Source organism: Sphingomonas glacialis (assembly GCF_006439055.1).
Classification (GTDB): domain Bacteria; phylum Pseudomonadota; class Alphaproteobacteria; order Sphingomonadales; family Sphingomonadaceae; genus Sphingomonas; species Sphingomonas glacialis_A.
Window position 1 is genome coordinate 56,702 of record NZ_RCZC01000008.1, and the last position, 56,856, is coordinate 113,557.

Here is a 56,856-nt window from a genome sequence, read left to right on the forward strand (position 1 = left end):
CCGTTACCGCCCCACCCAACCCCTCCCCTAAAGGGGAGGGGCTTTTAGACTTTACCTCCCCAAAAACGTCAGCAGGTCATTCGTAAAGCGATCGCTCTCGGTGATCGTCAGTCCATGCGGCGCGCCGTCATATTCGACCAGCTGCGAACCCGAGATGCCCTTAGCGGCCTCGCGCCCGGTCGCGTCGATCGGGACGGTCTGGTCGCTCGTCCCGTGGACGATCAACGTCGGCACGCGGAACGCCGGCAGGTCGCCGCGGAAGTCGGTATGGCCGAACGACTGCGCGCAGGCGAGGATCGGCTTGAGCCCGGCAAGGTTGGTCTGGTTCCACGCCCAGTCGACCGTCTCGTTGCTCACCGGCGACGAGATGAATCCGACGCCGAGGAACTGCTTGAGAAAGGTCTGAAAGAAGCCGTATCGATCCTTTTGGATGCCCTCGCCGATGCTGGCGAGTTGTTCCTCGGGAACGCCGTTGGGATTGTCCTCGGTCTTGAGCATGTAGGGCACGACCGACGAGATCAGCCCCGCCGCAACGACACCCTTGCCCTCATGACGGCTCATATAGCGCGCGACTTCGCCGCCACCCATCGAGAAGCCGACGAGCGTCGCGTCCTCGGTCGCGCCGGTCTGCTCGAGCACTTCGGCGAGATCGTCGGTCAGCGTATCATAGTCATAGCCGCTCCACGGCTGGCTCGAGCGGCCGAAGCCGCGGCGGTCATAGGCGATCGCGCGGAAGCCGGCGTCGGCGAGCGCCATCGCCTGCGCGTCCCAGCTGTCCGAGCTCAACGGCCAGCCATGGATGAGCACGACCGGACGACCGCTGCCCCAATCCTTGACGTAGAGGTCGGTGCCATCGCGGGTCTTGATATACGGCATGAAGCGCTCCTTTGGATCTCGCAAGGCTCAACGATGGCGGGCGCCGGGCGTTCCGCGGGGGTGGCGTGATCGGCCGCAAGCTGTCAGCGTCGCACGATTGCCGAATCAAAGGACGAGTATGCGCAAAGGTTTGCTGGCGGGGATTGCGGGTCTGGCGTTGATGTCGTGTTCGGCGCAGTCGGCCGAACCCAAGGGGACGATGGCACCGCTCGCCGCATTGCCGACGACCGACTGGAAGAGCTTCCGCGACACCTTCATCGAGGATTGGTTCAAGATCTCGCCGGCCGATGCGGTCTATCAGGGACGCCACGATTTCGACGGCGGGCTGGGCGACTGGACGCCCGGCGGGCTCAAGCGGCAGGGTGATTTCTTCCGCGAGGCGATCGCCAAAGCCAAGGCGTTCGATGCGACCAAGCTGACCAAGGACGAAGCGTTCGAGCGCGATTATCTGGTGGTGGTTGCGTCGGGCAAACTGTTCTGGCTCGAGGATGCCGATTTCCCGCACAAGAACCCGGCCTGGTACGTTAATGCCGGGCTCGACCCGAACGTCTACATCGCGCGCCATTATGCCGATGCGCCGACGCGGATGCGCGCGATGGTCACCTTCCTCAGGAAGATCCCCGACGCGACCGCGCAGATCAAGGCCAACCTCAAGACGCCGATGCCGCTCAGCTACGTCAATTTCGGCGTCGCGGCGTTCAACGGCTTCGGCGATTATTACACCGGCGACGCGAAGAAGGCGTTTGCGGAGGTGAAGAGCCCGGCGCTGCAGGAAGAGTTCGACAAGGCCGCCGCCGCTGCCTCGAAGGCGATGCACGATCTCGGCGCGTGGGTGGAGAGCCAGGGCGGCACCGCGACGCAGGACTTTGCGCTCGGGCCCGATCGGTTCGCGCGGATGGTCAAGCTGACCGAGGGCGTCGACGTGCCGCTCGCCACGCTCGAAGCGGCGGGGAAGGCCGATCTGCTGCGCAACCAGAAAGCGCTCGCCGAGGCGTGCGCGACCTATGCGCCCGGCGCGACGATCCCGGCGTGCATGGCGAAGATGAACGCCAACAAGCCCGCCAACAACGATCCCGTCGCCGAGGCGCGCAAGCAGATCCCCGAACTGCGCGCGTTCGTCACCGACAACCAGATCGTGACGATCCCCGACCAGGAGCAGGCGCTGGTCGAGGAAAGCCCGCCCTATAACCGCCAGAACAGCGCCTACATCGATCCGCCCGGGCCGTTCGAGAAGGGCATCCCCTCGGTCTATTACATCTCGCCGCCCGATCCGGCGTGGAGCAAGGCCGAGCAGGACGGGTTCATTCCCGGCAAGATGGACCTGCTGTTCACCACGGTGCACGAGGTGATGCCCGGGCATTTCCTGCAATTCCGCCACGCCAATGCCTCTCCCTCGATCTTCGGGCGGCTGTTCGTCGGTTATGCCTTTGCGGAGGGCTGGGCGCATTATGCCGAGGAAATGATGTGGGAGGCTGGGCTCCATAAGGGCGATGCCGAGACGCATATCGGGCAGCTGTCGAACGCACTGCTGCGGAATTGCCGGTATCTGTCGGCGATCGGGATGCACACCGGCACGATGACGCAGGCGGATTCGCTGAAAATGTTCCAGGAGCAATGCTATCAGGACGCGGGCAACGCCAAGCAGCAATCGGCGCGCGGAACCTACGACCCGGCCTATCTCAACTACACGATGGGCAAGCTGATGATCCGCAAGCTGCGCGCCGACTGGACCGCGACGCATGGCGGACGCGCTAGCTGGAAGGCGTTCCACGACGAGTTCCTACGCTATGGCGGCCCACCGATCCCATTGGTGCGCCAGGCAATGCTGGGGGGCGACGGCAAGGCGGTGTTCTGAGCCTTCGCTCGCGCACCGTACCCCGGCGAAGGCCGGGGCCCAGCCACCTTCGTCACTGGGCCCCGGCCTTCGCCGGCGTGCGGTCGGTAGCTAGGAAAGCTCAGCGCGCGTGTTTCAGCGTCGGCACTTCGTCGGCGACCTCGGCCGCCTGCGGATTGCGGATCGACGGGCGTAGTCGGGCGACGCTGCACAGCCCGGCGATCACGGCCAAGCCCACCGCTACCAACGGCGGCACGAACCCTTCGCCGACACCGAGCGCGAGCAGCAAAGCGACCACGGTCGCGCCCGTCGTCTGCCCGGCAAGCCGCACGGTCGACACCAGACCGCCCGCCGCCGCCGCACGCTCGCGCGGTGCCGAACCGACCACCAGCCGGGCGTTGGGCGGCAGGAACAGTCCGAACCCTGATCCGCACAGCGCCATCCGCCACGCCACGTCGAAATAGCTCGGATCGGCGGGCATGAAGGCGAGCAGCAGCAGCGCGCAGATCGACACCACCATCCCGATCCCGCCCAGGATCCCCGCCGGGATCCGGTCCGACAGAAAGCCCGAGAGCGGCGCGACGACCATGTTGGTCAGCGGCCATGGCGCGATCGCCGCGCCGATCGCCGCCGCGCTGAAGCCCAGTGCGTGCAGCCGGAACGGGGTCGAGATGAGCAAGGTCATCGAGGCGGTGAAGGCCGCGAACCCGCCGATCGCCGACAAGGCGAGCACCGGCCGCGCGAGCAGATCGATCGGCAGGATCGGGTCGGTCTCGCCCTTTTCGCGCCGCACGAAGAAATAGCCGATGACGATGCCGAGCAGCACGATCGCCGCCGACACCACCGGGCTGTCGCCATGCACCATCGTTTCGAGCCCGCCGATGATCAGCCCGAACATCGCGGCGCACATCACCGCGCCGATCACGTCGAAGGTCGTGGCGCGCGGCTTGGGGGCGGGGATCGCGCTGCCGAGCGCGAGGCTGGCGACCGCGAACGGGATCGCGCTGGCGAACACCCACGGCCATGGCGCCACCGACAGGACGAGCCCGCCGATCGTCGGTGCCGCCGCCGCCGCGCTCGTCACGACGACCGAGTTGATGCCGAGCCCGCGCCCGAGCTGGTTCGCCGGATAGATCTGGCGGATCAGCGCGGAGGCGACGCTCAGCACCCCCGCCGCGCCGATCGCCTGGACCGCACGCACGATCAGCAGGAAGGGCAGGCTCTTGGCGAAGAAGCACAACAGGGTGGCGACGGTGAAGACCAACTGGCCGCCCTGATAGATCCGCTTGAGGCCGACGCGTTCGCCAAGTCCGGCAAAGGGCAGCATCAGCATGACCAGCATGACCTGGTAGATCGTGACGACCGAGACCACCGCGCTCTGATCGACATGCAGATCGCGCGCGATCGTCGGCAGCGCGACATTGGCGACGCCGCCGTCGATGATCACCAGCGCCGAGCCGAACGACATGGCGGCGATCGCGAGATAGCGGCGGGGTAGGGGGAGTCCGTCGGTCACGGTGCTTGCCTAACGATTGACGGGACGGAGGCAAGGCGAACGGATACGATGGTTCGTGGTTCCAGCACCCGCGACGGATCTGGGGGGCAAGGCGCAGGCGGCGGGGGCATCGCCATTAGGCGCCGACTGCGGAAACCTTCAGTTTCGTGATCGTTGCTTGTTGCAGCGCACCATTTTTGATACGGATGTGTTTGGTACAGCGTTGTCACAAATTTCTTCAGTCAGGCGAGTCTGCCATGTCTAACGGCCCCGTTCCTACCGTGTTCGAAGCGATCGTCCGCAAGCGCTGCCTGCGCGCGACCTATAATCGCACCGACATCATGCTTGCGCCGCACATCATCTACACGCGTCACGACGATCTCTTCGTCGACGGCGTGGTGCTCGAGCGCGACGGCAAGCCGCCCAAGGAATTGAAGCTCGGCACGTTCAAGCTCGCCGGTCTCAACGGCGTCGGCCTGACGGAGCGCAATTTCGATGCGAACCCGCTCTTTGCGGCGAACGATCCGAAATATAGCGACGCCGCACTGATGGCGGTCGAAGCCTAAACCCGCTCGCGACCGCGCGCCGCCATCGTGCGGCGCAGCGTGCGCATCAGGATCAGCGCCACGATCGCGACCGCCGCACCGGCGATCATGTCGGCCAGATAATGCGTTCCCTCGATCGGCGTCGACAGCAGCATCGCGCCGTTGAGCACCATCACGGTCCACCGCAGCCGCGCGATCCGCCACCCGGCCGCCATGTACAGCACCGCGCTGGCGGTATGAAAGCTCGGCGCCGAGACCAGCCCACGTAGCGTCCCCAGATCGACCTCGCGCAGCATGTGACTGCGCAATGCGGGCAGCAGGTCCGCCTCGTACAAGCCGCTTTCGGGCAGATACGGCACCGGGCCATGCCACAGCGTCGCGAGCGGGCCGAGCGCTGGAATGTAGCGGAATATCGCCAGCGAGATCACCGCCGCGATCCAGAAGCCGACAAGGAAGCCGCGCGCCTCGGCGCGTTTGTCGGCGAAAGCGTAATGGCCGAGGATCAGAGCGGGCGTGACGAAGATGCTCTGATACGCCGCAGTGCCGAGGATTTGCAGCGAGCGGTGCGCGACGACGAGCTCGTACCAGGCGAGCCAATTGAAGTGCAGTGCCTCGTCGATGTGCTGCAGCACGGCATCGACCGAGCCACGCGTATCGGCGGCGAGCGGATAGGTCGCGACCGCGCCGAGCAGGCCGACGCCCATGAACAGCCCGACCGACTCGGCCAGATCGCGCGCGATGCGCTGCGAATTGGTGGAAGGGTCGCGCGTGACGAAGCGGACCGCCGCGAGGAACGCAAAGGCGAAGCCGAACAGCAGCGTGCTCGGCGCCCAGGGATCGATCGTAATCCCGTCATCATACAGCAGGGCGGCGACGCACAGCACGCTGAGGCCGAACCCGAGCGCGAGCCAGCCGCCTGGGATCAGCCCGGGTTGACGGACGCTGCCGACCGGCAGCGGTGTCGCGATTGCATAGGTCGAGGTGGTTGGGATCGACACGGGATACGCCTGCTTGCGAAGACGATTTTCCCGATCGTCGCCTGATGGATGGCCCTAGGAGGGACTGAATAGCCACCATGGCGTGAAGACTTTGTGACGTCCAGATGACATCCGGCGTCAGGCAGGGGAATGCGCCGGGGGGAGCCGCGAGCGCGACACCCCCCGACCCGAAATCAGCGGCAGATCTGGATGCGACGGCCGTGGCGCCATTCGGTACGGCAGCGGCGATGGTTGTTCCAGCCATGGCCACGGCCGCGGTCGCCGCGCCAGTTGCGGTCGCCACGGTCGCCGCGATGGTTGAAGCCGCGGTCACCGCGCTGGTCGTAGCGGCGATCGTCGCGATGACCCTGTGCCGAGGCGGCGGTGGTCGAAACGCCAAGGCCGGCGAACATGAGCCCGGCGGCGATGAGGTGGGTGATTTTCATGCAATGTCCTTTCGGCCCGATGATCGGGCGAGACCAGGACACTACGCGCGGCCGTAACGATGGTTGCTGAACGCGATCGTTTGGCTAGGTACAGGTTCGCGCCGAGCCTAAAGCGCGATCCCGAGCCGCGGCGCGAGCGCGAGCATCGCGAAATACAGCGCGATCGTCAGTGCGCAGCCGAGCCCGAGCGCTGGCCAGAACCCGATCCCCGCGCGCAGCAGGGCCGGGATGACGAGGAACATCGGCAGCGAGGGCAGGATGAACCAGAAGGTTGCCTGGACGTGCGCGGCCATGTTCCCCGCGTCGGGCTTCTCGCCCCACAGCCACAGCATCCCGAGCACCGAGACCAGCGGAAGCGACGCGATCAGCGCTCCGAAGCCGGGATAGCGCTTGGCGAGCGTCGAGGCGAGCGCGATGAGGATGCCCGAGATCAGCGCTTTGAGGGTGAGGAACAGCATCCTGGCTCACCCGCCTCGCGGGCAGATTACTTGCCGACCCAGTCGGCGATCTCGGCCGCGACCTGATTGGCCGCCGTGTTGAGCGCCTGGCCGACCGGCGCGGCAGCAATCGCGGTTACCGGCACGCGCGCCTCGAAGCGGCGCTTCTCGACGATCTTGCCGGTGGTGCGGATCAGCGACCCGTCGAAGGTGACGACCGCTTCCTTGGTCGCTGCATCGACGCCGAAATTGCGCAGCTCGCCCGACAGGATCGCGCCGGGGTCGGAGAAGGATTGCGCGCTGCTCAGCACGATCCGCCCGGTCCGCGCGGGGACGGTGTCGATCAGCAGCCGGACGAACATCCGGTTTGGCGGTTCGACCCACTGCGCATTGGTGACATAGGCGATCGATGTCTCGCTCGCCTGCACCGGCACGCGGGTGCCGGCAATTGCCTGCGACGCGCCGGGGACCAGGATCGTGATCGTCGGCGAAGTCGCCGACGACTGCGTCTGCCCGGCGGGAACGCTCGCTGCGGAGGTCAGCGAGAGGAGCGAGGGTGGGGGCTTTGCGCCGAAGCTGATGCAGCCCGCGAGCGGGGCGGCGACGAGGAGCGCCAGCAGCGTCTTGGAGCGGATCATGGTCACTGTCCCTTTCCGGGCTTGTAATCAGGCAATTTCGGCTGGCCGATCAGCGAGGTCGCGCCGCCACGATCGAGCTTTTCCGCGACCGACGTCAGCGCCTGCGACATTTCGCGCAGATCGTGGACGAGCTGGCCGACCTCTGGGATCGTCTGCTTCGAGAACGACTGCAGACCCGGCCGCGCATCGCCGATCGCCGCATCGAGCGTTTCCATGCTGTGCTGCGCCGAGGCGATCGTCTTGTTGAGGTTGCCCATCATCGGATGGATGTCGCTCTCCAGCATGCCGTTGGTGGTCTTCGCCAGGGCCGCGAACTGGTCGGCGGCAAGGCCGGCCTTCTGGATCGTCACGCGCGACTCGGCGAGCGTTGCAGCGATCTCCGGGCCGCGATCCGCGAGCGCTGCGGTCAGCTTGTTGGTGTTGGCGAGGATGCCAGCGATCGACTGCTGGTTCTTGTCCGACAGCATGTCCGACAGCCGCTCGGTCAGCGTCGAGATGCGCTCGAGCAGCTGCGGCGCCGAGCTCAGCAACGCGCCGAGGCCGCCGGGCTTGGTCGGGATCGTCGGGACGCCATTGGGGCAGTCGCTCAGCGGGTTCTCGACCGGGCAGGCGATCGGCGGGGCGCCCTTGATCGCGCCGTCGAGCTGCACCGTGCTGGTGCCGGTGAAGCTGCCCTGCAGCGTGGCGGTGGTGCCGACCAGGATCGGCACATCGGGATTGACGCTGATGCGCACGCGGACCAGCTGGGGATCGGGCTTCCACAGCGTGATTTCCTTGACCTGCCCCGAGGGCACGCCTGAGAAGGCGACCGCCGAACCCTTTGCCAGGCCGTCGACCGACTGCTTGAAGAAGATGTCATATTCCTTGTCGGACGCAGTGCCCCAGCGCGCGATCCACACGAGGAATAGCAGCATGACTGCGAGCAGGATCAGCACGACGGTGCCGACCAACACATGGTTCGAGCGGGTTTCCATCAGCTTGTGCCCTCAGCTTTCGCCACGTCTTTGTTATGCTGGATCGTCGCAGTCGCGGCGCGGCCGCGCGGTCCCTTGAAATATTCCTGGATCCACGGATGGTCCAGCGCGAGCAGTTCGTCGATAGTCCCGACCGCGATCACCTTCTTGTCGGCAAGCACCGCGACGCGGTCGCAAATCGCGTAGAGGGTATCGAGATCGTGCGTGATCAGGAACACCGTCAGCCCGAGCGTCTTCTGCAGCGAAGCGGTCAGTTCGTCGAACGCCGCCGCGCCGATCGGATCGAGCCCCGCGGTCGGCTCGTCGAGGAACAGCAATTCGGGGTCGAGCGCGAGCGCGCGGGCGAGACCGGCACGCTTGCGCATCCCGCCCGACAGTTCGGCCGGGAATTTGGGGCCTGCATCGGCAGGCAGGCCCGTCATCACCACCTTGTAGGCGGCGATCTCGTCGAGCAGCGCCGAATCGAGATCGGGATAGAATTCGCGGAGCGGGACCTGGACGTTCTCCGCGACGGTCAGCGTCGAGAACAAGGCGCCGCCCTGAAACAGCACGCCCCAACGCTTGGTCAGATCGGTGAGTTCGATTTCCTCACGCTCGATAGTCGATTCGCCGAACACTTCGATCTCGCCCGCCATCGGGGTCTGCAACCCGATGATTGAGCGCATCAGCACCGATTTGCCGGTGCCCGACCCGCCGACCACGCCGAAGATCTCGCCGCGCCGCACGTTCAGGTCGAGCCCGTCATGGACGATCTGCTCGCCAAAGCCGTTCTTGAGCCCGCGCACGACGATGACGTCGTCGCCCTGCTTTTTGCCGTTGCGTTCGGTCTGCGTCATATCCAGCCGATCGAAGTGAAGAAGACCGCGAAGAACGCATCGATCACGATCACGAGGAAGATCGCCTGGACGACCGCGGCGGTCGTCCGGGTGCCGACCTGTTCGGCGTCGCTCTCGACCAGCATCCCCTGGAAACACCCCGCAACCGCGATGATCAGCCCGAACACCGGCGCCTTGACGAGCCCAACGTAGAGATCGGTGATCGGTACGACTTCGCGCAAGCGCTGGATGAAGGTCACCGGCGGAATGCCGAGCGTGATCCAGCAGAGCAGTCCGCCGCCGATGATCGTCACGATCGAGGCGTACATGCCGAGCAGCGGCATCATGATGACGGTGGCGAGCACGCGTGGCAGCACCAGCGCCTCCATCGGCGAGACGCCGATCGTGCGCATCGCATCGACTTCCTCGGTCAGCTTCATCGTGCCGATCTGCGCGGCAAACGCCGAGCCCGAACGGCCCGCGACCATGATCGCAGTCATCAGCACGCCGAGCTCGCGCAGCGTGATTCGCCCGACCAGGTTGATCGTGAGGAATTCAGCGCCGAACTGCTGAAGCTGCACCGCGCCCTGCTGCGCGATGACGATGCCGATCAGGAAGCTCATCAGCCCGACGATCGCCAGCGCATTGACGCCGACGACTTCGAACCGCTGGACCACCGCGTTGAAGCGGAATCGCTTGGGGTGCGTCGCGACCTGCCAGAAGGCGATCAGCGTGGCGCCGAGGAAGCCGAGCAGGCCGTAGAGCGTGTGCCCGGTCGTCACCACCGCATCGCCGATCTCGCCGACCATCCGGGTAAACGTGCCCTTGGTGGCAGGCCGCATCGCGACCGGCTGATCGGCGGCGGCAACCTGTTTCAGCAAATGTTCGCCATCGGCATCGAGACCGGTGATCTCGGCATCATGTTCGGCGGCAAAGCGGTGGACGAGCCATGCCCCGACGGTATCGATCCGCTCGATGCCACTGAGATCGACGCTCGACACCTTTCCGTCATAGGCGCGCAGCCGCTCGGGCAGGTCACCGATCTTCGCCAGGGACAGGCTACCGGTGAAGCGAACGACGTCGGTATCGTTGGAGAAGGCGGCCATTTCGGTCATCTATCGCCTTCTGTGATGCAATCGGGCTGGATCGGCAAGGCTCCTGCGGCGTATGGCGCGTGAATGCATCACTTTGCCGTCTATGATATGGACAAGACAATCACTTACGCGCCGACTTGGACGTCGTTCCTCGTGCGGACCGCGACGGTCGAATCGCCGTGGCGACTCGCCTTGCTGCCCGTCGCTGCGCTGGCGACGCTCGGCTATGTCGCAAGGCTGGTCGGGCGCGCACGCCTCAAGGAAATCACGCACGCACTTTTGCTCGGGCCGCGGCTTCCGGAAGCGGTCGCGGCGCGTGCCGCGGACCGCTTTGCCGAGCATATTGTCGAATCGGGCATCTATGCCGGCGCGCTCGCGCAGATCGCCGAGGATCGGGCGGCGGGCCATCGGCTCGTGCTGGCGACGGCGTCGTATGGCTTCTATGCCGAGGCGATCGCCGCGCGGCTCGGCTTCGAGGCGGTGATCGCGACTCGCGCGGTTCGCGAGGGTGGGGCGATCCTGCCGCAGATCGCCGGAGAGAATTGCTACGGCCCGGCCAAGCTCGCGATGATCGAGGCGTGGCTGGCGGGGCAGGGGATCGCGCGTTCGGACGCCGTGGTGCGCTTCTATTCGGACCACGTCTCGGACGAACCGTCGTTCAACTGGGCCGATGTCGCGATCGCGACCAACCCGCACACGCAATTGCGGGCGATGGCGTGGGAGCGCAAATGGCGAGTCGAGGATTGGACGCGATGAGCGTGGAGACCGCGTGGGACGGCGCCATGGTCCGCAAATGGCTCGAGAGCCGATTCGAGGCCGCGCGTAGCGACCAGGCCATCGCCGACCGGCAAGGTCGCTCGGCGGAGGGCGATTCGGACAAGGCGGCGGCCGAAGAGTTCGTGTGCCGCGCGCTCAAGGCGGACGATGCGACGAACGACCAGACGCGCTTTGCCGCACGCCTCAAGGGCCTGCTCGATCAGGATGAGTATCGCCATGCCGGCGCGCATGACGATCGCCGCTTCGAGCGCGAGGTGCGCGGCTATCTCAGGAAGCTGGTCAAGATGACCAAGACCAACACGGGGTTTGAAAACCGCCTGCGCTATCAGTAAACGCGCGCGAGCTTAAAGCGCCACGTCCACGCCGTGGATAACGAGGCCGACAAGGCCGCCGACAAGCGTGCCGTTGACGCGGATATATTGCAGGTCACGCCCGACCGCATTTTCGAGCCGCCGCGTGATCGTGCCGGCATCCCAGCCCTGGATTGTTTCCGACACCAGCCGCACGATCGCGTCGCCATAATCGGCGGCCATGCCGACCACCGTGCGGCGGACGAAGCGGTTGATCGTGCGGCGCAGTTTCGGGTCGGTCTGCAACGTGCCGCCCAATTGCCGCAGCGCGTCGCCGACCGGCCCGGCGAGCAGCTTGTCGGGGTTGCGCGCGATCCGCAGCATTCCGCCGCGCGCCTGCTCCCACAGCCCGTCGAGCCAGCGCTGCATCGCGGGATTGTCGATGATCTCGCCCTTCACCGCCGCGACACGCGCGCGCATCTCGGGATCGTGGACGAGATCGTGCGCCAGCGTCGCCAGCGCTTCCTCGGCCTTGGCGCGCAACGGGTGCTCGGGATCCTCGGCGATGCCCGTCAGCAGCCCGTTGAGACCATCGATGATCTTGGTGGCGAGCGTCTCGTCGAGCCCGGTCCAGCGCATGATGTTGCCGGCGCGGTCGGACACCATCTGGCGGATCACCAGCTCGTTCGCGGCGAGCAGCCGGGCGCCCCATTTGACGATCCCGTCGAGCAGCGGGAGGTGGCGATCCTCGGCGATCGCCGCGGTGAGCGCCTGGCCGAGCAACGGCGAGACGTCGAGCGCACGCAGCCGCGCGCCGATCCCGGCCTTGACCATGCCACCGAGCCGCTGCTGGTCGAACGCCTCGAGCATGTGTGTCGCGAGCCCCGCCGCGCCGCGCCGGATCCGCCCGTCGCCGCCGGGCGGGTTGGCGAGCCAGCGGCCTGCTGCGCCCGCGACATCGACGCGGCGCATCCGCCGCGCGACGACGCCGGGGATCAGGAAATTGTCGCGCAGGAACGCGGCGAGCGTCGTCCCGATGCGATCCTTGTTGCGCGGGATGATCGCGGTGTGCGGGATCGGCAGCCCGAGCGGATGGCGGAACAAAGCGGTCACCGCGAACCAGTCGGCAAGGCCACCGACCATCGCGGCCTCGGCAAAGGATCGGACGAAGCCGAGCGCGGGATAGGTCGGCGCATAAGCGCGCGTGACGAGGAAGGTCGCCGCCATGACGACCAGCAACCCTCCGGCGATCCAGCGCATCCGGACAAGGCCGGCGGGCGGGGCTTCGGAAGTGCGCGGGGGACGGGTACGGCTCATAGCGCGACCAATCCCCGAGCGGCGCGATAGTTCAAGCGGAAAGCGGCCTCTTAGTCAAAGCCCCTCCCCTTCAGGGGAGGGGTTGGGGTGGGGCCGTGCCGCGCATCTGGCGTTGCAGCGGCGTGGCGTGCGTGATCCGAGCGTGCCACTTCCCCACCCCTAGCCCCTCCCCTGAAGGGGAGGGGGACCGTGTGCCCCTTTACTCCGCAGGATGCGGTCCCTCGCCCTGATAGACGATCCGCGGCGGTGCGCCTGGGAGGGCAGGGCCGCCCGCAGGGTGGTTCTCGATCAGCGGGCCGAGATCGTCGCCGGGGCGATAGGTCAGCAGGTTGCGGCGTAGATACGGCCCGACGCGTGCCTCGACGCCCACCGCGAGGCTGAACAGCGCCGGTGTGATCAGCAGCGTCAGCACGGTCGACATCGTCAGCCCGCCGATCACGGTGATGCCCATCGGCACGCGCGACGATCCGTCGCCGGTCAGCGCGAGTGCGGTCGGCATCATGCCCGCGACCATCGCGACCGTGGTCATCACGATCGGCTGCGCGCGCTTGTGCCCGGCGTCGATGATCGCGGTGACCTTGTCGACGCCCTTGTTCATCTCCTCGAGCGCGAAGTCGATCAGCAGGATCGAGTTCTTGGCGACAATGCCGAGCAGCATGATGATGCCGATATAGACCGGCATCGAGATCGGCATGCCGGTCACCGCCAGGCCGATCAGCCCGCCGAGCGGCGCGACCGCAAGCGAGATAACGTTGACGAAGGGCGGCAGCAGGCGGCGGTAGAGCAGCACCAGCACCGCGAACAACAGGAAGACGCCCGCGATCAGCGCGATGATGAAGTTCTGGATCAGCTCGACCTGCCACTTCGATTCGCCGAGCACGAGTTCCTTCACGCCGAGCGGGAGGTTCTTCATGATTGGCAGCCGGTGGATTTCTTCCTGCGCGGTGCCGCTGACGACGCCCGGCGCGAGATCGGCGCCGATCGTCAACTGGCGCTGCTGCGCGACGCGTTCGATCTTGGTCGGCCCGGCGCCGAAGCCGATATCGGCGACGACGTTGAGCGGCACCGAACCGCCCGTCGCGGTCGCGACCGGCAGGTTCTGGATCGTCGACAGCCGCTGGCGCGAATCCTGGTCGAGCGCGACGCGGATCGGGATCTGACGATCCGACAGCGAGAATTTCGCGCTGTTCTGGTCGATATCGCCAAGCGTCGCGAGGCGGATCGCGTTCGACAGCGATGCGGTCGTCACGCCCATCGTCGCGGCGAGATCCATCCGCGGCGTGATGACGAGCTCGGGCCGCTTGAGATCGCCCGAGATGCGCGGCGCGACCACGTCGGACAGCGTCGACATCTGCTGGACGATCTTCGCGCCCGTCTCGGCGAGCAATTTGGGATCGTCGCCGCCGAGCGTGACGGTCAGCGCACGGCCACCGCCGCCCCAGCCGCTCGACGAACGGAACGAGACGCGGGCATCGGGTATCAGCTGGAGTTCGGGCGCAAGCGCGCGTTCGAACTCATAGCTCTTCATCTTGCGCTCTTCCTTGGGCTTGAAGATCGCGGTGACGCGACCGTTGCCGACAAAGGCGCGCGAATAGACCGATTCGACGCTCGGTTGCTTCTGCAGGAAATCGGCGACCTTGCGCACCACCGCCTTGGTTTCGGCAAGCGTGGTGCCCGGCACCATGTCGATCTGCGCGACGCTCGAGTCCGAATCGCGCAGCGGCTGGAAGGTCGAGGGGATGACCATGAACAGCGCGATCGTCGCGCCGAACGCGGTCGCGCCGCCGACGACGGCCGACCAGCGGTGGAGCAAGGTCCACTTCAGGATCCCCATGTAGCGGTCCATCAGCCACCCCTCGCCGTGCGAGGCCTGGCCGTGCGCCTTGAGGAAATAGGCGGCGAGCATCGGCGTGATGAGGCGGGCGACGGCAAGGCTCATCAGCACCGAGGCGACGACGGTCAGGCCGAAATTCTTGAAGAACTGGCCCGACACGCCCGGCATCAGGCCGACCGGCAGGAACACCGCGACGATCGCCATCGTCGTCGCGAGCACCGCGAGGCCGATCTCGTCGGCGGCGTCGATCGATGCCTGATAGGCGGATTTGCCCATCCGCATGTGGCGCACGATATTCTCGATCTCGACGATCGCATCGTCGACCAGCACGCCCGCGACCAGGCTCAGCGCCATCAGCGTCATGTTGTTGAGCGTGAAGCCGAGCAGATCCATGACCCAGAAGGTCGGGATCGCCGAGAGGGGGATCGCGAGCGCGGAGATGATCGTCGAGCGCCAGTCGCGCAGGAAGATAAAGACGATCACGACCGCGAGGAACGCGCCCTCGACCATCGCTTCCATCGCGGCGTCATATTGCGCCTTGGTATATTTCACGCTGTCCGAGATGCGCTTGAAATGCACCTTGGGATTGCGCGCCTCGAGCGCGGCGAGCTTCTTTTCGGCTTCGTGGTAGACCGTGACGTCCGAATAGCCCTTGGCGCGCTGGAAATCGAAGCTCAGTACCTGGCGGCCGTTGAGCTCGGAGGCCGAGCGCTGCTCGGCATAGAGATCCTCGACGCGGCCGAGATCGGCGACCTTGATCGTGCGACCGGTGCCGGTGGCGATCTGGACCTGGCCGAGATCGTAGGCGGTCTGCGCATTGCCAAGCACGCGGACCGATTGTTCTGAGCCGGCAAGCTGCGCGCGTCCGCCCGCGGCGTTGAGATTGACCTGACGCAGCTGCTGGTTGACCGCGCTCGCGGTCAGCCCCTGCGACGAGAGCTTGAGCGGGTCGAGGATGACGCGGATCTCGCGATCGACGCCGCCGTTGCGGCTGACCGTGGCGAGGCCCGGCACCGACAGCAATTCCTTGGCGACGTCATTGTCGATGTACCAGCTGAGCTGCTCGACCGTCATGTCGGTGGTGATTGCGGCGTAGCTCGCCAGATCCTGGCCGGTGGTGTTGGCGCGCATGATCTGCGGCTCGAGGATGCCGTCGGGCAGGTTGCTGCGGATCTGCGCGATCGCCGAGCGGACGTCCTCGACTGCGCGGTCGATCGGCGTGCCGATGTTGAGCTGGACGATCGTCTGCGAATCGCCCTCGGTGACGGTCGAGTCGATCTCGTCGATGCCCTGGAGCGAGCGGACCGCGGCCTCGACGCGTTGCGTGACCTGCGTCTCGAGCTCGGTCGGCGCGGCGCCGGGCTGGGTGATGTCGATGATGACGACCGGAAAATCGATGTCGGGCTGGTTGTTGACGTCGAGCCGCGTGAAGCTGACGATCCCGGCGATCGTCAGCATGAAGAACAGCACGATCGACGGAACCGGGTTGCGGATCGACCAGGCCGAGATGTTCCGGAAGTTCATCGACCTACCTCTTGTTCGCCATATCCGCCGTCACCAGCGTTGGCTTGACCTTCTGCCCGGCATTCAGGAACGCGCCCGCCGACTGCACGACTTTCTCGGTGCCGTTGAGACCGTCGGTAATCGCTACGCCGCTGTCGGACACTTCACCCACCTTGATCGAACGCCGGACGAGCTTGTCGTCGGGACCAACGACATACACGTAATTGCCCTTGTCGTCGCTCTGGATCGCGGCGTTGGGGAGTTCGGGAACGTTGGTCGTCCCCGCAACGATCGCCGCCGAGGCGAAGCCGCCGGGGCGCAGCGCGGGATCGTAGTTGAGCGCGATGCGCGCGATGCCCTGGCGGGTCGTCGGGTCGATCACGGGAGAGACCTGCCACACTTCGCCGGTGAACACCGTGGCGCCGCCGACCGGGGTGACGCGCGCCTGCGATCCGACATGCAGTCCGCGCAGATCGTTCTCGCTGACCTGCGCGCGCAGTTCGAGCTGGCCGCCCTCGGCCATGCGGAACAGCACGCCCGCACCGGCGCTGACGACCTGACCCGCCTCGACGCTGCGCGTGAGCACGAGACCGCGGGCAGGCGCGCGAACGTCGAGCCGGCCGTTGCTCGCCTGCTGCTGCGCGAGCTGCGCCTGCGCGACCTTGACGCGTGCAAACGCTGCGTCGCGCGTGGCGGTCTTGGTCTCGATATCGGCACGCGAGATGAAGCCGCGCGAGACGAGCTGCTTGGCTCGGTCGAGCTCGGACTGGGCGAGCGTCGCATCGGCCTGCGAGACCTTGATCTGCGCGGCGAGCGACGCCGCGGTCTGCGTCTGGACCGAGCGATCGACCTGCGCGAGCACCTGGCCCTTTTCGACCCACTGGCCGGGCTCGACGAGCACGCGCGTGACGATGCCGCCTTCGCCCGACACGCCGATCGGCATCTCGCGCCGCGCGGCGAGCGACCCCGTCGCGGTGACGGTGCGCGCCACCGCCGACCGGCCGGGCACGACGACCGAGACGAGCGGCAGCTGCTCGGTCGCCTTTTGCGGCGCAGTCGCACGGTGGCCGAAGAAGACGTATCCGAGGATCACGATCGCGAGCACAGCGACGACGATTCCCGCGATCAGACCCCAGCGCGGCCCGCGCGGCGCAGGCTCGCCGGGCAGCGCGATGACGTCTTCCGTACCGATCGTCCGCGTCTCATATTGCATCTGCGTCATATCCCCGACCTTTTGGCCCGACCCCTCGGCTCGACCCGGTAGGTCTCGCCTAGCGCCGCCGACCCGAGCCGACGACCCTCTTCCACCACTGTGTTATCGAAATACATCACCGACCTCAAGGGGGCCGTTACATGCGCAGGTCAATGCCGCGATTCGCCACGTTTCGCAACAAGATCGCACCGCATCACGGCAACATCGTTTCGCGCTGCAGCACGATCGCGACATGAATGGCGACGCGGCGCGAAATAGGTCGGGGCGGTGGCGCAATGGCAACACCGTGGCATCCGGTCCGCATCGTTCATCGCCCGTTGCCACAAGAGCTGGCACAGCATCGGGCAAGGGGCCGACCGGCTCCGAACACCGGGAGTATGATATGCGTTCGACCTTCCTTCTTCTCGCGCCTGCGCTGATCCTGGCCGCCGGCGCCGCCTCGGCGCAGACCGTGCCAGCCGTGCCGACCGTCCTCGCCGATGGCACGCTGCTCGACATTTCGGCCGAGGGCCGCACCAGCCGCGTGCCCGACATCGCGACGATCCGCGCCGGGGTGATGACGCAGGGCCAGACCGCCGCCGCTGCGCTGACCGACAATGCCAGCCGAATGGCGCGCGTGCTCGCCGCGCTGAAGCAGGCAGGCGTGGCGGCGCGCGATATCCGGACCGCCAACGTCTCGCTCAGCCCGCAATATCGCTATGCCGACGGCCAGGCGCCCGTGGTGACGGGCTATCAGGCGTCGAACAGCGTCGCGATCCGCTTCCGCGACGTGGCGAAGTCGGGCGCGATCCTCGATGCGCTCGTCGCGCAGGGGGCCAACCAGATCGACGGCCCGAGCCTGTCGCTCGACCAGCCCGACGCCGCGCTCGACGAAGCGCGCATCTCGGCGGTCAAGATCGCGACCGCCCGCGCGCAGCTCTACGCCAAGGCGGCGGGGCTGAGCGTGGTGCGAGTCGTGTCGATCACCGAGAGCGGCGCAAACGATGGCGGCGCGCAACCGCCGATGGTGTTCATGGCGCGCGCCAAGGCGGCGCCGTCGACCGAGATCAGCGCCGGCGAGACCGACGTATCGGTGACGCTCGCGGTGCGTTTCCTGCTGAAATGACAAAAAGGCCGCCGGGATTGCTCCCGGCGGCCCATTTGCCAGTCTGTCGCTAGGTTTAGCGGACAGTACCGCGACGGATCAGATTGACGATCGCCAGCAGGATGATTGCACCGATCAGCGAATACAGGAACGTCGTGATAGTAACGACCTGGTTGATCCCGGCGCCGAACAGGAACGACGCGATCACCGAACCAATAATGCCGACGACGATATTCAGGATGATGCCCTGCTGACCATCGGTCCGCATCACCATGCTGGCAAGCCAACCGCAGACGCCACCGACTATAAGCCAAACAATGAGACCGATCATCTTACCCTCCATTTGCCCGGGTGCATCCGGGATACGGGGGTAAGACTCACGACTGGCAAACTTTGTTCCGGGGCCGGTCTGAGCCGACGCCGATCACCTCAATATTTTTGCTGGCGCTCGTAGAGCGACTTGTAATGCTGGATCCGCGTGACGCGCAGGCCGGGCATGCCCGAGCGATCGATCGCGCGCTGCCAGCCGGCGAATTCCTCGACCGTCAGGCCGTAGCGTTCGCAGACTTCGTCGACGGTCAGCAGGCCGCCATTGACCGCTGCCACGACCTCCGCCTTGCGGCGCACAACCCAGCGCGTCGTCTCGGGCGGGGGGAGCGATTCGAGCGTCAGCGGCTCTCCGAGCGGTCCGATCACCTTGGCTGGGCGGATCTTCTGGTTTTCGATCATCGTTGAAACCTCGTGTGGGGCGGGGGACCCCGTCATCTCAGTAACGGCTTTACGCCGGCGGACTTGAACGCCGGCTAAAGCGGCTCGGTAAACAACATCTTCATTCCTGGGCCCCGCAGACGGGGGTTGCGATCAGCCGTGCAACAGCCAGGTTGAAGCAGCCGTGCGCGGGGGCGAACCAATCGGGCATGCTGTGCACGGGTGGAAGATGCGCCTGGATCATCGCCGTCGGGCTTGCCGCCTGGCGCGCCGCGACTCCGACCATCAGCACGGCCAGGTCGGGCGGGAGCGCCACGACGGTGGCGTCGGCTTCAAATCGGGCGAAATTCAGGTCCACGCAGCACATCCGATTGTGGTTCGAAGGGATGCTGTACGGGCAAGGTCCTAAAGGGCAGGTAAAGCCGCCGAAGATCTTTTCGATACTTTTGCATCGCGGCGGGCGAACGCCTATCTGGCGGGGCATGGATACAGGTGAATTTCAACTGGGCGCCGATCTGGCGGGCAAGCGCATCGTCGTGGCGATGTCGGGCGGCGTCGACAGCTCGGTCGTGGCGGCACTCGCCGCTCGGACCGGGGCCGAGACGATCGGCATCACGCTCCAGCTCTACGACCATGGCGAAGCGATCGGGCGCGCGGGCTCGTGCTGTGCGGGGCGCGACATTCGCGATGCGCGCAGTGTCTGCGACCGACTCGGCATCGCGCATTATGTGTTCGATCATGAGTCGCGCTTCCGCGACCAGGTGATCGATCGCTTCGCGGACGATTATCTCGCCGGGCGCACGCCGATTCCGTGCATCCAGTGCAACATGGGACCGAAATTCACCGATCTGCTCGCCGCCGCACGCGATCTCGGCGCGGACTGCCTGGCAACGGGGCATTATGTGCGCCGAGTCGAGGGGCCGGGCGGGGCCGAACTCCACCGCGCCGCCGACCCGGCGCGCGACCAGAGCTATTTCCTGTTCGCGACGACGCAGGCGCAGCTCGATTACCTGCGCTTCCCGCTCGGCGCGATGCCCAAGCCGCGCGTGCGCGAACTGGCGGCCGAGCTGGGCTTGGGTGTGGCGGGCAAGCCCGACAGCCAGGACATCTGCTTCGTGCCCGACGGCGATTACGCCTCGCTCGTCAAGAAACTGCGGCCCGATGCCGATACCAGCGGCGAGATCGTCGACGAGACCGGGCGCGTGCTCGGCAAGCATCGCGGGCTGATCCACTTCACTGTCGGCCAGCGCCGCGGGCTCGAGATCGGCGGTACGCCCGAGCCGCTCTACGTCATCCGGCTCGACGCTGCGGCGAAGCGCGTCGTGGTGGGACCGAAGGCGGCGTTAGGGGTGAGCGCGGCGCGGCTGAGCGGGGTCAACTGGCTTGCGGGCGACTATCGCGGGCCGATGACCGCCAAGGTGCGCTCGCTCGCCAAGCCGGTCGCGGCGCATTTCGATGGCGATCGCGTGGTCTTCGACGCGCCCGAATATGGCGTCGCGCCGGGGCAGGCGACGGTGCTCTATGCCGGCGACCGGGTGCTGGGCGGCGGCTGGATCGAGGAGACCGAGAGCGCGCTGGTCCCGGCGTAAGCGCGCCGGCGGGGGCGGGAGCAGCAGGGCGGCGGTTCGAGTCGTTGCGCCGCGTCCGGCTCTGGTTCGCCTTCAAGGATGGATCAGCGTTCCCAAACGCCGCCGCGACGGTCAGGTCGGATCGTCCCAGATGTCGGGTGCCAGCCCGAACAGGCGGGTCAACGTATCGCGACCGAGCGGAGTCACGATCACTGCGCGCGACCCTGCGATCGGACGGAGCCATAGCGTGTCGATCGAATGCGCGAGCAAGGCTTTACCGACCGCCCCGGCAATGTGCGGGCGACGCTCGCTCCAGTCGAGGCAAGGCCGACAAAAGGCTCGGCCGCCACGCCGGCCAGCTGCCCTGGGGATTTCGATGCCGAGGCTTCGCAACAGGTCCGTGCCCCGCTCGGTGACTTCGCCACCGTCTGCGCCCAGCCTGATCTCGCCGCGCGTGATCATCCGGTCGGCGATCCCGACCGCCACGCGCCCGGCCAGATGATCGTAGCACGTCCTGGCCCGCCGCATCATGACATCCCTCGGGCCGGTCCGGAGCGGGCGATGTCGCGCGATCGCCCCGGTCGCGGCGACGGCCATCATCGATTCGATCATCTGCGCGATCGCAGGCGTCGCAACGCGGTGGTACCGGTGGCGGCCCTGGCGCTCGACCGCAAGCAGCTCCCCCGCCACCAGCTTGGCGAGATGACTGCTTGCCGTCTGTGGGGTCACGCCGGCGACAGTGGCGAGTTCGGTCGCGGTGAGCGCCCTCCCATCCATCAGTGCGACCAGCATGCTGGCGCGCGCCGGATCGCCGACCAGCGCGGCGATGCCCGCGAAGGCGTTGGTCGTGAGCATGCGGCACTCCTCTCGAGATACGCCGGGGTACCACGTTCCCGACATGCATGCTTCGATCGCGCTCGAAGCGTCGAGGCCGTGTGGGCGGCTAGATCGCGGTGGCCGACAGGAGACACGACGATGCTGACATGCTTCATACGATACGAAATCGACCCGTACCGCGTCGACGCCTTCGAGCATTACGCTCGTACTTGGGGCGAAGCCATCCCACGCTGCGGTGCGGATCTGATCGGGTATTTCGCGCCGGCGGAAGGGTCCGCCACCACCGCTTACGGTGTCTACTCGGTGGCCGATCTGGCGGCGTACGAAGCGTATCGCGCGCGATTGCGAGACGATCCGCTTGGTCGCGAGAATTACGCGTTCGCCAAGCGCGAGCGCTTCATCACGCGCGAGGACCGCATCTTTTTGCGACTGGCCTCCACGCCCCATGCGCCCCTGGTGACGGGATGATCGCGGTGATTTTCGAGGTCGTCCCCGCAGAAGGCCGCAAGGCGCAGTATCTCGATCTCGCTGCGGCGCTGGCAAAGGACCTCAAGGCTGTCGACGGCTTCATTTCGGTCGAGCGGTTCCAGAGTCTGGGCGATCCGCGCAAGCTGCTGTCGCTTTCGTTCTTTCGGGACGAGCAGGCCGTCGCGCAATGGCGCAACACCGCGACGCACCGCGCCACCCAAGCGCAGGGGCGAACCGACGTGTTCGCCGACTATCGGCTCCGCGTCGCCGAAGTGGCGCGCGATTACGGCATGTTCGAGCGTGCCGAGGTGCCATCTGACAGCCGGCGCGTGCATCAGGCGGCACCGTAGCGTGAAGAGCCCAAGTGCGTCGCCGCTACGCCGCTATGCCCCCATCGTGCCGGCGGCACCGCTCGGCACTTGAGGCCGCTATCCGTACGGCGTGCCTCGCGCGCGCCCCAGGCGCGGTCGGCGTAGCGGTCCGCGAGCTCTGCGTGTGCGGCTCGCGCGGTTGGATCCATGGCTTTCGCGCTCGCGGCGCGTTCGGCGATCTCGCGCTTGAGCGAATAGTCGATGTCGTACAGCGGTATCATGGCAGGCCCTTGGCGCTCCAAGCGGGGGCATTCCCGGCCCACTGTCACCATCCCGCTCGCGGCAGGATCGGTGATGAGGCCCCGCTATACCACGGTTTGCACCCTCAGCTAAGTAAGAACGTGCCCTCCATCACCGTGACGCACGATCCGCCGAGCACGACACGCTCGCCGTCGAGCCGGCAGGTCAGATGCCCGCCGCGCGCGCTCGCTTGGTACGCCGTGAAGCGATCGCGGCCGAGGCGAGCGGCCCAATAGGGCGTCATCACGGCATGCGCCGAGCCCGTCACCGGATCCTCGTCGATGCCGGCACCGGGGGCGAAGACGCGGCTGATCACGTCGGTGTCGTCGCCGGGCGCGGTGACGATCGTCAGCACGTCGACCTCGGCATCGGCGCCGCTTGCGGGGTCGGCGCCCGACGGGCGGCCGAGCAGCCGGAAATCGGGATCGAGCGCGCGGATCTGGTCGGCATGCTCGAGCACGATCAGCGCATAGCGATGCGGGTGCCACAGCGTCTCGACCGCCGAGTCGAGTCCGAGCCCAGCGACGATGTGCGGCAGCGGCTTGGGGGCAGGGGCCCATGCCGGCAGCGCCAGCTCATAGCTGTCGCCCGCGCGCGTGACGGTCAGGATCCCGGCCTTGCGCGTGCGGAAGGTGACAGCATCGCGCTCGGGGTCGCTCGACAGCACGAAATGCCCGCTCGCCAGCGTCGCATGGCCGCACAGCACGACTTCGTTGGTCGGGGTGAACCAGCGCAGCTCGAAATCGGCGGCGCCGCTCGCGTCGGGGAGGATGAAGGCGGTTTCGCTGAGGTTGTTCTCGGCCGCGATCGCCTGCAGCACTGCATCGTCGAGCCAGGCGGCGAGCGGCATCACCGCCGCCGGATTGCCCTTGAAGGCTTCGCTCGCGAACGCGTCGATTTGGACGATCGGCAGTCTCATGCGCGCTTCCCGAACCAGTGGGGGGTGACGTCGGCTTCGACCAGCGGGTTGTCGGTATCGACATGCCCCTCTGGATCGAGATGGATCAGCAGTTCGACCTTGGGAAACGCCTGGCGCAGCGCGCGCTCGACGCCTTCGACGACGAGATGCGCCTGCGCGACGGTGATGTCGCGCGCGACCTCCATGTGGAACTGCGCGAAATCGTGCGAGCCCGAGTGGCGCGTGCGGAAATCGTGGATACCCTTGATGCCGGGCTGGCGCGCGGCGACTTCGATGAAGTCGCGGCGCATGTCTTCGGGCCATTCCTTGTCCATCAGCTGGTCGATCGCGCTCGACGAGGCGCGGAACGCCCCGAAGGCGAGCCACAGCGCGATGATGATGCCGAAGATCGGATCGGCGCTGTGCCAGCCGAGATATTGGTCGAGCACCAGCGCGATGATCACCGAGCCGTTGAGCAGCACGTCGGACTGATAATGGACGTTGTCGGCGACGATCGCGACCGATCCGGTGCGGCGGATCACGCTGCGCTGATAGGCGAGCAGCACCATCGTCGCGACGATCGCGATCACCGAAACACCGATGCCGAATTCGGCGCCCTGCGTCGGCTCCTTGCTGCCGAGCGCCATTACCGCGCGCCACGCGATGCCCGCGGCCGACGCGGTGATCAGCATGACCTGGAACAAAGCCGCAAGCGCCTCGGCCTTGCCGTGCCCGAAGCGATGGTCGTGGTCGGCCGGCTGCGCGGCGAGGCGCACGCCGTAGAGCGTCACGAGGCTGGCGAGCAGGTCGAGCCCCGAATCGGCGAGGCTGCCGAGCATCGCGACCGAGCCCGTAGACCAGGCGGCATAGGTTTTGAGCGCGATCAGGCCGCACGCCATTGCCACGCTCGCAAGCGCGGCGCGGACGGTATGCGGGATGGCGCGGCGCTGGTCTTCGGTCATGGGTAGAGCAATCCTTCGCTCCAGCCGTCGGGCGTGCGGGTGAAAACGCGGCGCTCGTGGAGCCGGTGCGCGCGGTCCTGCCAGAACTCGATGACCGCCGGGGTGACACGGTAGCCGCCCCAGAAGGGCGGGCGCGGCACGTCCTGGCCTTCGAACTTCGCCTGCATCTCGGCAAAACGTGCCTCGAAGGTGGCGCTATCGTCGAGCGGGCGCGACTGGTCCGAAGCCCAGGCGCCGAGCTGCGAATCGCGGCCGCGGCTGGCGAAATAGGCGTCCGATTCGGCATCGGTCGCGCGCGCGACGCTGCCTTCGATGCGGATCTGGCGGCGCTGCGATTTCCAGTGGAACAGCAGTGCGGCGTGGCGGTTCGCGTCGAGCTCGCCTGCCTTGCGGCTACCGCGGTTGGTGTAGAAGACGAAGCCGTCGGGCCCATGGCCCTTGAGCAGCACCATTCGCGACGACGGTCGCCCGTCCGCATCGGCGGTGGCGAGCGCCATCGCATTGCTATCGTTGATCTCGCTCGTGCGCGCCTCGGCGTACCACGTGTCGAACAGCTGGAAGGGATCGTCGGCCATCGCTGCGCTTTACGATCGCGGGGCGGCGCTGTCGAGAAAACGGAACGACTTCGGTGCTGAAGGATTGTTGCGCTATCGAATCGGCTTCGAAACGAAGGATCTAACCGCATGGCCGCACGCGCATATTGGCAGGGGCAGATCCGGCTCGCTCTGGTCTCGATCCCTGTCGAGATCTATTCGGCGACCAAATCGGGCGCGGCGGTGAGCTTCAAGCAGATCCACGAACCGACCGGCAAGCCGATCCATTACGAGAAGGTCGTCACCGGCGTCGGCCCGGTCGACGTCGACGAGATCATGAAGGGCTTCGAGTTCGAGAAGGGCGAATATGTCCTGCTCGAACAGGACGAGATCGACGCGGTGAAGCTCGAATCGAAGAAGACGCTCGAACTGACGCAGTTCGTCGATGCGAGCGAGATCGACGTGCTCTATTACGAGAAGCCCTATTTCGTCGTGCCTGCCGACGATTTGGCGGAAGAGGCGTTCATCGTGCTGCGCGAGGCGCTGCGGCGGACCAAGAAGGTGGGGCTCGGGCAACTCGCGATGCGCGGGCGCGAATATGTCGTCAGCCTCAAGCCGTGCGGGCGCGGGATGGTGCTCGAAACGCTGCGTTATGCCGATGAGGTCCACAAGGCGCAGGGCTATTTCCGCGATATCGCCGAGGATGCGCCCGACGCCGATCTGATGGATCTGGCCGAGGCGCTGATCGAGAAGAAGTCGGGCGCGTTCCACCCGCAGGATTTCCACGATCGCTATGTCGATGCGCTGAAGGATCTGGTCGAGCGCAAGCGCAAGGCGAAGGGTGGCAAGATCATCGAGGAGAAGGATGACGGCAAGCCGGTGAAGGGATCGAACGTGGTCGACCTGATGGCGGCACTGCGCAAGTCGATGGGGAGTGCTGCGCCGGCGAAGGTTACGGAGAAGCCGGCGGCGGCGAAGGCGCGCGCGAAGAAGGCGACGGCAAAAACCACGCCCGCCAAGAGCGCACCGGCGAAGAAGCGTGCTTGAGCGTCTTCTTCCTCCCCTCCCTGGAAGGGAGGGGTTGGGGGTGGGTCGCCCCGAAATGGGCGGTCCGTCCGACAACGGGCCGACCCACCCCCTGACCCCTCCCTTCCAGGGAGGGGAGGCGTGACGTCCGATCCGCTCGCCAAATATAACGCCAAGCGCGATTTTGCGAAGACCGCCGAGCCCGCGGGCACGCTCGACCCCGGCCACGGCAACCGCTTCATCGTCCAGAAGCACGACGCCTCCCGCCTCCACTGGGACTTCCGCCTCGAAGTCGACGGCGTGCTCAAGAGCTGGGCGGTCACACGCGGCCCGAGCATCGATCCCGACCAGAAGCGCCTCGCCGTCCACACCGAAGACCATCCGCTCTCCTACGCCGATTTCGAAGGGACGATCCCGCAGGGCGAATATGGCGGCGGCACGGTGATGCTGTGGGACAGCGGCACCTGGGCGCCGATCGCGGGCAAAAGCGCGAAGGATATCGAGCAGGGCCATCTCCACTTCGTGCTCGAGGGCGAGCGGATGAAGGGCGAGTGGATGCTGATCCGCCTCAAGCCGCGCGGCAAGGAGAAGGGCGAGAACTGGCTGCTCGGCAAGGTCGGCGATGCCGAGGCGGGCGGGACCGACACGTTGGTCGAGACCGGGCTGACGAGTGTCGCGACCGGGCGGACGATGGCGGAGATTGCGGAGGCTAAACCTTCTAAATCCTCCCCCGCGAAGCGGGGGAGGGGGACCGCTCGCGCAGCGAGTGGTGGAGGGGGGCGACCCAAGCGCGGCGCTCGTGGCGAGGCCCCCTCCGTCTCGCTGCGCTCGCCACCTCCCCCGCTGCGCGAGGGAGGATTTGTGGAGCCGCAGCTGTGCACGCTGGTCGATGCGGTGCCGTCGGGAAACCAATGGCTCCACGAGGTGAAATACGACGGCTATCGCGCGCTGATCGCGGTCGCCAAGGGCAAGGCCACGGTCTTCACCCGCTCAGGCCTCGACTGGACCGACAAGTTCCAGGCCATCGCCGACGCCGTCGCCAAGCTCCCCGCCAAGACCGCAGTGCTCGACGGCGAGATCGTCGCGTTCAAGGACGGCAAGCCCGATTTCTCGACACTCAAGAATGCCATTTCGAGCGGCGGCGAGATGACCTTCTTCGCCTTCGACCTGCTCCAGCTCGACGGTGAGGACCTGACCGGACTCCCCAACAGCGCGCGCAAAGACCGGCTCGCGCCGCTGATCGACGGGACGGACGCACGCGTCCAATATTCCGAGCATATCATCGGCCAGGGCGAGCAACTGTTCGAGACGATGTGCCGCGAAGGCTATGAAGGCGTCGTATCGAAGCGCGCCGATGCGCCGTATCGCGGCAAGCGGACGCAGGCGTGGCTCAAGATCAAATGCACGCAGCGCCAGGAATTCGTCATCGTCGGCTGGACCGCGAGCGCGAAGTCGCGCGGCTTCGCCTCGCTGCTGCTCGGGCTCAACGGTTCCAACGGGCTCATCTATGCCGGCAAGGTCGGAACCGGCTTCAGCACCGATTTCATGATGGAATTGAGCGACCGATTGAAGAAGATCGAGCGCAAGACGCCGACGGTGGAGGCGCCGCGCGCCGCCGTCCGCGGCGCGCATTGGGTCAAGCCCGAACTCGTCGCCGAAGTCGCATATGCCGAGACCACACCCGACGGCGTGCTGCGCCATTCGAGTTTCCTCGGCCTGCGCGAGGACAAGGCCGCGAGCGACGTCGTCGCCGAGACACCGGTGGCCGTCGATGCGGCAGATATCCACATCCCCGAAATCCACATCAAGGTCAGCAACCGCGACCGGGTGATTTTTCCCGAGTCGAACGTCACCAAGGGCGAGCTCGCCGACTATTATGCGCAGATGTCCGCCATCATGCTCCCCTTCGCCGGCAACCGCCCGATCAGCCTGGTGCGCTGCCCGCAGGGCCGCGCGAAAACCTGCTTCTTCCAGAAGCACGACGCCGGCAGCTTTAAGGGCGACCACGTCCACAAGGTGCCGATCAAGGAGAAGGACGGGTCGAGCGAGGACTATCTCTATGTCGACGACGCCGATGGCCTGGTCGCCTGCGTCCAGATGGGGACGATCGAATTCCACGGCTGGGGCTCATCGGTCGGCAGCCTCGAACAGCCCGACCGGATGGTGTTCGATCTCGACCCCGACGAGGAACTCGGCTTCGACGTGGTCAAAAAGGCCGCGGCGGACTTGAAGGAACATCTCGCCGAACTCGGGCTCGTGAGCTTCGCGATGCTGTCGGGTGGGAAGGGCGTCCATGTCGTCGTGCCGCTCACCCCGCAGGCCGAGTGGCCCGCGGTCAAGGATTTCGCCGACCGCTTCGCCCGCGCCCTCGGCGAGGCCGAGCCCGATCGCTTCCTCGCGACCATGTCCAAGGCCAAGCGCAAGGGGCGGATCTTCATCGACTGGCTGCGCAACCAGCGCGGCGCCACCGCGGTGCTGCCCTATGTCGCTCGCGCCCGCGCCGGGGCGCCCGTCGCCGCGCCGGTCTCATGGACCGAACTGCGCGACATCGACACGGCCGCGCGCTGGAGCGTGCGCGATGCGGCCGAGCTGATCGCACGCGCCGGCTCGCGCGATCTCGCCGGATGGGGTGTTGCGGACCAGGTTTTGCCCGATCTGTGATCGTAATCCGCTTTAGTCGGTTGCACCTGCGAAGCGATTGTGGCCTTGTCGGCCGCGCTATTTTGGGGGTTTGAGAATTTCGATGGCTACGGTTGCCGCGCCTTCGTTGCTCGACCCCGCTACGCATGCCGCGCGTTGGATCGCCGACTATCGCGCGCGCGCGCTGACCGGGGATGTGCTCGCCACCGACGCCGACCCGGCGTGGAGCGCGATGTTCGAGGAGCTCGCCGCGGTCGCCGGCGACGATCTCGGCCAGGCGCGCGAGCGGGTCCAGCGGCATGCCGAGGACATCGGCACAGGCTTCCGAATCATCGGCGAAAGCGAGGAACGGCCGTGGCCGCTCTCGCCCGTCCCGCTACTGATCGACGCCGAGGAATGGCGCACGATCGAGGCCGGCATCGTCCAGCGCGCCGATCTGCTCGAGACCGTGATCGGCGATCTGTACGGCGACGCGACGCTCGTCGCGCGCGGGCTGATCCCGGCGGCGTTGGTCGGCGGCTCGCCCTTCTTCCTGCGCCCGATGGCAGGGCTGGTGCCGCCGGGCGGGCACCACCTCCAGTTCATCGCGGTCGATCTCGGCCGCGGGCCGACCGGCGAATGGCGCGTGCTGGCGGACCATCTGCGCAGCCCCGCGGGCGCGGGCTATGCGCTCGAGAACCGGCTGGCGATCGCGCGGACTTTGGGCGGGCTGCAATCGCGGCTCAACGTCCAGCGTCACGCGCCGTTCTTCGCGGCGTTCCGCGATGGTCTCGCCGCCGCCTGCCGCCGGGTCGAGCCGCGCATCGGGCTGCTCACCCCCGGCCGCTACAGCGCGAGCTATGCGGAACAGGCGCATCTCGCGCGCTATCTCGGCTTCCTGCTGGTCGAGGGCGCCGATCTCGCCGCGCTCGAAGACAAGCTTTACATCCGCACGATCGACGGGATGAAGCGGGTCGATGCGCTGTGGCACCGCATTGATCCGCGGCTGCTCGATCCACTGGCGTTCGATTCGCATTCGCACATCGGCGTCGCTGGGCTGATCGACGCGGCGGCGGCGGGCAATGTCGTGATCGCCAACGTGCCGGGCGCGGGCGTGCTCGAATCGGCGGCGTTCGGCGCGTTCCTCCCGGCGCTCGCGACGCGGCTGCTCGGCGCCGACCTGATCCTGCCCAATATCGCGACCTGGTGGTGCGGGCAGGACCGCGCACGCAGCGAGGTGATCGAAGATTTCGACCGGATGCTGATCGGCCCCGCTTTCGGCGTTGCGCCGCTCGGCTTGCCCGGCGGCGTGGCGATGCATGGCGCCGATATCACCGGCGCGGCGCGCGACGCGCTGCTCGACGACATGGCGCGCCGCCCGCAGGACTATGTCGGGCAGGAGATCGTCCGGCTTTCGACCATGCCGGTGGTGACCGACGCCGGGCTCGCTGCGCGGCCCTTCACGCTGCGCGTGTTCGCGGCACGCGGCGCCGACGGGGGATGGACCGTGCTGCCCGGCGGCTTTGCGCGAATCGGCGAACATCCCGATCCGCGCGCGGCAGTGATGGGCGAGGGGAACTGGTCGGCCGATGTCGCGATCTACGGCGCCGAGGCGGTCGCGCCGGTGTCGCTGCTGCCACCCGCCGACACGATCCATGTGCGGCGCAACCCCGGCACCTTGCCGAGCCGCGTCGCCGACAATTTTTTCTGGCTCGGCCGCTATCTCGAACGCGGCGAGGCACTGCTCGGCATCGTCCGCGTGATGCTCGGCAATTCGATCGATGCCGATGCCGGCGCCGCGCTCTCGGCCGAGACCGTCGGGCGGCTCGTCGGCCTCGTGATCAATGGCGGCGCCGCGCCGCACCCCGCGACGCTGCGCCGCGCCGATCTCGCCGCGCTCGCGCGCACCGCGATGGAGGATGCCGGCTGGCACAGCGTCCGCACGATCAACCGGCTCGCGCGCGGGATCGGACAGGGCTCGCGCGATCGGTTGGCGGCCGATGTCGTGCGGCTGCTCGACGCGCCCTATCCCAGCAAGGGCGGGATGCTCGATCGCGCCGGGTCGCTGCAGCGGCGCTATGCCGCGCTGTCGGGGCTTTCCGCCGAGCATATGGGGCGGACCGCGGCGTGGCGCTTCCATGATCTCGGCCGCCGGCTCGAGCGCGCGCTGAGCGTCACGCGCGCGGTGCGCGCGTTCGGTATGGCGCAGGCGAGCCTCGATGATCTGTCGACCTTGCTCGACCTCGCCGACAGCCAGATCAGCTATCGCCAGCGCTATCTGACGGGAATCGCGCGCGTGCCAGTGGTCGATCTCGTCGCGCTCGATCCGGGCAACCCGCGCTCGCTCGCGTTCCAGATCTGCCGGATCTGCGAGCATCTGACCGCGCTGCCGGTGCTCGAGGATGACGGGATGGAGGAGCCGCAGCAGATTCAGGGCACCGTACTCCACGCAATCGTCTCGACCGCGACGGCGGCGGGGCTCGACGCCGACATTCTCGGCGATGTCGAGCGACGGCTGTTCCAATTGTCCGAGGCGGTCGCGCGGCGCTATTTCCTGCAAGGGGCGGAGCCGCTGCGCGCGGCGGGGATGACGCTGGCATGAGGTGTGCGATGCGCTCCATCCCATGTCCTCCCCTCCCTGGAAGGGAGGGGCTGGGGGTGGGTCGGTCTAATGCGGGCGTCGACCTCTCCACGGGCCGACCCACCCCCAACCCCTCCCTTCCAGGGAGGGGAGGAAAGTAATGATCTACGACATCCGCCACGTGACCCACTTCGACTACGGCGCGCGCGTCAAATTCGCGCGCTGCAATCTGCGGCTCAAACCGATCCATTGGTCGGGCCAGAACCTGCTCGACTATAAACTGACGATCTCGCCCTCGGGTCGCGTCGCGCCGGCGCGCGCCGAGGCAGGGCTCGCCAATGTCATGCGGATGGTGGTCGAGCAGCCGGTCCGCCATCTGACGATCGAAAGCGTGTCGCGGATCGAGATCGACCGCCCGGTGCCGATGCCGTCGAACGGCTCGCCGGCACTGCGCGATATCGCCAGCGCCGCGCGATCGAGCCGCGATCCGTCGCCCGCCGGCCCCGCCGCCTATCTGTTCCCGTCGCCGCTGATCCCGCTCGACCGCGACATCGCCGAATGGTGTGCGGCCGATCTGCACCCCGATCGCCCCGCGCTCGACGCCGCGATCGCGCTGGCGCAGCGGATCCAGCACGATTTCGCCTTCGATGCCGAGGCGACCCTGGTCGATACCTCGCCGCACGAGGCATTCATGAAGCGCGGCGGCGTCTGCCAGGATTTCGCGCAGATCATGATCACCGGCCTGCGCGCCGCCGGGCTGCCCGCCGCCTATGCCTCGGGCTATATCCGCACGATCCCGCCGCCCGGCCAGCCACGCCTCGTCGGCGCCGATGCGACGCACGCCTGGGTGCTGCTGTGGTGCGGCGCCGAGCTCGGCTGGGTCGGGGTCGATCCGACCAACGGCATCTGGATGGCGGGCGACCATATCGTCATGGCGATCGGCCGCGACTATGGCGAGATCGCGCCGATCGACGGCGTCGTGCTCGGCTCGGGCGCGCAGAAGATGGACGTCAGCGTCGATGTCGCGCCGGTGCTGGAAGCGGCGGCGTAACGAACGGCGTTTGCACTCAGGGCGACGATACCCCAGATAGGCGCCATTATTCTAATCCAGACTACCGGGGACTTTTGTGGCCGATCCTTACACAACGCTGGGCGTGGCGCGGACCGCGAGCGAGGCCGATATCAAGAAGGCGTATCGCAAGCTCGCCAAGGAACTGCATCCCGACAAGAACAAGGACAATCCCAAGGCGAGCGAGCGCTTCAGCACCGTGACGCAAGCCTATGATCTGCTCAACGACAAGGACAAGCGCGCGCGCTTCGACCGCGGCGAGATCGACGGCGATGGCAATCCCGCCGCGCCGTTCGGCTTTGGTTCGGGCGCGGGCAACCCCGGCGGCTTCCGCCCCGGGCCGGGCGGTGGCGGCTTCCAGGCCGATGGGCCCGACCTCAGCGACATCTTCGAGAACATGTTCTCGGGGAGCGGCGGCGGTGGCCGTGGTGGCTTTGCCGGCGGGTTCGGCGGTTTCGGGCGGCGCGAGCAGCCCAAGGGCGGCAACGTCCTCTACAAGCTCGACGTCCCGTTCATCGACGCGGTCGCCGCCAAGCCGCAGCGCATCACGCTCGGCGACAGCAAGACGATCGACCTCAAGCTCCCCGCGGGGCTTGAAAGCGGCGCGCAGGTGCGGCTTGCCGGCAAGGGGCAGCCGGGGCCGGGGGGCAATGGCGACGGCATCGTGACGATCAACGTGCTGACGCATCGCTTCTTCGAGCGCGTTGGCGACGACGTCCGGCTCGATCTGCCGATCAGCCTCGCCGAAGCGGTGCTCGGCGCAAGCGTGCGCGTGCCGACGGCCGAGGGTGCGGTGATGCTCACCGTCCCAAAGGGCTCTAGTTCTGGTAAGACGCTGCGGCTGCGCGGCCGTGGATTCCACCGCAAGGACGGCACGCGCGGCGACCAGCTCGTGACGCTGATGGTCGATCTCCCGGCCGACGATGCTGCGCTGACGGAATTTGTCGAAGGCTGGAAAGACAGCGATGTACGGAACCCACGGGCAGGGATGGACGTCTGAGTGTTTTAACCGGAGCTTAACGCTTGAGTCAGCTTTCCCCCGCCTCGCCTGAAGTCCGCGCCGCCCGTGGCGAGGCGGGTGTTTCCCCCAACGACGTACCGCCCGCCGCGCGGCTTCTGGCGCGCACCTGGCAGATCCTGCGCCGTGTCCTGATCGGCGTGTTGTCGGACGGATTCATCCACGCCGGCAATCTGGCCTATCTGGCGCTGGTCACGGTGTTTCCGTTCTTCATCCTGGCGGCCGCGATCGCCTCGCTGATCGGGCAGAGCACCGAGACGCAGCGCGCGGTCGCCTCGTTCCTCCACGTGCTGCCCGCCAACGTCGCCGAATTGCTGGAAAAGCCGATCCACGACGTGCTGCTCGCGCGGACCGGATCGCTGCTGTGGGTCGGCGCCATCGTCGCCTTGTGGTCGGTCGGCAGTTTCGTCGAGACGATCCGCGACATCTTCCGCCGCGCCTACGGCGTCGTCTCGACCAAGCCGTTCTGGCATTACCGCCTGAGCTCGATGCTCGTCATCATCGCCTCGGTCGTGCTCGCGCTGCTGTCGTTCCTCGTCCAGGGGCTGATGACCGCGATCGAGCGGTTCATCTACACGCTGTTGCCGTTCGCCCAGAATGTCGCGGGCTGGGTCGGGCTGTCGCGGATCGTGCCCGGCGTGGTGATGTTCGGCGCGCTCTACATCCTGTTCTTCTCGGTCACCCCCTCCAAGTATCGCCTGAGCAAATGCCCGAAATGGCCCGGCGCGCTGTTCACCACCGTCTGGTGGGTCAGCATCACTGCCTTACTGCCCGTCGTGCTGTCGCGGCTCGGCAGTTATGATCTCACCTATGGCAGTCTTGCGGGCGTGATCATTGCCTTGTTGTTCTTCTTTCTGGTCGGTCTCGGCATCGTGTTCGGTGCGCATTTGAACGCGGCACTGGCGGAACCGACCGAACACGGGGTAGAGAGCACGCCTGAAACCAATGAGGTGGTGATAGCGTGACGGAATTGATGGCAGGCAAGCGCGGGCTGATCATGGGGCTTGCCAATGATCGCTCGCTCGCCTGGGGGATTGCGAAGAAGCTGAGCGAGGCGGGGGCGGAGCTCGCCTTCAGCTACCAGGGCGAGGCGATGGAGAAGCGCGTCCGCCCGCTTGCCGAGCAATTGGGCGTCGCGCGGCTGTTCGATTGCGACGTGTCGGACATGGGCGCGCTCGATGCGACCTTTGCCGATCTGGCGAAGGAATGGCCGACGATCGATTTCGTCGTCCATGCGATCGGCTTCTCGGACAAGAACGAGCTGCGTGGCGGCTATGTCGACACCAGCCTCGACAACTTCCTGATGACGATGAACATTTCGGTCTATTCGTTCGTCGCGGTGTGCAAGCGCGCGGCGGCGATGATGCCGAATGGCGGATCGCTGCTGACGCTTAGCTATTACGGCGCCGAGAAGGTCATTCCGCATTACAACGTAATGGGCGTGGCCAAGGCCGCGCTCGAGACCAGCGTGCAATATCTCGCGGTCGATCTGGGGCGCAACAATATCCGCGTCAACGCGATCTCGGCCGGGCCGATCAAGACGCTCGCCGCGAGCGGGATCGGCGACTTCCGCCTGATCCTCAAGTGGAACGAGCTGAACTCGCCGTTGAAGCGCAACGTCACGATCGAGGATGTCGGCGGCGCCGGGCTCTATCTGCTCAGCGATCTCGCAAGCGGCGTTACGGGCGAGACGCATCATGTCGATGCCGGCTATCATGTGATCGGCATGAAAGCGGAGGATGCGCCGGACATCGCGCTGGCGTGAGCCTTCTCCCTCTCCCCTTCGGGGGAGAGGGAAGGGGCCCGCCGCGAAGCGGTGGGAAGGGTGAGGGGCTGTGACGAGATCGCGGTACACCGTCGGCGACGGCAGCATCGAACGCGCTCGAGAATTGCGCCGCAATGCCACCGCCGCCGAGACAAGGCTTTGGGCCGTACTGCGCGGCAGCGCGCTTGACGGCCACAAATTCCGCCGCCAGCAACGCCTGGGGCCGTTCTACGCAGATTTTGTCTGCCAGGCGGCGCGGCTCGTGGTCGAGATCGACGGCGAAACGCATATGGGTAATGAAGAGCGCGACGCGCGTCGTACCGCTTTTCTCGAACGAGAAGGCTATCGTGTGCTGCGGTTTTGCAATGCTGACGTGATGGAAAATGTGGAGGGCGTGACGCAGGTCATTCGCTCCGCGTTCGGACCCTCACCTTCCCACCCGGCTATGCCGGGCGGGCCCCTTCCTCTCCCCCATGGGGAGAGGAGATCATGAGCTACAACACCTTCGGCCACGCCTTCCGTTTCACCACCTGGGGCGAATCGCACGGTCCAGCGATCGGCGCGGTCGTCGATGGCTGCCCTCCCGGCATCGCGATTACCGAGAGCGATCTCCAGCCGTTCCTCGACCAGCGACGTCCCGGCACCTCGCGCTTCACCACGCAGCGGCAGGAGCCCGACCAGGTCCGCATCCTCTCGGGCGTGTTCGAGGGGCGCACCACCGGCACGCCGATCAGCCTGATGATCGACAATGTCGATCAGCGCTCGAAGGATTATAGCGACGTCGCCAAGGCGTATCGCCCAGGCCATGCCGATTACGCCTATGATGCCAAATACGGCTTCCGCGATTATCGCGGGGGCGGGCGCTCTTCGGCGCGCGAGACCGCGTCGCGCGTCGCGGCGGGTGCGGTGGCGCGGCTGGTGATCCCTGAAGTGACGATCACCGCCTGGGTCGAGGCGATCGGCGGCGATGCAATCGACCCGGCCAATTTCGACGCGGACGAGATCGCCCGCAATCCGTTTTTCTGCCCCGACCCGGTCGCGGCAGCCCGCTGGGAAACGCTGGTCGATAGCGCGCGCAAAGCCGGCTCGTCGCTCGGTGCTGTGATCGGTTGCGCGGCGACGGGCGTTCCGGCCGGCTGGGGCGCGCCGCTCTATGCCAAGCTCGACGCCGAGCTTGCCGCCGCCTGCATGGGGATCAACGCGGTCAAGGGCGTCGAGATCGGTGACGGCTTCACCGCGGCGACCTTGCGCGGCGAGGACAATGCCGACGCGATGCGCCCTGGCGAAAACGGCCCCGCGTTCCTCGCCAACCATGCCGGCGGGATCGCCGGCGGGATCGCGACCGGCCAGCCGATCACGCTGCGCGTCGCGTTCAAGCCGACCGCGTCGATCCTCACCCCGGTCGAGACGATCGATCGTTCGGGCGCGGCGACCGAGATCATGACCAAGGGGCGCCACGACCCTTGCGTCGGGATCCGCGGCGCCCCGGTCGTGGCGGCGATGGTCGCGTTGGTGTTGGCCGACCACAAGCTCCTGCACCGGGCACAGGTCGGCTGATGCCACGTAGCGGTTAGCGTTCCGCGCGCCCGTATCCCCGTCATCCCAGCGGAAGCTGGGATCTCAAGCCGTCGGGGCGCATGGATCGCCCCATGAGACCCCAGCTTTTGCTGGGGTGACGGCTGGGCGCGGATGCTGACGGTAACCCGATACAATATGCCTGCCGCAGAGCGCGGGCCCAGCGATCATTTCGCGAAGCATCGTGCTGCAGTGCAGCGCGTACCGAAAGATCTCGCAAACATATTGGGGCTTTTGCACCCAATTCGCAACAAGAAGACAAATTGTTGCTTTAGAGCGACAAATGGAGCGACCAAATGTCGGTACGGTCGTTCTTATGCCTGACCCATTCGATGGTCACGTCATTCCAAAGGACCGACCCATGCGTATCGCAACCCTCACGGCAATTGCTGCAATGACTCTCTCGTCGGCAGCGCTCGCGCAGACCACGCCGGCATCGCCAGGCGCACCGACGACGTCCTCGCCGTCGACCAGCGGGCCGATGACGACCGGACCGATGACCTCCTCGCCGGGCACTTCGGCACCGACGACCGCGGACCCCGCGATGTCGACGCCCGACTCGACCGCGACCACGACGTCGACCACCGACTCGACCATGTCGACCCAGACCCCGACTGACTCGACGACCACGACGACGCAGAGCAAGTCCAAGAAGAAGCGCCCGATGTAACCGAGTCCCCCTTCGGTTCGTCACGGCCCCCGGTCGCGCGCAAGCGCGGCCGGGGTTTTCTTTGCTTCAGTCGGAGAAGGGGTCGCGCACGAGGATCGTGTCGTCGCGCTCGGGGCTGGTCGAAACCAGCGCCACCGGGCAGCGGATCAGCTCCTCGATCCGGCGGATGTACTTGATCGCCTGCGCCGGCAGATCGGCCCAGCTGCGCGCGCCAGCGGTCGTTTCCTGCCAGCCGGGCATCGATTCGTAGATCGGCTCGACCTCGGCCTGGTCGGCGGCGTGCGCCGGGTAATAATCGAGCGTCTCGCCGCGCAGGGAATAGCCGGTGCAGATCTTCACTTCGTCGAAGCCGTCGAGCACGTCGATCTTGGTCAGCGCGATCCCGGTGATGCCGCCGACCGCTGCCGATTGGCGCACCAGCACCGAATCGAACCAGCCGCAGCGGCGCTTTCGCCCGGTGACGGTGCCGAACTCATGCCCGCGCACTCCCAGCTGCTCGCCGGTCGCATCTTCGAGTTCGGTCGGGAAGGGCCCCGAGCCGACGCGCGTGGTATACGCCTTGGCAATCCCGAGCACGAAGCCGACCGCGCTCGGCCCGAGGCCCGAACCGCCCGCGGCGGTACCCGAGATGGTGTTCGACGAGGTGACGAACGGGTAGGTGCCATGATCGACGTCGAGCAGCACGCCCTGCGCGCCCTCGAACAGGATGCGCTTGCCCGCGGCCTTGGCGGCGTTGAGGTTGCGCCAGGTCGGCTTGGCGAAGGGCAGGACGAACGGCGCGATCTCGCGCAACGCTTCGACCAGCGCGGCGCGATCGACCGGCGGCTCGCCAAAGCCTGCGCGCAGCGCGTCGTGATGCGCGCTGATCCGGTCGAGCTGCGCGTCGAGCGCGTCGAGGTGCGCGAGGTCGCAGACGCGGATAGCACGGCGGCCGACCTTGTCCTCATAGGCCGGGCCGATGCCGCGGCGCGTCGTGCCGATCTTGCCGGCGCCGCTCGCGTCCTCGCGCAGACCGTCGAGGTCGCGGTGGAACGGCAGGATCAGCGCGCAGGTGTCGGACACCATCAGCGTGTCGGGGGTGATCGTCACGCCCTGTCCGCGCAATTTCTCCACCTCGGCTTTTAGCGCCCAGGGGTCGAGCACGACGCCATTGCCGATCACCGAGGGCGTACCGCGCACGATGCCCGAGGGGAGCAGCGAGAGCTTGTACACGCTCTCGCCGACGACGAGCGTATGGCCGGCATTGTGCCCGCCCTGGAAGCGCACGACGACATCGGCGCGCTCGGCGAGCCAGTCGACGATCTTGCCCTTGCCCTCATCGCCCCATTGGGCGCCGATCACTGCTACGTTTCCCACGGTTTTCTACCTGCTGTTACATTTTCGGTGCAGCCCTAATGCGCAGGGGGCGGGGGGTCCATGTCTAATGCAAGCGGTCGGCGGGCGGACATGTCGCCGTCGGCTCCGTTGCCAACTCGACGCGTGCGGTTCATGTTGGGGACGGGTTGCTTGAGTTATACACGTTTTATGGTCGTTTCGATTCAGTCCTGCCGTCTCCGCCACGCGCTTGGCGTCGTGCTTGCCGCGGGTTTCGCATGCGCGCCGGTGGTGGTGTTTGCCCAATCCGCGCCTGCCCCCGCGCCGACGGCATCGACCGACACGATCCGGCTGACCGACGAGCAGCGTCTCGCGATCCTCGATCACACCACGCCCGAAAGCGCCGCCGCCGCACGCGGCGAAATGCCCGAGTCCGAGCGCAAGACGCTCGGTATTCACGGCGAGGTCGGCGCGATGATCGGCTCGAACGGCGCGCGCGCGCTGTACGGCGTCGCGCAGGTCCCGCTCGGCGACAACGCGGCCGCGACGGTCTCGTTCGAGAGCAGCCGCTTCGGATATCCGCGCCAGAGCGGAAGGCGCTGAGGCGGGGCTGCGCGCGCCGATGCCCGACCGCTTCGACCTGGCACGGTTCGTCGCCGCGCAGGAATTGACCTTCGACACGGCGCTCGCCGAAATCCGGGGTGGCGCGAAACGCAGCCACTGGATGTGGTTCATCTTTCCACAATTCGCTGGCCTGGGGCACAGCGCGATGGCGCAGCGCTACGCGATCGGCTCGCTCGACGAGGCGCGTGCCTATCTCGCGCATCCTGTCCTCGGCGCGCGGTTGCGTCGCTGCGTCGCGACGCTCGACGGTGTTGGCGGATCCACCGCCCAGGCGGTGTTCGGCGAGGTCGATGCCGCCAAGCTGCGCTCGTCCTTGACGCTGTTCCTGCTCGCCAGCGACGAGCCGCTGTTTAGCGAAGCGCTCGCCCAATGGTTCGACGGCGTTTCAGACGAGCGGACGCTCGAACGGGTGTGCCCGGTGTCGGGGGATACCAACATCCGGTCCTGACGGTCTGCCCTTGCGCTTCGCGCAGCACCCGCCTAAGCGCATCCAACGTCGGGGAGTGGCGCAGTCCGGTAGCGCGCCTGCTTTGGGAGCAGGATGTCGCAGGTTCGAATCCTGTCTCCCCGACCATCTCGTTACTTTTACGGCTCGATCACCGGGCCGCTCGATCGCCATAGCGCGATGCTGCGGCCATCGACCCGCCGTTCCCGCGATCACGCGCGCCTGCGCCATACAAAATGACGGATCGGTCACGCCGTCGCGGTGCCGCTTCCCGCCGCTCGCGCCCTTAGTGAACCGAGGTCACTGTATAGACGATCGGGGAGGCCACGACCCTCTCCCTCCCGCCGCACCATGAATTCGGTGTCATCAAGCGGGGCTACAGCCGCGGTTAAGCGTTGTATTGCGATATCGGTGTCGAAAGGAGATCGAAATGCGCACCTGTTCCGTGTGCCTGTTGCTTTTGCTGACGGGCACGACCCCGGCGATCGCTGCTTCGCGCGACGGGGACAATGCTGCCTTGGCGAATCGTTTGACTTGGGGCGTTTCTTCACAGTCGCTTGGCGGGCCGCAGCCGGGCAGTGCCGCCTGGCTCGATGCGCAGCTCAAGCATCCCGACGACACGCTGCCGCCCGCGATCGCCGCGCAAATCGCCGCGATGCGGATCAGCCGTACGCCTGTTGCCCAGCTCGTCGTCGATGCCGACGCCGCCAACCGCTATGCCGGCAAGCTGCCCGACGTCGCGCGGCGTGACGCGGCGCGCACCGCGTATCAGCGCGACATGACCGCGCTCGCCAACGAAGCCGCGGCGCGCTCGCTGCTGCGCGACAATTACGCGCCTGATCAGCTCCGCGAGCAGATGACCTGGTTCTGGATGAACCATTTCAGCGTCCAGGCGCAAAAGCGCGATATTCGCGCGATGGTCGGCGATTACGAGGAGACGGTGCGCGACCACGCGTTCGGCAAGTTCCGCGACCTGCTCGAGGCGACGCTCAAGCATCCCGCGATGCTGCGATATCTCGACAACGACCAGAACGCCGCCGGCCATATCAACGAGAATTACGCGCGCGAGATCATGGAGCTCCACTCGATGGGGGTGGGGACCGATTATACGCAGAAGGACGTGCAGGAACTCGCTCGGATCCTGACCGGCGTCGGCGTCGATCTCAGCCCGACCGCACCCAAGCTCAATCCGCAGCGGCAGGCCTTGTACCTGCGCGCCGGGCTGTTCGAGTTCAATCCCAACCGCCACGATTTCGGCGACAAGCAGTTCCTCGGCCAGACGATCAAGGGCAGCGGATTTGGCGAGGTCGAGACCGCGCTCGACCTGATCGCCCGCGCGCCGGCGACCGCGCACCACGTGTCGCTCCAGCTCGCGACCTATTTCCTGGGCGACCGGCCGCCGCCCGCGGTGATCGACCGGATGACCGCGGCCTGGCGCAAGACCGATGGCGACATCGCCGCGGTGCTGCGCGCGATGATCCGCGCGCCCGAGTTTCGCCGCTCGCCCGGCACGCGCTTCAAGGATCCGGTGCAATATACCGTGTCGGCGGTCCGGCTGATGTACGGCGACCGGACGATCCTCAATCCGCAGCCGATCCTCGGCTGGCTCAACCGGATGGGCGAGGGGCTTTATGCGCGCGAGACCCCCGATGGCTTCCCGCTCGAATCCGCCGCCTGGACCAGCCCCGGCCAGATGTCGGTCCGCTTCGAGATCGCGCGCCAGATCGGCAGCGGGGCGAACGCCCTGTTCAAGCCGCCGCCGCCGCCGGCCGCGACCGTCGCGCCGGGTACGATGCCGGCGGTGGTTCCCGCTGCGTTGCCGCTGCCGCCTGTAGCGGTGCTGCCCGCGCCGCCACTGCCGCACTTGCAGACCGCCGCTTATTACACCGCGATCGCGCCACGCGTCGCCTGGCCGACCAAGGCGGCACTCGCGCAGGCGACCGCGCCCCAGCAGTGGAACGCTTTGTTCCTGTCCTCGCCCGACTTCATGCGGCGCTGAATTTACGGAGACCGCTGATGCTGATCGACCGTCGTCAATTGCTCACTGGCGCCGCGGCGCTGGCCCCGCTCGTCATCGCCGGCCGCGCGTTTGCCGCGCCGCAGGCGGGGAGCCGGATGCTCGTCGTGTTCCTGCGTGGGGCGTATGATGCCGCCAACATCATCGCGCCGACGGGAAGCGATTTCTATCACGCGTCACGCCCGACGATCGCGCTCGGCAAGCCCAATCCGGCGGATCCGAACGCGCCGCTCGCGCTCGATGCCGACTGGAGCCTCCATCCGGCGCTCAAGGAGTCGATCTATCCGCTGTGGCAGAAGCAGCAGATCGCCTTCGTCCCGTTCGTCGGCACCGACGATATGAGCCGCAGCCATTTCGAGACGCAGGACACGATCGAGCTCGGCCAGCCGATTGGCGGGCATCGCGATTACAATTCGGGCTTCATGGCGCGGCTCGCCGCGGCGCTCGGGCAGGACAAGCCGATCGCGTTCACCGACCAATTGCCGCTGTGCTTCCGCGGCGGGCCGGTGATCCCCAATGTCGGGCTTGGCGCGATCGGATCGAAGCCTGCGGTGCCGGCCAAGGACGCCGCGCTGATCACGCAAATGTATCGCGGCACGCATAACGGCGCGGCCGATCTGGGCAGCGCAGTCGCCGAGGGGTTCCAGGTGCGCGACAGCGTCTTCAGGACCGTCGATGAGGAGATGCAGCAGGCGAGCCGCGGTGCGGTCAGCCCCAAGGGTTTCGAACTGTCGGCGCGGCGGATCGGCGCGTTGATGCGCGACCAGTTCAATCTCGCCTTCGTCGATGTCGGCGGGTGGGACACGCACGTCAACCAGGGCGGCGCGCAGGGCTATCTCGCGACGCATATCGGCGAACTGGGCCGTGGTCTGGCGGGCTTTGCCGAGGCGATCGGCCCCGATGCGTGGCAGCATACGACGGTGGTTGTCGTGTCCGAATTCGGCCGCACCTTTCACGAGAATGGCGACAAGGGCACCGACCATGGCCATGGCAGCATCTATTGGGTGCTCGGCGGCGGGGTGAAGGGTGGGCGCATCACCGGGCCGCAGGTCGCGCTGTCGCAGGTGACGTTGAACCAGGGGCGCGATCTGCCGGTGCTGACCGATTATCGCGCGCTGCTCGGCGGCCTAGCCGCGCGACAGTTCGGGCTCGCGCCCAATCGGCTCGGCTCGGTCTTCGCCGGGGTGGTACCGGCGGATCTCGCGCTCGTCTGACGCGGTTTGGTTCGGCCGCGCCGGTTGGCCAACGCGTGTGCTACGACTCGGCGGTGGTATGGACCGTGGACGCCCATATCGGCTCGGCGGCGAGGTACCGCATCACGCTGATCAGCCGATGACCGTCACGCTCGGTTACGGTCCTGGACGCGACCATGGGTGCCACGACATGCTCGAGGTACGGTGCAAGCCCGTGATAGGCGAGCGACCATTCGCCGAACCGCCGCTCCGATATCGTATCCGCAAGCAGGACCGTGACGTCTCGGTGGCTCGGATCGAACCGGATGGACGCGAACAGTGTCGCGATCGAGTCGGATGGCCCCTCGATAACTTGGGCGAAGCGCCGCGCCGTGGCGATCAGCGCCCCCGTGACGCCGAACCTGACGTTGCGCCGCCGCGACCCGGTGACGATCCGCGCGATCGTCGCGTCGGCATCGGCGGGCGTGAACGCCTGGGTACTGACGTAGAGGAGCGAATGGATCATCGGCGGAATATTCCCAATGAAACGCCGCAATGCCATACCGTAACGTAGACGTAATGACGATAGGTAAAGCAACGAAATCGGACATTTACGGTGCGGTCACCCCAATTCGATCGCACCGCCCGCGGTGAAGCTCGGTTGCAAAGCCGGACCAAATCGTCTTTCGGGGCGGGATGAAAAACTTCTACGGCTCGATCCTGTTCACGATCGTCTGCCTGCTGCTCGCCGGCGGCCTGGCCTTTTGGCAGGGCGGCGGGATCGAGCAGGCGGGAGCGTTCGTCTTCGTCGCCGCGGTGCTCGGCGCGATGGAGACCTCGCTCAGCCTCGACAATGCGGTCGTCAACGCCTCGATCCTGAAGGACATGGCGCCGATCTGGCAGCGCCGCTTCCTCACCTGGGGCGTGCTGATCGCGGTGTTCGGGATGCGGATCATCTTCCCGATCCTGATCGTCGCTGTGTCGGCGATGATCAGCCCGTGGGAGGCCGCGCGGATCGCGGTGGTCGATCAGGCGCGCTACGAGGCGATCGTCACCGGCGCGCATATCGGCATTTCGGGGTTCGGCGGCGCGTTCCTGCTGCTCGTCGGGCTGACCTTCTTCTTCGATCCCAATCGCGAGCATGTCTGGCTGTCGTGGATCGAGCGTCCGCTTGCGGCGTTCGCGCGGATCCCGTTTGCGGCCTATCTCGTCGTCATCGCGGTGATCGTCGGCCTATCGTTCCTGCTCGGCGGCGCGACGCAGCGCACCTTCCTGATCGCCGGCCTGTGCGGCGTGGTGGCGTTCTATTGCGTCCACTGGATCGGTGCGCTGGTTGGCGGCGATGTCGATCACGCGACCGGGGCGGTGGTTCGCTCGGGGCTGGGGGCGTTCATCTATCTCGAGTTTCTCGACGCGAGCTTCTCGTTCGACGGCGTGATCGGCGCGTTCGCGATCACCAACGACATCGTGCTGATCGCGCTGGGGCTCGGCATCGGGGCGATGTTCGTCCGCTCGATGACGGTGGCGCTGGTGCATGGCGGGCATCTTGCGGAGTTCCGCTATCTCGAGCACGGCGCCTTTTATGCGATCCTCGCGCTTGCGACGATCATGCTGCTGAGTATCCGCGTCGAGACGCCCGAGATCGTCACCGGGCTGATCGGCGCGATCCTCATCGCGCTATCGCTGTTCGCCTCGGTCCGGCACCGCAAGCGCCATCCCGAGGATTATGCCGATAACGGCGTCGGCGAGATGGTCCTCCCCGACGGCGATTGCGAGCCGCCCAGCCCCACCCGCTGAGCGCGGGACGCTTCAGCTCGCGGGAAACGCCCCGCCGAGCGCGCGCACGGTATCGGTTGCGACGGTCAGCTGCTGCGTGCGCACCGTGAGCAGCGCGCGCTCGGCATCGAGCGCCGCGGTCTGCGCGAGCACCACCTCGAGATAATCCGATGCGCCGTCGCGGTAGCGCGTCGTGGCGAGATCGCGCGTGCGCTCGGCGGCGGTCGTGGCGATCGCCTGGTTGCGCTCTTGGTCGGCGAGGTGACGCCCGGCGGCGAGATCGTCCTCGACCTCGCGAAACGCGCTGAGCACGGTCTGGCGATAATTCGCCGCCGCCTCGTCGAACTGCGCGCGCGACAGTCGCACGTCGGCGCGCCGCGCGCCGCCGTCGAACAGCGTCTGCGCGAGCGACAGCGGGCCGAGCGCCCAGAACCCATTGGCGGCGCTGAGCAGATTGCCGCTGCCCGCCTCGAACCCGCCGGCTGCACCGAGCGAGATGCTCGGATACAGCGCCGCGCGCGCCACGCCGATCCGCGCATTGGCGGACGCGACGCGGCGTTCGGCCGCGAGGATGTCGGGCCGGCGTTCGAGCAGCGTCGAGGGCAGGCTCGCCGGGATCGGCGGCGGGGCGATCTGGCGGTTGTCGACCGGCAGCGAGAAGCTCGACGGGCTTTCCCCGATCAGCACCGCGATCGCATGTTCGTCGCGCGCGCGCTCGGCACGCACCGCGTCGAGCTCGGCCTTGGCGCTGGCCAACTGGCTCTGCGCGCGGCTGACGTCGATCCCAGAGGCGATCCCGCCCGAATGGCGCGTGTCGGTGAGCTGGAAGGCGCGGCTGTACGCGTCGACCGTCTCCTGCAGCAGTACGATCCGGGCATCGAGCCCGCGCATGTCGAAATAGGCCGAGCCGAGCTGCGCCTGGAGCGCGAGCCGGACCGCGGCGAGATCCGACGCGCTCGCCTGGGCCGAGGCGCGGCTTGCGGCGAGCGTGTTGCGGACGCGGCCGAACAGGTCGATCTCGTAGGAGAGCGACGGGCCGATCAGCGCGTTGTTATAGGTGACGGCGCGCCCCGACGAGAGCGGGCGGCCTTGCGACACGCGCGTGCGCTCGACATCGGCGCCGGCGGTGATCTGCGGGAAGAGCGCGGCGCGGCTGTGGCGGACCGCGGCGCTCGCTTCCTCATAGCGCGCGGCGGCGGCGGCCAGGTTGAAATTGCCGTGTTCGATCCGCGTCTCGAGCGCGGTGAAGGTCGCGTCGCCGAACGCCTCCCACCACGCGCCGGCGGGCGCGACGGCGGTGCCGGCGGCTTGCCACGGTCCGGCTTCCTTATAGGCGGGCGCGACCGCGACCGCGGGCTGATGATAATCGGGCGCGAGCGAGCATCCCGCCAGCGCGACCAGGCTGACCAGGGCTGCCGCGCGACACCGGCGCTTATTTGCCCGCATTGGGGAGCACCTTCACCGCGTCGCCGGTCTGGAGCGAGTCGGGCGGATTGTCGATCACGCGGTCCTGCGCGGTCAGGCCCGCGGCGATCTCGACCGTCTTGCCCTGATCGCGCCCGATCGTGACGGTGCGCAGCTGCGCCTTGTTGCCCGGCCCGAGCAGCGCGACCTGCGTGCCCCCCGATCCGACGATCAGCGCGCTCGGCGGCAGCGAGACCGTGCCCGACGCGCCGCTCAGCGGGAAGCTCGCCTGCGCGTACGAGCCGGGCTTGAGCGCATGGTCGCGATTGGGCGCCTGCACCTCGACCAGCACCGTGCCCGAACCGGGGTCGACCGCGCCCGCGCTGCGCGTCAGCGTCGCGGCAAAGGTGCGTCCGGCATATTCGGGCAGCGTCAGCGTGACTTGCATGCCGGGATGGACCTGCCCCGAATAGGATTGCGGCACCTTCACATACGCGCGGATCCGGCTGACATCGGCGACCGTGAACAGCGGCGTCGAGGCGGCGTTGCCCGCGACGACGAGCGCACCGATCTGCGTCGCGCGGCTCGTCACGATCCCGTCGAACGGCGCGGTCAGCCGAGTGAAGCCCGTCAGCGAGCGCAACCGCGCGACATTGGCGCGCGCGGCGTTGGTCAGCGCCGACTTGGCGGCGAGGTCGCCGGCCTTTTCGTCGGTCTCCTGCTTCGACACCGCATCCTTGGCGAGCATCGCGCGCCAGCGCGTCGCGGTGGTCGCGGCGAGCGCCTGGTTCGCCTGCGCGGTCTGCAGATCGGCTTGCGCGGCGACGAGTTGCTGGTCGACCTCGGGCGCATCGAGGATCGCGAGCGTCTGGCCTCGCCGCACGGGATCGCCGAGATCGACCAGCCAGCGGCGAACATAGCCTGTCGTGCGCGCATAGATCGGTGCGCTGTTGAGCGCCTGGAGTGCCGCCGGAAGCTGCAACGTGTCGCCGCCGGCAACCGTGGTCGCATGGATCACCGAGACGTTCGGCAGCGCCTGCCGATCGGTCCAATCGGCGAGGCGATGCTCGGAATGGACGCGTGTCGCGATCCCGGCGCCGACTACGCCCACTGCGACGACCGCCGCGATGCCGCCGACGAGCTTGAGCCGGCCGTTGCCGCCCTCAGACATGTGCTTCCTCCAAACGGGTGTGCGCGACAGGCGCGGGAGTAGGGGTAGGGGCGCGGTCGCGCTTCTTGTGAACGAGCGAGAAGATCACCGGCACGAACATCAGCGTCGCAAAGGTCGCGACGATCAGCCCGCCGATGACCGCACGCCCGAGCGGCGCGTTCTGCTCGCCGCCTTCGCCAAAGCCCATCGCCATCGGCAACATGCCGATGATCATCGCGAGCGCGGTCATCAGCACTGGACGGAAGCGCACCATCCCGGCCTCGAGCGCGGCGGCTGTCGAATTGCCGAGCTCGGCGAGGCGTTCGCGCGCGAAGCTGACGACGAGGATCGCGTTGGCGGTGGCGACGCCCATGCACATGATCGCGCCGGTCAGCGCCGGGACTGACAGCGTCGTGCCCGTCGCGAACAGCATCCAGATGATCCCCGCGATCGCGCCCGGCAGCGCGGTGATGATCACGAACGGATCGAGCCAGCTCTGGAAGTTCACCACGATCAGCAGATAGATCAGCACGATCGCGCCGATCAGCCCGAAGCCCAACCCCGAAAACGCGCTGTTCATCGTCGCATATTGGCCGCGCAGCGTGACGGTGACGCCCTTCGGCGTCTGGCCCTTGAGGTCCTTGATCACCTTGAGGATATCGCCCGACACCGCGCCGAGATCGCGGTCGGTCGGCGTCGCGAAGATGTCGATCACCGGCGCGATGTTGTAATGCGACACGACTGCCGCCGAACTCGCCCGGGTGACGGTGCCGAGCCCGCCGAGCACCTGGCTGCTCGGCGCGGTGCCGCTGCCGGTGACGGGAATGTTCGACAGATCGCTCACCGAGCCGAGCCGATATTCGGGCGTCTGCGCGACGACCGCATAGGACACGCCGTTGTCGGGATTGAGGTAAAAGACCGGCGCGGTCTGCGACGTGCCGGCGAGCGAATTGCCGACGCTGTTGGTGACGTCGCGTTCGGTCAGGCCGTATTGGCCGATGCGGGTACGATCGACGGCGACGTTGAGCTGCGGATAGCGCGCCGATTGCTGGAGCCGCGGATCGGCGACGCCGGGGATCCGCTTGACCCGGCGCAGGATCTTCTGCGCGAAGGCGGCATTGGCGACCGCGTCCTTGCCGGTGATCTGGATGTCGATCGGCGCAGGCGCGCCGAAATTGAGGATCTGCGTCGTGATGTCGGCGGGCAGGAACGAGAATTGCGTGCCCGGGAACGCCTTGGGCAGGCTCTCGCGCAGCGTCCGGACATAGTCGGCGGTCGGGCTGTGGTCCTTCGACAGCTGGATCAGGATGTCGCCATCCTGCGGGCCGACCGTCCCCGAATTGTTGTACACGGTGTTAATCGCGCTGACCGGCAGGCCCATATTGTCGACCACCGAGACGAGCTCGCTTGCCGGGATCGTCGCGCGGATATGGTGCGCGATGCGGTCGAACTCGGCCGACGTATCCTCGATCCGGCTGCCGACGGGCGCGCGGACGTGGATCGCCATCGCGCCGGCATCGACGCTCGGGAAGAAGTTCTGCCCGAGGAACGGCAGCAGCAGGAACGACAGCAGGACGACCGCGATGAAGCCGAACAGGAACGGCTTGGGCGTGCCGAGCGCCTTTTCGAGCAACCCGCCATAGCCGACGCGGATCTTCTCGAAGCGATGCTCGAATCCGCGCTGGAAGCGCACCAGCGGGTTGCGCGAGGTCGGCGTGCCGGCTGCATGCTGGTCGCCGACATGCGGTTTGAGCAGATACATCGCCATCGTCGGCACCAGCGTGCGCGAGAGGATGAACGACGCGATCATCGCGAAGACGACCGCGAGCGCGAGCGGCACGAACAGGAAGCCCGCGATTCCGGGGAGGAAGAACATCGGCACGAACACGATGCAGATGCACAGCAGCGACACGAACGCCGGCGTCACGATCTGCGCCGCGCCGTCGAGGATCGACTCGGTGACGCCCTTGCCCTGTTCGAGATGCCAGTTGATGTTCTCGATCGTGACCGTCGCATCGTCGACCAGGATGCCGACCGCGAGGCTCAAGCCCCCGAGCGTCATGATGTTGAGCGTGTTGCCCGTTGCCGACAGCGCGATGATCGCGGCGAGGATCGCGAGCGGGATCGAGATCGCGATGATCACGGTCGAGCGCCAGGAGCCGAGGAACAGCAGGATCATCAGCGAGGTCAGCGCAGCGGCGATCGCGCCTTCCTTGATGACGCCCTCGACCGCGGCTTTCACGAACACCGACTGATCGCCGATCGGCACGATCTTGAGCGCCGCCGGCAGCGTCTCCTGGATCTTGGGCAGCGCGTCCTTGACGCCCTGGACGATCGCCAGCGTCGAGGTCGCGCCGTTCTTGAGGATCGTCATCACCACCGAGCGCGAGCCGTCGACATGGACGATGTTGGTCTGCGGCGCCGAGCCGTCGCGGACATGCGCCACGTCGCGCATGTAGATCGTCGCGCCGCCCACCACCTTGATCGGCAGCGCGTTGAGCTCGTCGACCGAGCCCGGCGCGTTGTTGAGCTTCACGTTATACTGGTACCCGCCGATCTTGACGAAACCGGCCGGGTTGATCTGGTTCTGCGCGGCGATGGCATTGCCGACGTCCTGTGCCGACAGGCCCTTCGACTGGAGCGCCTCGGGGTCGAGATCGATCTGGATCTGGCGCGTCTTGCCGCCCGAGGGGTAGGGGACCGCGGCGCCCGGCACGGTCACCAGATTGGTGCGGACCTGGTTCTGCGCGAGGTCGAACAGCTGCCCCTCGGACAGCCCCTTGCCCGACAGTGCGAGCTGGACGATCGGCACCGTCGAGGCGTTGTAATTGAGGATCAGCGGCGGGGTGATTCCCGGCGGCAGCTGCTTGAGCACGCTCTGCGAAACCGACGTCACCTGCGCGGTCGCGGTGCGGATGTCGGCGCCGGGCTGGAAATAGATCTTCACCACGCCGATGCCGCTCATCGACTGGCTCTCGATATGGTCGATATCGTTGACCGTCGTCGTCAGCACGCGTTCGAACGGGGTGATGATGCGCCCCGACATCTCGTCGGGCGACAGGCCGCTATACTGCCAGGCGGTAGCGATAACCGGCACGCCGATGTTCGGGAAGATGTCGACCGGGGTGCGGATCGCCGCGAGCACGCCCATGATCGCGATCAGGATCGCCATCACGATAAAGGTAAGCGGGCGCTGCAGCGCGATGCGGACGATGCCGATCACGCGGCGAAGCTCCGCATCGGGCGTTGGACGAGAGAGCAAGCGTTTGCAAACACGGAAGAACTCCAGGTTCCTAGACTCGCAATAGGTGCCTTCGCACCCGCAGCAAATCGCCCCTTGCGCCCCGGCATTGATCCTCGTCCAATATTGTTTACAGCATGATCGATACGCCTAGGGTCTTGATCGATGGAACTCCGCCACCTCCGCTATTTCGTCGGCGTCGCCGAGGAACTGCATTTCGCGCGCGCCGCGGCGCGCCTCGGAATTTCGCAGCCGCCGCTCAGCCAGCAGATCGCCGCGCTCGAGCAGGAATTGGGGGTCCGGTTGTTCGATCGCACGAGTCGCAGCGTGTGTTTGACCGCCGCCGGGACGGCGTTCCTGAGCGAAGCGCGCGCAACGCTCGCCCAGGCCGACCGCGCGATCCATGTCGCGCACCGCGCGGCGCGCGGGGAGGGCGGGCAGCTCAATCTCGGGTTCAACGCGTCGGCACCCTTCGTGCCGCAGATCGCCAAGGCGATCTTCGACTATCGCCAGGCCTATCCCGACGTGAAACTGGCGCTGACCGAGCTCGCCGGGTGCATGCAGCCCAATGCGCTGAGCGAACACGCGCTCGACGTGTGCTTCGTGCGCAGCTTCCGCCGCCCCGATGTCGATGCGTCGGTCGCCGCGACGCCGATCCTCGAGGAACGGATGATGGTGGCGATGCGGCCCGACCACCGCTTCGCCAACCGCCCCGACCTCGGCCTGCGCGATCTCGAGGGGGAACCGCTGATCCTCTACAGCCGCGAGGACGGCGCGACCTTCACGCAGGAACTGTATGCGATGCTGCGCGGCGTCGGCGTCGAGCCCAATCTGGCATACACGGTGCGCGAGGTCTCGACGCTGTTCGGGCTCGCCGCGGCGGGGATCGGGGTGACGGTGGTGGCCGAGTCGCTCTGCGCGCTGCAGTCGAGCAAGCTCGTCTACGTGCCCTTGTCCGACCCCGAATCGCGCACCGGCATGTGGCTGCTGCATCGGCGTGACAATGCCAGCCTGACGTGTCGCGCGTTTCTCGACGTGGTCGCGGCGAGCGCCCCGGCCTGACGCCTCAGCGCAGCCGCACGCCGATCCATAGCCGGCGCGGCGTGCCGAGATCGATCGGGTTGGTCCCGCCGCTCTGGATCGTCACGTTGCGCGTGATCACCGTCGCGTCGAACAGATTTTCCGCGCGGCCGACGATCGCGACGCGGTGGCCGACCGGCACTGTGATGACGCCGTCGACCGTCGTCACCGCGGGGATTACGTCGGTCTGCTGGTCGTCCTCATATTGATCGCCGACATAGCGCACCGTCGCCGACGCGCCGAACCCGCTTGGGCTCGCCCAGGCGAGCGTCGCGCTGCCGGTGTGGCGCGGGCTCTGCGAGGGGATCAGCCCGTTGAGCTTGGCCTGCGGTCCCGACGCCTCGACCTTGCTGTCGCTGAAGGCATAGGAGCCGTCGAACGAAAAGGGGCCGTGCGTCGCGTGGCCCGTAAGCTCGATCCCCTTGGCGACGATCGCATCGACATTCTGCCGCTGGCGCAGCGTGCTCGACAGCGTGACGTTGGCGATCGCATTCTCGAGCCGGTTGTAGAAGCCGGTGACGCTGAGGGTGACATGGTCGAGCGGCTTGAGATCGACCCCGCTTTCGATCCCGCGCAACCGCTCCAGCCCGAGCGCGGCATTGGCCTGCGTCGTGATCGGGAAGACGACGAACGGGCGATACAGCTCGTTGAGCGTCGGCAGGCGGAAGCCGGTATAGGCGGCGGCGCGCAGCGCGATCGCGTCGCTCGCATGGAACAGTGCGCCCGCGCGGCCAGTGCCCTCGAACCCGTCGCGGTCGGCATAGCGGGTGCTGGAGGTGATCGCCCCCGCGGCATTCGCCTCGCGGAAGAAACCGTCGGTGATCGTCCAGCGATCGCCGCGCACGCCGGCGGTCAGCACGAGCCGGCCGAGCGTCCAGTCATCCTCGACGAACGCGCCGAGCGTGCTCGTCGCGCCGCCCGCGGTGCGTCGCGTCGTGACGAGCCCGGACGCGGTGTAGGCGTCCTCGTACAGCGTCCCGTTGCCGAGCCGCGCATCGACGCCCACGCGCAGCACATGGTCGGGACCGACCGGCGGGCGCAGCTCGATCTTGCCGCCGATCCCGGTGGCGGGGGTGTTGCGCTGGTCGAGCGTCAGCTTGGCGGTGGTCGCGCTGATCACGCGATTGGTGAAGTTGCGCGTCTGGACATAAGCGAGGGCGTCGATCGCCCACGGCCCGCGGTGGATCAGCCGGACGCTCGCGTCATTGGCTTCCGAGCTGCTGTCCGCCCCGGCGAAGCGCAGCGTGCGGTTGTCGCGATAGAGCAGGCCGCGCGCCTGGATCTCGGTCTCGGCGTCGATCGGCACGACCGCGCGCATCCCGCCCGACCAGTCGCGATAGCGCGCGCGGACGGTGGCGGCGGTGAACTGGCTGGCCGGAGTGGTGTAGAAGCCGTCGCCGCGCTCGAACTTGCCCGAGAAGCTCACGAACCCGCCGCCGACATCGGGCGAGATGCTCGCCGAAACTTCCTGCGCATTGTCGCTGCCGTAGAACGCCTCGCCAGCGACGAGCGGCAAGTCGCGCCGCGTCGCGCTCGCCAGCTCGATCGTGCCCGCGACCGCGCCCGCACCGAACGCGCCCGCACCGCCGCCGCGCGTCACGCGTACGCCGCCGAGGCGATCGGCCGAGATCGCGTTAAACGGGATATAGCCGAAGAACGGATCGGCGAGCGGCACGCCATCGAGCAACACCAGCGCCCGGCTCGAGGCGTTACCCCCGAGCGCGCGCAGCGTCACGCCTTGCGCGGACGGATTGGCCGAGCGGCTGTCGGCGCGGCGGAACTGCTGGAAGCCCGCGACGTCGAGCAGCACATCCTCGACCCGGCCCGAGGCATCGCCCGTCAGCCGCTCGCGTGAGATCGTCACCGAGCCATAGGCCGGCACGCCCGGCGGGACGGGTAGCGGCTGGCCGAGCACGACGATGTCGGGGTTGTCGGCGGCGGCGGCGGCAGGGGGCGGCGGGGCCTGCTGCGCGAGCGCGGGGAGGGGCGCGGCAAGCGTAAGCAGCGGCAGACAGGAAAAGCGATACATGGGGACGGGCCAGACTCGATCGGGAGAAGATCGGCGCGGCCGCTGCGTCATCCCGTTGGAACGACGCCCGGCATCGCCTGCAAGAGCGACCAGCCCTCTGGCAGATAATCGAGCGACATGTAGAAATAAAACGCGCACGATCCGTCGCCGCGATAGCTCGCGCCCTTCAGGATGCCGAGCGCGGTGGTGCCGCTGAACACCGGCGACCCGCTGTCGCCGCCCTTGCAGGTCGGGCCCGACACGGTGACCCAGGTCGGCAGGCACGGCCCGCCGCAGAGATCCCCCGCCGGCGCGAAATCGGTCAGCTGGACGAGCGCACAGCTATAGCCGGTGCGCTCGCCGCGATGGCAGACGAAGTCGCCCGCGCGCGTGCTGGCGCGGCCGCGCGAGCCCGTCACGGGGCGCAGCCGGCTGCGCGCGGCATCGGCATAGAAGGTCGGCGGCAGTGGTCCGAGCGACGCGTTGATCTGAACGTCGCGATACCCCCAGCCCCATTGGCCGACGAAGCTGAGCGGCTCGATCGTCCCGCGCGCGCCGCGATAATCGAGATTGTCGACGCAGTGCGCCGCCGTCGTCACCGCGCTGCGCGTGCCGTCGGTGATGTTGAAGCCGGTGGTGCAGACATAGCGGCGGTTGTCGGCCGGGTTCAGCCCCTCGACCCGCGCGCCGCCCTCGGGCGAGAGGTTGACGTCTTTCTGGTTGAGCGCGCGCACCTTGACCGGCACGCCGGCGATGGCTGCGAGCCGCTGTTCGAGGCTGGCGGCGCCTTCGGCAGCATCGGTGCTGCCGATCGTCACGACGAGCGCGCCGCTATGCGGGTCGAGCCCCATGCCGGGCGGGGTGCGCAAAGCGGCGCGGATCGCCGCCTGGTGATTGGTCATTGCCCAGATCACGCGCTCACGCGTGACTGCGGCGCCGGGGCGGAACACGATCGGCACGGTGATCCCGCCCGTGCTGACCTGCTCGGGCGCGACCAGCGCTGTGCCGGTGAGATTGACGACGATGCGATAGGCCGGGCGATGCTCGATCGCGATCCCGGCGAGGCGATCACGATACTGCTCGGCGATCCGGTCGGTGACGGGCACGCTCGCATCCTGCACCGCGAGCCGCGCGATCGCCTCGCGTAAGGGGACGGCGAAGAGCTTGGCATATTCGGCGGCGTCCTCGGCGCGGGCGGCGGCGGGGGTTTCGAGGATCGGGAGCGTGACGAGCGGGGGCAGGGTGGTGTGGGGGTCGATCAGCAGGGGCGCGGCGGGGACGACAAGCGGCGGCTGCGCGATGTGCATGGGGGGGAAAGGAGCGGCCGACTGCGCCGAGGCGCTGGTCGGGAAGAGGAGGAAAGCGGTCGCTAAAAGGAGATATCGCACGCCGCGATGCTAGCCGATTCTCGCCGCGCGGGAAACCGGCGTGCGCGCGACGGCCGCGCATTTTCGCTATGGTCGAGCCGATTCGTATCCGATGGGGATGATTGGGCCATCGTCGACCCCAAAGGTCGATCCCGCGCGGCCAGATCCGGCGGCGGAATGCGCGCGTCCCAGGCGATAGCACAGCAGCAGAAGGACGATCGGCACGACCGGCCCGATATTGATCGGCCCGTTACGCCAGGCCGCCTGCAGGATGCCGGCGATAGGCAACAGCCATAGCGATCCGACCACCGCAACGGGCGCGCGTCGCTCGACGAGAAAGACGAAGGCCGGCAGGAGCATGAGCGCGTCGTACATATAGACATAGGGGCTCGCGAGCATCGTCGCTGCGCCGAGCACGCCGGCCTTGGCACTCGGCGTCGCATCCGAGCGCCAGATATCCGCAACGAGTCCCGCGGCACCGAGCGCCACCGCACTATGCACCACCATGGCCGCGGTTTCCGATAGGCCGGCTTGCCGCCCGGCGGCATAGAGGCTCGTCAGTTTGTGCCAGCCGACCAGCCCGTCGCGCGCAATATGCATGTAGAGCGGCATTTGCGCGAGCCACGCCACGCTCGCCGCGGTCCCGAACACCAGCAGCCCGATCAGGAGAATCGCAAGCGAAGATATGGCCGCTCCCGCAATGACCCGCCATTCGCGCGCGGCGAGCATCGCGACCGGCAGCATCAGCGCCAGTTGCGGCTTGAGGATCAGGCAGCCAAGCACCATCCCCGCTGCGACCTTTCGCCCATGCGCCAACAGCGTCAGCCCGCCGAGAAACGCGGCGGCAGTCAGGAACGCGTTCTGACCGATCGCGATCGAGACGAACACCGGCGGGAACGCGACCGCGAGCCAGCCCGACCGTGGTGCGAAGCGCCGTGCGACCACCGCGTAGAGCGGCAAGGTCACGGCCGACCACGCCCCCATCGCGACCGGGAACGGCAGCAGCGCGAACGGGAGCAGCAGCAACAGGAAGGCGGGTGCGTAGGGATAGGGCATGTCGCCAGCGTCGAACGCGGCGACCTTGATCTGGAGCGCGTGAAGGCTCGCCGCGTCATACGCCGATGCTGCCGCCCCGCCGAGTGCGAGTTTGCCCGCGCCCCAGAAGCTCAAGAAATCGACGCTCGTCGGATGCAGCACATTGCGGATCACTTCGACGCAGCCGACGAGAACGATACATGCGGCCAGTACTGCGCCGACGCGGCGATAGGGTCGATACGGATCGTCGCGCTGCGGAATGACCATCGGCTCCATGACCGTGCCCTCATCGGTACAGCCGACCTTCGCGTCGGTGTCCTCGGGGGCAGCCTTAGGCCGTCAGATGTTTCTGCCGTGTAAAGACCGGCGAAATGCCAAGGCCCCGCCGCCGATACGATGGCATGCCAATCGTATCGGCGGCGGGGCCTCGGACGTGCAGACTGCGCTTAGGGTCGACTCAGCCGGCCCAAGCCTCGAACGGCAGGTCGAGCGCATCCGCCACCGCCTGGTGCCGGATCTTGCCCGCCGAAACGTTGAGCCCGTTCGCCAGATGCGCATCCGCTGCCATCGCACCCTCGGCACCCAGCGTCGCGAGCTTGAGCACGAACGGGAGCGTCGCATTGTTGAGCGCGAACGCCGAGGTCCGCGCGACCGCGCCGGGCATGTTGGCGACGCAATAATGGATCACGCCGTCGACTTCGAACACCGGGTCTTCATGCGTCGTCGCATGGCTCGTCTCGAAGCAGCCGCCCTGGTCGATCGCGATGTCGACCAGCACCGAACCGCGCTTCATCGTCTTGAGCATGTCACGCGTGACGAGCTTGGGCGCCGCGGCGCCGGGAACGAGCACCGCGCCGATCACGAGGTGGGCGTTCTTTACCGCAGCAGCGATCGCCGCGCGTGAGGCGTAGGCGGTCTTGATCTGGCTGCCGAAGAACATGTCGAGCTCGGCGAGCCGCGCGTTCGAAATGTCGTAGATCGTCACGTCGGCGCGCATGCCGACCGCCATCTGCGCGGCGTTGACGCCCGAGACGCCACCGCCGAGGATCGCGACTTTGGCCGGCGCCACGCCCGGCACGCCGCCGAGCAGGATGCCGCGGCCGCCTTGCTCCTTCTCGAGATAATGCGCGCCGACCTGGATCGACATGCGCCCGGCGACTTCGGAC

Annotated in this window: 53 protein-coding genes and 1 tRNA gene (1 of these 54 running past the window's edge); 24 read left to right on the forward strand and 30 right to left on the reverse strand. The window is 67.2% G+C overall.

Annotated features, from left to right (window positions below; translation table 11 throughout):
* Positions 1–51: 51 nt before the first annotated feature.
* Positions 52–876, reverse strand: coding sequence for an alpha/beta fold hydrolase (locus EAH76_RS19600; protein ID WP_140851971.1), 825 nt, complete (start codon positions 874–876; stop codon positions 52–54).
* Between the two features lie 118 nt (positions 877–994).
* On the opposite strand from EAH76_RS19600, the gene EAH76_RS19605 reads away from it, so the two are divergent.
* Positions 995–2,731, forward strand: coding sequence for a DUF885 domain-containing protein (locus tag EAH76_RS19605; protein ID WP_140851972.1), 1,737 nt, complete (start codon positions 995–997; stop codon positions 2,729–2,731).
* 100 nt (positions 2,732–2,831) lie between these two features.
* Here EAH76_RS19605 and EAH76_RS19610 read toward each other — a convergent pair whose 3' ends face one another.
* Positions 2,832–4,226, reverse strand: coding sequence for an MFS transporter (locus EAH76_RS19610; protein ID WP_140851973.1), 1,395 nt, complete (start codon positions 4,224–4,226; stop codon positions 2,832–2,834).
* Between the two features lie 236 nt (positions 4,227–4,462).
* On the opposite strand from EAH76_RS19610, the gene EAH76_RS19615 reads away from it, so the two are divergent.
* On the forward strand, positions 4,463–4,771 hold the full coding sequence (locus tag EAH76_RS19615) for a hypothetical protein (protein ID WP_133187291.1): 309 nt from the start codon (positions 4,463–4,465) through the stop codon (positions 4,769–4,771).
* Here EAH76_RS19615 and EAH76_RS19620 read toward each other — a convergent pair.
* The 7 genes from EAH76_RS19620 to EAH76_RS19650 all read right to left on the reverse strand — a co-directional run bounded on the left by EAH76_RS19620 (position 4,768) and on the right by EAH76_RS19650 (position 10,152).
* A complete protein-coding gene (locus tag EAH76_RS19620) occupies positions 4,768–5,748 on the reverse strand; it encodes a phosphatase PAP2 family protein (protein ID WP_140851974.1) in 981 nt (326 codons plus the stop codon). The two genes, EAH76_RS19615 and EAH76_RS19620, sit on opposite strands and share 4 nt — an antisense overlap.
* 173 nt (positions 5,749–5,921) lie before the next feature.
* Positions 5,922–6,173 carry a hypothetical protein gene (locus tag EAH76_RS19625; RefSeq protein ID WP_140851975.1) on the reverse strand — a complete coding sequence of 84 codons (252 nt, stop codon included), beginning with the start codon at positions 6,171–6,173 and terminating at the stop codon, positions 5,922–5,924.
* A gap of 107 nt (positions 6,174–6,280) precedes the next feature.
* A complete protein-coding gene (locus tag EAH76_RS19630; protein ID WP_140851976.1) occupies positions 6,281–6,631 on the reverse strand; it encodes a DUF3147 family protein in 351 nt (116 codons plus the stop codon).
* Between the two features lie 26 nt (positions 6,632–6,657).
* Complete coding sequence (locus EAH76_RS19635; RefSeq protein WP_140851977.1) at positions 6,658–7,254, reverse strand: ABC-type transport auxiliary lipoprotein family protein; 597 nt, start codon at positions 7,252–7,254, stop codon at positions 6,658–6,660.
* Positions 7,251–8,222, reverse strand: a complete 972-nt coding sequence (locus EAH76_RS19640; RefSeq protein WP_140851978.1) for an MlaD family protein — start codon at positions 8,220–8,222, stop codon at positions 7,251–7,253. The genes EAH76_RS19635 and EAH76_RS19640 overlap by 4 nt, the downstream gene beginning before the upstream one ends.
* Positions 8,222–9,058 carry an ABC transporter ATP-binding protein gene (locus tag EAH76_RS19645; protein WP_140851979.1) on the reverse strand — a complete coding sequence of 279 codons (837 nt, stop codon included), beginning with the start codon at positions 9,056–9,058 and terminating at the stop codon, positions 8,222–8,224. Before EAH76_RS19645 ends, EAH76_RS19640 begins: the two co-directional genes overlap by 1 nt.
* Positions 9,055–10,152, reverse strand: a complete 1,098-nt coding sequence (locus tag EAH76_RS19650; protein ID WP_140851980.1) for an ABC transporter permease — start codon at positions 10,150–10,152, stop codon at positions 9,055–9,057. Before EAH76_RS19650 ends, EAH76_RS19645 begins: the two co-directional genes overlap by 4 nt.
* 63 nt (positions 10,153–10,215) lie before the next feature.
* On the opposite strand from EAH76_RS19650, the gene EAH76_RS19655 reads away from it, so the two are divergent.
* Together EAH76_RS19655 and EAH76_RS19660 are read left to right on the forward strand one after the other, a co-directional pair.
* A complete protein-coding gene (locus tag EAH76_RS19655) occupies positions 10,216–10,887 on the forward strand; it encodes an HAD family hydrolase (protein WP_140851981.1) in 672 nt (223 codons plus the stop codon).
* The gene (locus EAH76_RS19660; RefSeq protein ID WP_194151048.1) at positions 10,884–11,240 is read left to right on the forward strand and encodes a hypothetical protein; all 357 of its coding nucleotides are present in this window, start codon (positions 10,884–10,886) and stop codon (positions 11,238–11,240) included. The genes EAH76_RS19655 and EAH76_RS19660 overlap by 4 nt, the downstream gene beginning before the upstream one ends.
* A gap of 12 nt (positions 11,241–11,252) precedes the next feature.
* On the opposite strand, the gene EAH76_RS19665 is transcribed toward EAH76_RS19660, so the two are convergent.
* The 3 genes from EAH76_RS19665 to EAH76_RS19675 form a co-directional block, all read right to left on the reverse strand.
* Positions 11,253–12,515: a DUF445 domain-containing protein gene (locus tag EAH76_RS19665; RefSeq protein ID WP_206667913.1), complete on the reverse strand. Its 1,263-nt coding sequence runs from the start codon at positions 12,513–12,515 to the stop codon at positions 11,253–11,255.
* A 199-nt stretch (positions 12,516–12,714) separates the two neighbouring features.
* Positions 12,715–15,873, reverse strand: coding sequence for an efflux RND transporter permease subunit (locus tag EAH76_RS19670; protein WP_140851982.1), 3,159 nt, complete (start codon positions 15,871–15,873; stop codon positions 12,715–12,717).
* 4 nt (positions 15,874–15,877) lie between these two features.
* Positions 15,878–17,065, reverse strand: coding sequence for an efflux RND transporter periplasmic adaptor subunit (locus EAH76_RS19675; RefSeq protein WP_140852116.1), 1,188 nt, complete (start codon positions 17,063–17,065; stop codon positions 15,878–15,880).
* Positions 17,066–17,447: 382 nt separating this feature from the next.
* On the opposite strand from EAH76_RS19675, the gene EAH76_RS19680 reads away from it, so the two are divergent.
* Positions 17,448–18,170: an SIMPL domain-containing protein gene (locus tag EAH76_RS19680; protein ID WP_140851983.1), complete on the forward strand. Its 723-nt coding sequence runs from the start codon at positions 17,448–17,450 to the stop codon at positions 18,168–18,170.
* A 55-nt stretch (positions 18,171–18,225) separates the two neighbouring features.
* On the opposite strand, the gene EAH76_RS19685 is transcribed toward EAH76_RS19680, so the two are convergent.
* The 3 genes from EAH76_RS19685 to EAH76_RS19695 all read right to left on the reverse strand — a co-directional run bounded on the left by EAH76_RS19685 (position 18,226) and on the right by EAH76_RS19695 (position 19,215).
* Positions 18,226–18,477 carry a GlsB/YeaQ/YmgE family stress response membrane protein gene (locus EAH76_RS19685; RefSeq protein WP_140852117.1) on the reverse strand — a complete coding sequence of 84 codons (252 nt, stop codon included), beginning with the start codon at positions 18,475–18,477 and terminating at the stop codon, positions 18,226–18,228.
* 101 nt (positions 18,478–18,578) lie between these two features.
* On the reverse strand, positions 18,579–18,878 hold the full coding sequence (locus EAH76_RS19690) for a DUF1153 domain-containing protein (RefSeq protein WP_010185929.1): 300 nt from the start codon (positions 18,876–18,878) through the stop codon (positions 18,579–18,581).
* A gap of 100 nt (positions 18,879–18,978) precedes the next feature.
* On the reverse strand, positions 18,979–19,215 hold the full coding sequence (locus EAH76_RS19695; protein WP_194151049.1) for a hypothetical protein: 237 nt from the start codon (positions 19,213–19,215) through the stop codon (positions 18,979–18,981).
* Between the two features lie 124 nt (positions 19,216–19,339).
* Here EAH76_RS19695 and mnmA point away from each other — a divergent pair, with 124 nt between their 5' ends.
* On the forward strand, positions 19,340–20,446 hold the full coding sequence (gene mnmA, locus EAH76_RS19700) for a tRNA 2-thiouridine(34) synthase MnmA (protein WP_140851984.1): 1,107 nt from the start codon (positions 19,340–19,342) through the stop codon (positions 20,444–20,446).
* 111 nt (positions 20,447–20,557) lie between these two features.
* On the opposite strand, the gene EAH76_RS19705 is transcribed toward mnmA, so the two are convergent.
* On the reverse strand, positions 20,558–21,280 hold the full coding sequence (locus EAH76_RS19705; protein WP_140851985.1) for an ArsR/SmtB family transcription factor: 723 nt from the start codon (positions 21,278–21,280) through the stop codon (positions 20,558–20,560).
* A 120-nt stretch (positions 21,281–21,400) separates the two neighbouring features.
* On the opposite strand from EAH76_RS19705, the gene EAH76_RS19710 reads away from it, so the two are divergent.
* Positions 21,401–21,730 carry an NIPSNAP family protein gene (locus EAH76_RS19710; RefSeq protein ID WP_140851986.1) on the forward strand — a complete coding sequence of 110 codons (330 nt, stop codon included), beginning with the start codon at positions 21,401–21,403 and terminating at the stop codon, positions 21,728–21,730.
* Positions 21,727–22,080 (forward strand): antibiotic biosynthesis monooxygenase family protein, encoded by a 354-nt coding sequence (locus EAH76_RS19715; protein ID WP_140851987.1) that lies wholly within the window; start codon positions 21,727–21,729, stop codon positions 22,078–22,080. The genes EAH76_RS19710 and EAH76_RS19715 overlap by 4 nt, the downstream gene beginning before the upstream one ends.
* Here the strand turns inward: EAH76_RS19715 and EAH76_RS19720 are convergent.
* The 4 genes from EAH76_RS19720 to pdxH form a co-directional block, all read right to left on the reverse strand.
* Complete coding sequence (locus EAH76_RS19720) at positions 22,065–22,322, reverse strand: hypothetical protein (protein ID WP_140851988.1); 258 nt, start codon at positions 22,320–22,322, stop codon at positions 22,065–22,067. The two genes, EAH76_RS19715 and EAH76_RS19720, sit on opposite strands and share 16 nt — an antisense overlap.
* A gap of 104 nt (positions 22,323–22,426) precedes the next feature.
* A complete protein-coding gene (locus EAH76_RS19725) occupies positions 22,427–23,260 on the reverse strand; it encodes a PhzF family phenazine biosynthesis protein (protein WP_140851989.1) in 834 nt (277 codons plus the stop codon).
* Positions 23,257–24,201, reverse strand: coding sequence for a cation diffusion facilitator family transporter (locus EAH76_RS19730; protein ID WP_140851990.1), 945 nt, complete (start codon positions 24,199–24,201; stop codon positions 23,257–23,259). Before EAH76_RS19730 ends, EAH76_RS19725 begins: the two co-directional genes overlap by 4 nt.
* Entirely contained in the window at positions 24,198–24,776 is a 579-nt protein-coding gene (pdxH, locus tag EAH76_RS19735; protein WP_140851991.1) for a pyridoxamine 5'-phosphate oxidase, read from the reverse strand. The genes EAH76_RS19730 and pdxH overlap by 4 nt, the downstream gene beginning before the upstream one ends.
* A 108-nt stretch (positions 24,777–24,884) precedes the next feature.
* Here pdxH and EAH76_RS19740 point away from each other — a divergent pair, with 108 nt between their 5' ends.
* From EAH76_RS19740 to aroC, 9 genes are all read left to right on the forward strand, one after another.
* Entirely contained in the window at positions 24,885–25,781 is an 897-nt protein-coding gene (locus EAH76_RS19740) for a Ku protein (protein WP_140851992.1), read from the forward strand.
* A gap of 120 nt (positions 25,782–25,901) precedes the next feature.
* On the forward strand, positions 25,902–28,421 hold the full coding sequence (gene ligD / locus EAH76_RS19745; protein ID WP_140851993.1) for a DNA ligase D: 2,520 nt from the start codon (positions 25,902–25,904) through the stop codon (positions 28,419–28,421).
* Between the two features lie 82 nt (positions 28,422–28,503).
* Positions 28,504–30,981, forward strand: coding sequence for a circularly permuted type 2 ATP-grasp protein (locus tag EAH76_RS19750; protein ID WP_140851994.1), 2,478 nt, complete (start codon positions 28,504–28,506; stop codon positions 30,979–30,981).
* 139 nt (positions 30,982–31,120) lie between these two features.
* A complete protein-coding gene (locus EAH76_RS19760; RefSeq protein ID WP_140851995.1) occupies positions 31,121–32,011 on the forward strand; it encodes a transglutaminase family protein in 891 nt (296 codons plus the stop codon).
* Between the two features lie 76 nt (positions 32,012–32,087).
* Positions 32,088–33,029 carry a DnaJ C-terminal domain-containing protein gene (locus EAH76_RS19765; protein WP_194151050.1) on the forward strand — a complete coding sequence of 314 codons (942 nt, stop codon included), beginning with the start codon at positions 32,088–32,090 and terminating at the stop codon, positions 33,027–33,029.
* Positions 33,030–33,052: 23 nt separating this feature from the next.
* Positions 33,053–34,012 (forward strand): YihY/virulence factor BrkB family protein, encoded by a 960-nt coding sequence (locus tag EAH76_RS19770; RefSeq protein WP_140851996.1) that lies wholly within the window; start codon positions 33,053–33,055, stop codon positions 34,010–34,012.
* Entirely contained in the window at positions 34,009–34,812 is an 804-nt protein-coding gene (fabI, locus tag EAH76_RS19775) for an enoyl-ACP reductase FabI (RefSeq protein ID WP_140851997.1), read from the forward strand. Before EAH76_RS19770 ends, fabI begins: the two co-directional genes overlap by 4 nt.
* Before the next feature lie 70 nt (positions 34,813–34,882).
* Entirely contained in the window at positions 34,883–35,305 is a 423-nt protein-coding gene (locus tag EAH76_RS19780; RefSeq protein ID WP_140851998.1) for an endonuclease domain-containing protein, read from the forward strand.
* On the forward strand, positions 35,302–36,369 hold the full coding sequence (aroC, locus tag EAH76_RS19785; RefSeq protein WP_140851999.1) for a chorismate synthase: 1,068 nt from the start codon (positions 35,302–35,304) through the stop codon (positions 36,367–36,369). The genes EAH76_RS19780 and aroC overlap by 4 nt, the downstream gene beginning before the upstream one ends.
* A gap of 354 nt (positions 36,370–36,723) precedes the next feature.
* On the opposite strand, the gene EAH76_RS19790 is transcribed toward aroC, so the two are convergent.
* Together EAH76_RS19790 and EAH76_RS19795 are read right to left on the reverse strand one after the other, a co-directional pair.
* Entirely contained in the window at positions 36,724–37,038 is a 315-nt protein-coding gene (locus EAH76_RS19790) for a hypothetical protein (RefSeq protein ID WP_140852000.1), read from the reverse strand.
* 85 nt (positions 37,039–37,123) lie between these two features.
* Complete coding sequence (locus EAH76_RS19795; RefSeq protein ID WP_140852001.1) at positions 37,124–38,413, reverse strand: adenylosuccinate synthase; 1,290 nt, start codon at positions 38,411–38,413, stop codon at positions 37,124–37,126.
* Between the two features lie 168 nt (positions 38,414–38,581).
* Here EAH76_RS19795 and EAH76_RS19800 point away from each other — a divergent pair, with 168 nt between their 5' ends.
* From EAH76_RS19800 to EAH76_RS19820, 5 genes are all read left to right on the forward strand, one after another.
* Entirely contained in the window at positions 38,582–38,974 is a 393-nt protein-coding gene (locus EAH76_RS19800; RefSeq protein WP_241659807.1) for a hypothetical protein, read from the forward strand.
* 19 nt (positions 38,975–38,993) lie between these two features.
* Positions 38,994–39,443 (forward strand): DUF1810 domain-containing protein, encoded by a 450-nt coding sequence (locus EAH76_RS19805; protein ID WP_140852002.1) that lies wholly within the window; start codon positions 38,994–38,996, stop codon positions 39,441–39,443.
* A gap of 49 nt (positions 39,444–39,492) precedes the next feature.
* Positions 39,493–39,569, forward strand: a tRNA-Pro gene (locus EAH76_RS19810).
* 301 nt (positions 39,570–39,870) lie between these two features.
* Positions 39,871–41,439: a DUF1800 domain-containing protein gene (locus EAH76_RS19815; RefSeq protein WP_140852003.1), complete on the forward strand. Its 1,569-nt coding sequence runs from the start codon at positions 39,871–39,873 to the stop codon at positions 41,437–41,439.
* 17 nt (positions 41,440–41,456) lie between these two features.
* On the forward strand, positions 41,457–42,671 hold the full coding sequence (locus EAH76_RS19820) for a DUF1501 domain-containing protein (protein ID WP_140852004.1): 1,215 nt from the start codon (positions 41,457–41,459) through the stop codon (positions 42,669–42,671).
* Positions 42,672–42,711: 40 nt separating this feature from the next.
* Here EAH76_RS19820 and EAH76_RS19825 read toward each other — a convergent pair whose 3' ends face one another.
* Complete coding sequence (locus EAH76_RS19825; protein ID WP_161989101.1) at positions 42,712–43,155, reverse strand: BLUF domain-containing protein; 444 nt, start codon at positions 43,153–43,155, stop codon at positions 42,712–42,714.
* Positions 43,156–43,325: 170 nt separating this feature from the next.
* Here EAH76_RS19825 and EAH76_RS19830 point away from each other — a divergent pair, with 170 nt between their 5' ends.
* On the forward strand, positions 43,326–44,426 hold the full coding sequence (locus EAH76_RS19830) for a DUF475 domain-containing protein (RefSeq protein ID WP_140852006.1): 1,101 nt from the start codon (positions 43,326–43,328) through the stop codon (positions 44,424–44,426).
* A gap of 12 nt (positions 44,427–44,438) precedes the next feature.
* On the opposite strand, the gene EAH76_RS19835 is transcribed toward EAH76_RS19830, so the two are convergent.
* Genes EAH76_RS19835 through EAH76_RS19845 form a run of 3 tightly spaced genes read right to left on the reverse strand, consistent with a single transcriptional unit; the run spans position 44,439 to position 50,182 of the window.
* Positions 44,439–45,851 carry an efflux transporter outer membrane subunit gene (locus EAH76_RS19835; protein ID WP_140852007.1) on the reverse strand — a complete coding sequence of 471 codons (1,413 nt, stop codon included), beginning with the start codon at positions 45,849–45,851 and terminating at the stop codon, positions 44,439–44,441.
* The gene (locus EAH76_RS19840) at positions 45,838–46,980 is read right to left on the reverse strand and encodes an efflux RND transporter periplasmic adaptor subunit (protein ID WP_140852008.1); all 1,143 of its coding nucleotides are present in this window, start codon (positions 46,978–46,980) and stop codon (positions 45,838–45,840) included. Before EAH76_RS19840 ends, EAH76_RS19835 begins: the two co-directional genes overlap by 14 nt.
* Positions 46,973–50,182 carry an efflux RND transporter permease subunit gene (locus EAH76_RS19845; RefSeq protein WP_140852009.1) on the reverse strand — a complete coding sequence of 1,070 codons (3,210 nt, stop codon included), beginning with the start codon at positions 50,180–50,182 and terminating at the stop codon, positions 46,973–46,975. Before EAH76_RS19845 ends, EAH76_RS19840 begins: the two co-directional genes overlap by 8 nt.
* A 183-nt stretch (positions 50,183–50,365) precedes the next feature.
* Here EAH76_RS19845 and EAH76_RS19850 point away from each other — a divergent pair, with 183 nt between their 5' ends.
* Positions 50,366–51,262 carry a LysR substrate-binding domain-containing protein gene (locus EAH76_RS19850; protein ID WP_140852010.1) on the forward strand — a complete coding sequence of 299 codons (897 nt, stop codon included), beginning with the start codon at positions 50,366–50,368 and terminating at the stop codon, positions 51,260–51,262.
* Positions 51,263–51,266: 4 nt separating this feature from the next.
* On the opposite strand, the gene EAH76_RS19855 is transcribed toward EAH76_RS19850, so the two are convergent.
* The 4 genes from EAH76_RS19855 to ald all read right to left on the reverse strand — a co-directional run.
* A complete protein-coding gene (locus EAH76_RS19855) occupies positions 51,267–53,309 on the reverse strand; it encodes a TonB-dependent receptor plug domain-containing protein (RefSeq protein WP_140852011.1) in 2,043 nt (680 codons plus the stop codon).
* Between the two features lie 47 nt (positions 53,310–53,356).
* Positions 53,357–54,595 carry a S1 family peptidase gene (locus tag EAH76_RS19860; protein ID WP_241659808.1) on the reverse strand — a complete coding sequence of 413 codons (1,239 nt, stop codon included), beginning with the start codon at positions 54,593–54,595 and terminating at the stop codon, positions 53,357–53,359.
* 147 nt (positions 54,596–54,742) lie between these two features.
* Entirely contained in the window at positions 54,743–55,966 is a 1,224-nt protein-coding gene (locus EAH76_RS19865; protein ID WP_140852013.1) for a glycosyltransferase family 87 protein, read from the reverse strand.
* A 181-nt stretch (positions 55,967–56,147) separates the two neighbouring features.
* Positions 56,148–56,856 carry the 3' portion of an alanine dehydrogenase gene (gene ald / locus EAH76_RS19870; RefSeq protein WP_140852014.1) on the reverse strand. The gene runs 398 nt beyond the window's last position, so the window shows 709 of its 1,107 coding nt (coding positions 399–1,107); its start codon lies off the right edge, out of view; the stop codon is at positions 56,148–56,150.

Excerpts from the sequence above, each read along its gene's own strand:
- EAH76_RS19600 (WP_140851971.1), bottom strand. The coding sequence starts at position 876 with ATGCCGTATATCAAGACCCGCGATGGCACCGACCTCTACGTCAAGGAT.
- EAH76_RS19605 (WP_140851972.1), top strand. The coding sequence starts at position 995 with ATGCGCAAAGGTTTGCTGGCGGGGATTGCGGGTCTGGCGTTGATGTCG.
- EAH76_RS19615 (WP_133187291.1), top strand. The coding sequence starts at position 4,463 with ATGTCTAACGGCCCCGTTCCTACCGTGTTCGAAGCGATCGTCCGCAAG.
- EAH76_RS19625 (WP_140851975.1), bottom strand. The coding sequence starts at position 6,173 with ATGAAAATCACCCACCTCATCGCCGCCGGGCTCATGTTCGCCGGCCTT.
- EAH76_RS19630 (WP_140851976.1), bottom strand. The coding sequence starts at position 6,631 with ATGCTGTTCCTCACCCTCAAAGCGCTGATCTCGGGCATCCTCATCGCG.
- EAH76_RS19640 (WP_140851978.1), bottom strand. The coding sequence starts at position 8,222 with ATGGAAACCCGCTCGAACCATGTGTTGGTCGGCACCGTCGTGCTGATC.
- EAH76_RS19645 (WP_140851979.1), bottom strand. The coding sequence starts at position 9,058 with ATGACGCAGACCGAACGCAACGGCAAAAAGCAGGGCGACGACGTCATC.
- EAH76_RS19650 (WP_140851980.1), bottom strand. The coding sequence starts at position 10,152 with ATGACCGAAATGGCCGCCTTCTCCAACGATACCGACGTCGTTCGCTTC.
- EAH76_RS19655 (WP_140851981.1), top strand. The coding sequence starts at position 10,216 with ATGCATCACTTTGCCGTCTATGATATGGACAAGACAATCACTTACGCG.
- EAH76_RS19660 (WP_194151048.1), top strand. The coding sequence starts at position 10,884 with ATGAGCGTGGAGACCGCGTGGGACGGCGCCATGGTCCGCAAATGGCTC.
- EAH76_RS19665 (WP_206667913.1), bottom strand. The coding sequence starts at position 12,515 with ATGAGCCGTACCCGTCCCCCGCGCACTTCCGAAGCCCCGCCCGCCGGC.
- EAH76_RS19670 (WP_140851982.1), bottom strand. The coding sequence starts at position 15,873 with ATGAACTTCCGGAACATCTCGGCCTGGTCGATCCGCAACCCGGTTCCG.
- EAH76_RS19675 (WP_140852116.1), bottom strand. The coding sequence starts at position 17,065 with ATGCAATATGAGACGCGGACGATCGGTACGGAAGACGTCATCGCGCTG.
- EAH76_RS19680 (WP_140851983.1), top strand. The coding sequence starts at position 17,448 with ATGCGTTCGACCTTCCTTCTTCTCGCGCCTGCGCTGATCCTGGCCGCC.
- EAH76_RS19690 (WP_010185929.1), bottom strand. The coding sequence starts at position 18,878 with ATGATCGAAAACCAGAAGATCCGCCCAGCCAAGGTGATCGGACCGCTC.
- mnmA (WP_140851984.1), top strand. The coding sequence starts at position 19,340 with ATGGATACAGGTGAATTTCAACTGGGCGCCGATCTGGCGGGCAAGCGC.
- EAH76_RS19705 (WP_140851985.1), bottom strand. The coding sequence starts at position 21,280 with ATGCTCACGACCAACGCCTTCGCGGGCATCGCCGCGCTGGTCGGCGAT.
- EAH76_RS19710 (WP_140851986.1), top strand. The coding sequence starts at position 21,401 with ATGCTGACATGCTTCATACGATACGAAATCGACCCGTACCGCGTCGAC.
- EAH76_RS19715 (WP_140851987.1), top strand. The coding sequence starts at position 21,727 with ATGATCGCGGTGATTTTCGAGGTCGTCCCCGCAGAAGGCCGCAAGGCG.
- EAH76_RS19720 (WP_140851988.1), bottom strand. The coding sequence starts at position 22,322 with ATGATACCGCTGTACGACATCGACTATTCGCTCAAGCGCGAGATCGCC.
- EAH76_RS19725 (WP_140851989.1), bottom strand. The coding sequence starts at position 23,260 with ATGAGACTGCCGATCGTCCAAATCGACGCGTTCGCGAGCGAAGCCTTC.
- EAH76_RS19730 (WP_140851990.1), bottom strand. The coding sequence starts at position 24,201 with ATGACCGAAGACCAGCGCCGCGCCATCCCGCATACCGTCCGCGCCGCG.
- pdxH (WP_140851991.1), bottom strand. The coding sequence starts at position 24,776 with ATGGCCGACGATCCCTTCCAGCTGTTCGACACGTGGTACGCCGAGGCG.
- EAH76_RS19740 (WP_140851992.1), top strand. The coding sequence starts at position 24,885 with ATGGCCGCACGCGCATATTGGCAGGGGCAGATCCGGCTCGCTCTGGTC.
- EAH76_RS19750 (WP_140851994.1), top strand. The coding sequence starts at position 28,504 with ATGGCTACGGTTGCCGCGCCTTCGTTGCTCGACCCCGCTACGCATGCC.
- EAH76_RS19760 (WP_140851995.1), top strand. The coding sequence starts at position 31,121 with ATGATCTACGACATCCGCCACGTGACCCACTTCGACTACGGCGCGCGC.
- aroC (WP_140851999.1), top strand. The coding sequence starts at position 35,302 with ATGAGCTACAACACCTTCGGCCACGCCTTCCGTTTCACCACCTGGGGC.
- EAH76_RS19800 (WP_241659807.1), top strand. The coding sequence starts at position 38,582 with ATGGTCGTTTCGATTCAGTCCTGCCGTCTCCGCCACGCGCTTGGCGTC.
- EAH76_RS19805 (WP_140852002.1), top strand. The coding sequence starts at position 38,994 with ATGCCCGACCGCTTCGACCTGGCACGGTTCGTCGCCGCGCAGGAATTG.
- EAH76_RS19815 (WP_140852003.1), top strand. The coding sequence starts at position 39,871 with ATGCGCACCTGTTCCGTGTGCCTGTTGCTTTTGCTGACGGGCACGACC.
- EAH76_RS19820 (WP_140852004.1), top strand. The coding sequence starts at position 41,457 with ATGCTGATCGACCGTCGTCAATTGCTCACTGGCGCCGCGGCGCTGGCC.
- EAH76_RS19825 (WP_161989101.1), bottom strand. The coding sequence starts at position 43,155 with ATGATCCATTCGCTCCTCTACGTCAGTACCCAGGCGTTCACGCCCGCC.
- EAH76_RS19830 (WP_140852006.1), top strand. The coding sequence starts at position 43,326 with ATGAAAAACTTCTACGGCTCGATCCTGTTCACGATCGTCTGCCTGCTG.
- EAH76_RS19835 (WP_140852007.1), bottom strand. The coding sequence starts at position 45,851 with ATGCGGGCAAATAAGCGCCGGTGTCGCGCGGCAGCCCTGGTCAGCCTG.
- EAH76_RS19840 (WP_140852008.1), bottom strand. The coding sequence starts at position 46,980 with ATGTCTGAGGGCGGCAACGGCCGGCTCAAGCTCGTCGGCGGCATCGCG.
- EAH76_RS19850 (WP_140852010.1), top strand. The coding sequence starts at position 50,366 with ATGGAACTCCGCCACCTCCGCTATTTCGTCGGCGTCGCCGAGGAACTG.
- EAH76_RS19855 (WP_140852011.1), bottom strand. The coding sequence starts at position 53,309 with ATGTATCGCTTTTCCTGTCTGCCGCTGCTTACGCTTGCCGCGCCCCTC.
- EAH76_RS19860 (WP_241659808.1), bottom strand. The coding sequence starts at position 54,595 with ATGCACATCGCGCAGCCGCCGCTTGTCGTCCCCGCCGCGCCCCTGCTG.
- EAH76_RS19865 (WP_140852013.1), bottom strand. The coding sequence starts at position 55,966 with ATGGAGCCGATGGTCATTCCGCAGCGCGACGATCCGTATCGACCCTAT.